Source organism: Streptomyces spirodelae, assembly GCF_017676385.1.
GTDB lineage: Bacteria > Actinomycetota > Actinomycetes > Streptomycetales > Streptomycetaceae > Streptomyces > Streptomyces spirodelae.
This window is the reverse complement of the sequence record NZ_JAFFZN010000014.1, coordinates 1-57431: the sequence shown is the minus strand read 5'-3', so window position 1 is coordinate 57431 and position 57431 is coordinate 1. Positions and strand designations below refer to the sequence as shown.

Sequence of the window (57431 nt, the reverse complement as noted above, 5' to 3'; positions counted from 1 at the left end):
CTTCTTGAGTACGAAGCGGGCGAGCCGGTTGACGCCGTCGAACTTCTTGAAGTCGGCCTCGGTTCCGGTGTCCGGGGCGTCGCCCTCAGGGGTGTCGAGCGGCGGCGCGTAGTAGAGGTAGACGAAACGGTTCTTGGAGAAGCGCGGGTCGACGCCGACGCCCTGCAGCCCCTCCTCGTCGTGGCTGTAGACGTCGAGTTGTCCGGCGACCTTGGTGTTGCCCTTGGCGTCGGTCAGCCGGAGGGTGCCCTCGCGCGAGGTGTGCAATACGGAGCGGTCGGGGAGGATCGCCATCGTCATCGGCTCGCCGGTCTCCGCCACCCCCTTGGCGAGGGTGACCTGCTGGAACTCGGCTGCCGCCGGCTGCTTGCCAGGGCTGTCGGCGGCTGAGGGGCCGGGCGCCGCCTGGGCCACCGCGATGGTGGCGCCGCTGAAGAGGAGGGCGCTCGCCAGGGCTGTGACGCGGGTGCGGAGTCTGCGGTGTCTTTTGTGCACAGCGGTTCCTCCTGGGAGGTAACGGGGTGGATGCCGTCATCTGCGGTGCCGTGCCGGTGCCGGGCTGTGCTTGTGCTGTGCTGGGCGCTGCGGCTGCGCTCTGGGGGCCGCGCTGTTGTCCCTTACGCCTCAAGGACGGTAGCGGCGTTTGTTTGGGGCGTGAACCCCTTTGACATTCCTCGGTGGGATTTTGTCCTCAGTCAGGACAAAGTCAGGGGCAACGGACCCGCCGCAGGGCTCAGTTGCCGAAGGCCGCGTCGAAGGAGGCGCTCGGCGGGTCGTAGTCGTAGGCCCGCAGCCGCGCCAGCGCCTCCGGCGCTCCGGCGAGCCGGTCCATCCCGGCGTCCTCCCACTCGACGGAGACAGGGCCGTCGTAACCGATGGCCCGCAGCATGCGGAAGACGTCCTCCCAGGCGACGTCGCCGTGCCCGGCGGAGACGAAGTCCCAGCCCCGGCGCGGGTCGCCCCACGGCAGGTGGGAGCCCAGCCTGCCGTTGCGGCCGTCCAGCCGCCGGCGGGCCTCCTTGCAGTCGACGTGGTAGATCCGATCCCGGTAGTCGTAGAGGAACCCGACCGGGTCGAGGTCCTGCCACACGAAGTGCGAGGGGTCGAAGTTGAGGCCGAAGGCGGGCCGGTGCTCGACCGCCTCCAGGGCGCGCTGCGTGGTCCAGTAGTCGTAGGCGATCTCGCTGGGGTGCACCTCGTGTGCGAAGCGCACGCCCTCCGCGTCGAAGACGTCGAGGATGGGGTTCCACCGCTCGGCGAAGTCCGTGTAGCCACGCTCGACCATCTCCGGCGGCGTGGGCGGGAACATGGCCACCAGATGCCAGATGGAGGAGCCCGTGAAGCCGATGACGGTCCGTACGCCGAGCGCGGCCGCTGCCCGCGCGGTGTCCTTCATCTCCTCTGCGGCCCTGCGGCGCACGCCCTCGGGGTCGCCGTCGCCCCAGATGCGCGGCGCGACGATGGCCTTGTGGCGCTCGTCGATGGGGCTGTCGCAGACGGCCTGGCCGGTCAGATGGTTGGAGATGGCCCAGCACTCCAGCCCGTACTTCTCCAGCAGTTGCCGCCTGCCGTCCACGTAACCGGGCTCGTGCAGCGCCTTGTCCACCTCGAAGTGGTCGCCCCAGCAGGCGAGTTCCAACCCGTCATAACCGAACTCCCGGGCCAGCCGGCAGACCTCTTCCAGCGGAAGGTCCGCCCACTGACCGGTGAACAATGTGAACTTACGTGGCATGGTGAGATCTCCTACGTTTGTCAGGGGCACCCGGCGAATGGTGCGTACCCGGGAACGTGGGCTGCGCTTGCCCACCCTGCGCCCTGGGGGCACCTCCCGGCCGGAGGCTGGGGGAGCAGACTGCCCAAGCTTCGCGGGCGGACCATTCCAGGGGCGCGGGGAACTGCGCGCGCAACCACATCGCGCCCGCAGGCCGCAGACGGCGGACAGGGGCAATCACCGCAACGCCCCAGCCTGAACCGGCGTATAAACGGAGTCCCTCGCCGCGCTCTCCTCGACCGCGGCCAGCACCCGCTGCACCTGCAACCCGTCATCGAACGAGGGCTCAGGCTGCGTGCCGGCGGCGATGGCCCGCACCAGGTCGCGGGCCTGGTGCGTGAAAGTGTGCTCGTAGCCCAGCCCGTGGCCCGGCGGCCACCACCCCTCCAGGTACGGGTGATCCTGCTCGGTGACGAGGATGCGGCGGAACCCGGCCTCATCCGCAGCCTGCGTGTGGTCATGGAAGTGCAGCTCGTTGAGCCGCTCCAGATCGAAGGCCAGCGACCCGAGCGTGCCGTTCAACTCCACCCGCAGCGCGTTCTTGCGGCCCGCGGCGACCCGGGTGACCTCGAACGAGGCGAGCGCTCCCGAGCCGAACCGCCCGGTGAAGACCGCCGCGTCGTCCACGGTGACCTCGCCCAGTTCGCCGTCCGGCTCGCCCTCGCGCAGCGGACGCTCCCTCACGAACGTCTCGGTCTGCGCGGAGACACCCGCCAGCGGGGACCCAGCCAGGTGCTGGGCGAGGTCGACGGCGTGCGCCCCCAGGTCGCCGAGCGCGCCGGAGCCCGCGGCCTCCTTGCGGAGCCGCCAGGCGAGCGGAAAGGCCGGGTCCACCAGCCAGTCCTGCAGATAGCTGACCCGTACGTGCCGCAGCTCGCCCAGCCTGCCGTCCGCGACCATGCGGCGGGCCAGCGCCAGCGCGGGTGTGCGGCGGTAGTTGAAGCCGACCATGGCGACCTGGCCGCGGGCCCGCGCCGCACGGGCCGCCTCCGCCATGGCCTCGGCCTCCTCGACCGTGTTGGCCAGCGGCTTCTCGCACAGCACGTGCTTGCCGGCCTGCAACGCGGCGACGGCGATCTCGGCGTGGCTGTCGCCGGGGGTGCAGATGTCGACCAGCTGGACGTCCGCGCGTGCGATCAGGGCCCGCCAGTCGGTCTCGGCCGCGGACCAGCCCAGCCGTCCGGCCGCGGCGCGCACGGCCGCCGGGTCACGCCCGCACACGGCGGCCAGCTGAGGGCTCAACGGCAGGTCGAAGACCCGCCCGACGGTGCGCCAGCCCTGCGAGTGCGCCTGGCCCATGAAGGCGTATCCGACCATTCCCACACCCAGGGGCGGCGCGGCGGCGGGCGCGGTGCTGTCGTACGGCATTGCGGTCCTCCCTCTCGGGGATTCCTCCGGCGGCGTCGGGCCGGGAGGTTCTCCAGATCTGCTTCAGCGGACGAACGGCCTGTCAGGTGAAGCCGATCGGGAGGTACTCGTCGACGTTCTTCTTGGTCACCACCGCGGAGTAGAGGGTGACGTGGGCCGGGATCTCGTACTCGGCCATTCCGGCGATGCCCTTGCCCTGGCCGAGGGCGCGGGCCAGGTCGATGGCGGAGGCCGCCATGGTGGGCGGGTAGAGGACGGTCGCCTTGATGACGCTGTCATCGTCCTTGATGGCCTGCATCACGCGCTTGGACCCGGCACCGCCGACCATCAGGAACTCGTCCCGGCCGGCCTGCTTGATGGCGCGTTCGGCGCCGACACCCTGGTCGTCGTCGTGGTTCCACAGCGCGTCGAAGCTCTTCTGTGCCTGGAGGAGTTGGGACATCTTCTGCTGTCCGGACTCGACGGTGAACTCGGCGGCCTGCCGGGCGACCTTCTTGATGTTGGGGTAGTTCTTGAGCGCGTCGTCGAACCCCTTGGTGCGCTCGCGGGTCAGCTCCAGGCTGTCGATCCCGGCCAGCTCGACGACTTCGGCGTTCTTCTTGTCCTTGAGCTGTTCGCCGATGTAGTGCCCCGCGTTGAGGCCCATTCCGTAGTTGTCGCCGCCGATCCAGCAGCGGTATGCCTGTTGCGAGGAGAAGATCCGGTCGAGGTTGACGACGGGTATCCCGGCGCGCATCGCTTTGAGGCCGACCTGGGTGAGTGCCTTGCCGTCGGCCGGCAGCACGACCAGCACGTCGACCTTCTTGTTGATGAGCGTCTCGACCTGGCCGACCTGGGTGGCGTTGTCGTTGGAGCCCTCGGTGGCCTCCAGGGTGACGTCCTGGTATTTCTTGGCCCGGTTCTTGGCCTGGGTGGTGATGGCGTTGAGCCAGCCGTGGTCGGCCTGCGGGCCCGCGAAGCCGATGGTGACCTTCTTGCCCGGCTTGGAGTCGGCCACTTCGGCGCCGGCCGACTCCTTGCCGTCGCCGTCGTTGTTCTCGTTGCTGGTGCAGCCCGCTGCCAGCAGGGCAGCGCCCGCTGCCGCGGTGCCGAAGAGCATGCTTCTGCGGCTGGTCGGGGTACGAGGTGCGCGTGGGATGTCGGTCATGACGAGGAACGACCCTTCTGGACCAGGACGGCCGCGACGATGATCGCGCCCTTGGCGATCTGCTGGATGTCCGTCTGGAGGTTGTTGAGGGCGAACAGATTGGTGATGGTGGTGAAGACCAGGACGCCGAGCACCGAGCCGAGGATGGTGCCGCGGCCCCCGCTGAGCAGGGTGCCGCCGATGATCGCCGCGGCGATGGCGTCGAGTTCGTAGAGGTTGCCGTTGGTGTTCTGGCCCGAGCCGGTGAGGACGATCAGCATGAACGCGGCGATGCCGCAGCACAGCCCGGAGAGCAGATAGAGCAGCAGCCGCTGCCGCTTGACGGCGATACCGGCCAGCCGGGAAGCCTCCGGATTGCCACCGACCGCCACCGTGCGCCGCCCGAACGTCGTCCGGTTGAGCAGCAGCCAGCCCAGGACACCGACGACGGCGAAGACGATCACGATGGGCGGCACGCCCAGTACGTAGGAGTCCTTGATGCCCAGGTCCAGGACGGCGTCGACGGTGACGACCTGCGTCTTGCCGTCACTGATCTGCAGCGCCAGGCCGCGTGCCGAGGCCAGCATGGCCAGGGTGGCGATGAACGGCACCATCGGCCCGTAGGCGACCAGCACCCCGTTGACCAGGCCGCAGCCGACGCCGACCAGCACGCTGCACAGCAGCATGCCGCCGAGGCCGAAGTCCTGGGTGGCCACCGTTGTCGCCCATACGGAGGCCAGCGCGACGATCGCGCCCACGGAGAGATCGATACCGCCGCCGATGATGACGAACGTGACGCCGACGGTCACGACCCCGATGACGGACGCCTGGGTGAGGATGAGGCGGAGGTTCTCCGCCGCGAGGAATTCGTCGGGCTTGGTGATCGCACCGACCACGGCCAGCGCGAGCAGCACGCCGACGAGGGAGAGCTGCCGCATGTCGAACGGCAGACGGCGGCTCGCCGAGCCCTCCTTCGCCGGGGGCGGCACCGGCTTGCTGGCCACGCTTGCTGGTGAGTTCATGAGAGGTCACCTTCGACGGGAGGGGGTCCGGTGGACGGGTGCGGAAGTGCTCATGCGGGACTCCGCATCACGAGATCGAGCACCCGGTGCTCGTCCAGCTCATGGGAGGGAGCCGAATGCACGACGCGGCCCTCACGGAGCACCAGCACCCGGTCGGCGAGCCCGAGAACCTCCGGCAGCTCGCTGGAGACGAGCAGCACGCACACCCCCGTATCGGCGAGCCGCCGGATGACGGCGTACAGCTCGGCGCGCGCACCGACGTCGACGCCGCGCGTCGGCTCGTCCAGCAGCAGCACTCGGCAGCCGCGCAGCAGCCAGCGGGCGAGGACGGCCTTTTGCTGATTGCCTCCGGAGAAGGTACGTACTGGGCGGTCGGGTTCGTCGGGGCTGAGCCCCAACTCGCGGGTGTGACGGCGGGCCTCGGCCCTCTCCCGCGCCCGGTCGAGCCAGCCGCCGCGCGAGAAGCGGGGCAGCGCGGAGACGGAGACATTACGGGTGACCGACTCCAGCATCAGCAGCGCCTGCGACTTGCGCTCCTCGGGTGCCAGGCCGATGCCGGCGCGTACGGCGGCGACGATGCTGCCGGGCCGCAGCGGCTTGCCGTCCACCAGGATGCGCCCGGCGGTGGGGCGGCGCGCGCCGTACAGCGTCTCCAGCAGCTCCGAGCGCCCCGACCCCACCAGGCCCGCCAGGCCGACGATCTCGCCCGGCCGCAGCTCCAGGTCGACCGACTCGAACTCGCCCTGGCGCGCCAGCCCTTCGGCAACCAGCACCGGCTCGGCGCGCGGCGCGTCGGCAGCCGTCTTCTCGGGGAAGGCGTACTGCACATCGCGGCCCGTCATCCGGGCGACGAGCTCGTCGGTCGGGGTGGTGCGCGCGGGCAGGTCGCGCGCTGCGACCCGGCCGTCCTTGAGAACGGAGACGCGGTCACCGATACGGCGGATCTCCTCCAGCCGGTGCGAGATGTAGACGACGGCGACGCCCTGTTCGGTCAGGTCCCCGACGATGCGGAAGAGGTTGTCGACCTCGTCGGGGTCGAGCGCCGCCGACGGCTCGTCCATGATGATCAGCCGTACGTCGTGCGAGAGGGCCCGTGCCATGGAGACGACCTGCGCCCCGGCGGCGGACAGGGAGCTCACCGGCGCCGCGGGGTCGATCTCGGGGTGCCCGAGCCGGGCCAGCAGCTCCGCCGTCCGCGCCCGTGCCTCGCGGGGCCGGACGATGCCGCGGGTGGCGATCTCGTGGCCCAGGAAGACGTTCTCGGCCACGGACACGTGCTCCACCAGGTCGAGTTCCTGGTAGATGGTGGCGATGCCCAGCCGCATCGCGGAGACGGGGGTGGGCAGCCGCACCCGCTTGCCCCGCCAGGTGATGTGGCCGCTGTCGGGCTGGTGGGCGCCGGCGAGCACCTTGATGAGGGTGGACTTGCCCGCCCCGTTCTGACCCAGCAGGCAGTGCACCTCGCCTTCCTCGACATCGAGGTCGACACCGTCGAGCGCACGGACACCTGGGAAGGATTTGGTTGTTCCGGACATCGTCAGCAGGGGCATGCGGGACCTCCGACCCAGTGGCCGTACGGGGTTCGCTGTGCGGTGCGGGGTTGCTGAGCTGCGCGAATTGCTGTGCCGTGCTGTTGAGCTGTGCTGTCGTGCTGTGCCGTACCGTGCCGTGGTGGCTTGGTGCCGTGGTGGCTTGGTGCCGTGGTGGCTTGGTGCGGTGATGCCTTCGTGCTGTTGCGGGGGACGGCGGTGCTACGCGGGCGAGAACAGGTGGTCGCTGGTGAGGCGGGCCGCGCCCGTCACCCCCGCGACCTGTCCCAGCTCGCCCAGGACGATGGGAAGGTTGCCGGTCGCCAAGGGCAGCGACTGGCGGTAGACCTGGGTGCGGATGCTGGCCAGCAGGGTGTGGCCGAGGCCGGTGACCCCGCCGCCGATGACCACGAGACCGGGGTTGAAGAAGCTGACGAGGCCGGCGATGACCTGGCCCACCCGGGCCCCGCCGTCGCGGATGAGATCGAGACAGGTGCCGTCCCCCGCCGAAGCTGCGGTGGACACGTCGGCCGCGCTGAGACGGCCGTTCTCCTCCAGCAGCCGGGCCAGCTCGGCCGAGCGGCCCTCGCGGGCCGCCTCCTCGGCGTCCCTGGCCAGCGCGGCACCGCCGAAGTACGCCTCCAGACAGCCCCGGTTGCCGCAGGCGCACTGGCGGCCGTCGGGCTCGACCTGGATGTGCCCGATGTCGCCCGCGCTGCCGGTGGTGCCCCGGTGCACCTCGCCGCCCGCCACGATGCCGCAGCCGATTCCGGTGCCGATCTTGACGCAGAAGAAGTCCCGCACCGAGCGCGCGACCCCGGCCTGCATCTCGCCCATGGCCATCAGGTTCACGTCGTTGTCGACCATCACCGGGCAGCCCAGTTCCTGGCTGAGCGCCTCCCGTACCGGGAAGCCGTCCCAGCCGGGCATGATCGGCGGCGCGACCGGCACGCCCTCCGGGAAGCGCACGGGTCCAGGCACTCCGATGCCGGCGCCGTCGAACCCTTCGGCGACTCCGCTGTCCCGCAGCTTCGCCACCATCGCCAGCACCTGGTCGAAGACAGCGACCGGGCCCTCGCGCACATCCATCGGCTGGTTGAGGTGGCCGAGGATCTCCAGCTCGGGGTTGGTGACGGCGACGTCGATGGAGGTGGCGCCGATGTCGACGCCCAGGAAGCGGAGCCCCGGCGCCAGCCGGATGTTGTGCGAGCGGCGCCCGCCGCGCGAGGCGGCGAGGCCGTCCGCGACGACCAGCCCCGTCTCCAGCAGCCGGTCGACCTCGACGGCCAGTTTGGAGCGGGACAGGTCGACCCGGTCCCCGAGTTCGGCGCGCGACCGCGGACCGCCGTCACGCAGCAGGCGGAGCAGGCGCGCCTGGTGCGCGTTCGCGGGCCGTGCAGTCATGCGCCTCACCGCTACCCCTCCAGCCGTATGTGTCGGCGTCGCGTCCGGGAATGCACGGGGAACGTAGCAGCGGCGACCCGGGTTGGGAAGAAGTTGTGCACGAACTGGTTCGACTTCTTCCCGTGAGTGGACAAAGCCGGGGGCTCACAGCGCGCGACCGGTTCCCTTAGGGTCGGAGCGAACGGGAGGTGAGGGCACATGGGCAGGGTCACGGCGCGACGCCCCGTCGTCCGCATCCGCGACGGAGCCGTCAGCACACGGCCTGACACCCTCGTGGCCGAGGAGCCGCTGGAGATCCGCCTCGACGGGAAGCCGCTGGCGGTCACCATGCGCACCCCGGGCGACGACTTCGCCCTGGCGGCCGGCTTCCTCGTCAGCGAGGGCGTCATCGCCTCGGCGGCGGACGACCTCGCCTCCATCGTCTACTGCGGCAGCGCCCGCGACGAGGACGGTGCCAGCACCTACAACACCGTGGACGTACGCCTGGCCCCGCACGTGCCGCTCCCCGACCTGCCCACACTGGAGCGCAACGTCTACACCACGTCCTCGTGCGGACTGTGCGGCAAGGCCAGCCTGGAGGCGGTTCGCACCACAGCGCGCTGGAAGCTGGACGGCGACCGGCCGCGTGACGTCAGCACCGAGCTGCTGGCCGGGCTGCCGGACCGGCTGCGCGCCGCCCAGCGGGTGTTCGCGCGTACGGGCGGCCTCCACGCGGCCGCGCTGTTCTCCCCCACCGGCGAGCTGCTGGACGTGTGCGAGGACGTGGGACGGCACAACGCCGTGGACAAGGTGGTGGGCCGCGCCGCGCAGCAGGGCGCGCTGCCGCTGCGCGACGCGCTGCTGATGGTCTCGGGCCGCGCCTCGTTCGAACTGGTGCAGAAGGCGGTGATGGCGGGCATTCCGCTGCTGGCCGCCGTCTCGGCTCCCTCGTCACTCGCCGTCGACCTGGCGGAGGAGACGGGCCTGACCCTGGTGGGCTTCCTGCGCGGCACCTCGATGAACATCTACACGGCCCCGCACCGCCTGAACCTCCCGCGGTAGGGAGCCCGCGAGGCGGCGAGCGCGGTGCCCCTTCTGTCACACCTACCCCCAGTAACTCGCCTGTCCCGCAAACAGTCCGATTCAGGTTGCGAAGGTTCGGTGCAGAAATCCGGCGGGTCGGGAAACGGCCTCGCGAGCACCTGCCGACACCTCGGCGAACTGTCCCAATTGACCGACTGACCTGCGCCGACACCCCTCCCGATCAACCTGCCCGATCGGATACGGTCACTCGCGCAGTGTCGCATGTCACTGTGCAGTCGAGGAGCAGAGTCTTTGCGCGAGTTCACCGTTCCGGCCCTGGCGACGGCACCTCAGGTCGGCGGAGTGGCAGATGCCGTCTTCGCGCACGCCGAGCAGACCCCGAAGCTGCCGTTGCTGGCCCGCAAGGAGGCCGACGGCACCTGGCAGGACGTCCCGGCGGCGCGGTTCCGGGATGAGGTCGTGGCGGTCGCGAAGGGGCTGCTGGCCCAGGGGGTCCGGTTCGGCGACCGGGTGGCCCTGATGTCGCGTACGCGCTACGAGTGGACGCTGCTGGACTTCGCGCTGTGGTCGGTGGGCGCCCAGAGCGTCCCCGTCTATCCGACCTCCTCGGCCGAGCAGGTCGCCTGGATGTTGTACGACGCCGAGGTGACGGCCGCGGTGGTCGAGCACGAGGACCACGCGATGACCGTCGGCTCGGTGGTCGGCCGGCTTCCGCGGCTGAAGAAGCTGTGGCAGCTGGACGCGGGCGCCGTCCACGAGCTGATGGCCGCGGGCGCGCATCTGGAGGACGAGGTCGTGCACCGGCACCGGCTGGCGCTCACCCCGGACACGGTCGCCACCGTCATCTACACCTCGGGCACCACGGGGCGCCCCAAGGGGTGCGTGATCACACACGCCAACTTCCTGGCCGAGACCGACAACATCATCGCCCGCTACGACCGGGTCTTCAGTGCCAAGGCCGGGGAGCAGGGCTCGCTGCTGCTGTTCCTGCCGCTGGCCCACGTATTCGGCCGAATGGTGGAGGTGGCCGCGGTACGGGCCGGACTCAAGCTGGGGCACCAGCCGCAGATGACGGCGCGCGCGCTGCTGCCCGACCTGGCGGCGTTCCGCCCCACCTTCGTCCAGGCGGTGCCGCATCTGTTCGAGAAGATCTTCCACAGCGCGCGCCGCAAGGCCGAGTCCCAGGGCAGGCTGGGCCCGTTCGAGAAGGCCGTCGACGTGGCTGTCCGGTACGCCGAGGCGGTCGAGCACAAGGCGTTCGGCACCGGTCCGGGGCCCGGTGCCTCGCTGCGTATGCAGCACCAGCTCTACGAGAAACTGGTCTACGGCAAGCTGCGGGAGGCCATGGGCGGCAGGTGCCGGTACGCGATGTCGGGCGGTTCGGCCATGGAACGGCGCCTGGGGCTGTTCTTCGACGGAGCCGGGATGCGGATCTTCGAGGGGTACGGGCTGACGGAGACGACGGCGGCCGCCGTCGCCAATCCGCCCGAGCGGCCCCGCTTCGGCACGGTCGGCCAGCCGGTCCCCGGCACCACCGTGCGGATCGCCGAGGACGGGGAGGTCCTGCTGAGCGGCGGGCAGATCTTCGGCGGCTATCTGAACAACGCGCGCGCCACCCAGGCCGCGCTGCGGGACGGCTGGCTCGCCACCGGTGACCTCGGCGCCCTGGACGACGACGGATATCTGACGATCACCGGCCGCAAGAAGGAGATCCTGGTCACCTCCAGCGGCAAGAGTGTCTCCCCCGGCCAGCTGGAGGAGCGGGTCCGCGAGCATCCGCTCGTCGGCCAGTGCATCGTGCTGGGCAACGACCGGCCCTACATCTCCGCGCTGCTGACCCTCGACCCGGACGCCGTGCAGCACTGGCTCACCATGCGGGACAAACCGGAGCTGGACCCCGCCGAACTGCTGCGGGACGAGGATCTGGAGACGGAGATGCGCAGAGCGGTCGTCGCCGCCAACACGCAGGTCTCCCAGGCCGAGTCCATCCGCACCTTCCGTATCCTGGCGACGCCGTTCACCGAGGAGGACGGGCTGCTGACCCCGTCGCTGAAGCTGCGCAGGGGGGCGATCGAGGCGGCCTACGCCTCCGAGATCGAGGCCCTCTACCGGGGCTGAGGCCACGCGGCGCCGGAGCCCGGGACCACACGCGGGGCAGCGACGCACATCATCGAACTCAGATTCGACAAGGAACAGAATTCCGGCGCTGGTCGTTCCCCCTGGGGCGGGACAAACGCTGGCAACGCACAACACCGAACGTAAGGACCCATCGCGTGAGCAACGTTCCCACCATCACGCTCAACAACGGCGTCACGATGCCGCAGCTCGGCTTCGGCGTCTGGCAGGTGCCGGCCGACGAGGCGGCGACGGCGGTGACCACGGCGCTGGAGTCCGGCTACCGCAGCATCGACACGGCTGCGGCGTACGCGAACGAGGAGGGCGTCGGCCGCGCCATCGCCGCCTCAGGGCTGCCCCGCGACGAACTGTTCGTCACCACCAAGCTGTGGAACTCCGACCAGGGGTACGACACGGCTCTGCGCGCCTTCGACACCTCCCTGGAACGCCTCGGCCTCGACCATGTGGACCTGTACCTGATCCACTGGCCGATGCCGGACGTCGACAAGTACGAGGACAGCTGGCGCGCGTTCGAGAAGATCTACGCCGACGGGCGCGCCCGCGCCATCGGCGTCTCCAACTTCCAGCCGACGCACCTCAACCGGCTCATCCAGCTCGGCGGCACCGTGCCCGCCGTCAACCAGATCGAGCTCCACCCCCGGCTCCAGCAGTCCGTGCCGCGCGCCTTCCACGCCGACCACGGCATCGCCACCGAGGCATGGTCGCCGCTCGGCCAGGGCGGCGATCTGCTCGACGACCCGACGCTGGGCGAGATCGCCGCCAGGCACGGCAAGACCGTCGCCCAGGTGGTGCTGCGCTGGCACCTCCAGCTGGGCAACGTGGTGATCCCCAAGTCGGTCACCCCGTCCCGGGTCCGGGAGAACATCGACATCCTCGACTTCGAGCTGAGCGGCGAGGACCTGGCCCGGATCGCCGAGCTGAACACCGACACCCGGATCGGCCCCGACCCGGACACCATGAACTGGCTGGGCGACTAGCCCCTGGGGCGCCCTCCCCGAGCGGCCCTCCAGCCCAGGGCGGGCTCCCTCGGTCAGCTCGCCCCGTGGCCCGGCGCGATCTCCTCGATCCGCCGGGCCAGGGCGATGTCCAGCTCGGTGATCCGGCCGCCGACACTGTGCGTGTTGACGGTGACCGAAAGGGAGTTGTAGCCCAGCGTCAGCTCGGAATGGTGGTTCAGCTCCTCCTGGATCGCGGCGATGTGCAGGGCCATCGCCGCCGCCGGAAGATGACCGGCCAGCGAGTAGGAGCGCGCGACGCTCTCGCCGTCGGTCGTCCAGTGCGGAAGACCGGCCAGCGCCTGCTCGGTCTCCTCGGGGGTCAGCGGCTGGGGCGCCATGGAGTTCCCTTCCTCGGGTGCTGCTTCTCCAGCCAGCCTGCCACGCGGGTTCGGTTACCGTCTGGTCCATGACCGCTGTCACCGAAGGGCCCGCGAGCGCGCCCACCATCGGCATGCTGCTGCGCGAGTGGCGCGAACGCGCCGGGCTCAGCCAGCTGGAACTGGCACTGCGCGCCGACTCCTCCGCGCGCCACATCAGCTTCATCGAGACGGGACGCACCGCACCCAGCCGCGAGATGGTGCTCAAGCTGGCCGCCACGCTGGATGTCCCGGTGCGGGAACGCAACACCCTGCTGCTGTCAGCGGGCTACGCTCCCGCTTTCGCCGCGACTCCGCTGGACGACCCGGCCCTCGATCAGGTGCGCGGGGCGCTCGAACGGATGGTCGCCGCCTACGATCCCTACCCCGCGCTGGTGCTGGACGGCTGCTACACGGTGGTGGCCGCCAACCAGGGCATCGCGGCGCTGCTGGACGGGGTGGCCCCGCACCTGCTGGAGCCACCGCTGAACGCCATGCGCATCACCCTCCACCCCGAGGGCCTGGCGCCCCGCATCCGCAACCTCGCCGAGTGGCGGGGCCATCTGCTGGACCAGATGAGCCGGCAGCTGGCGCTGCACCGTTCGCCCGCGCTGCGCGCTCTGCACGACGAGGTCGCCGCCTATCCGGTGCCCGGGGGCGAGCCCCTGGCCCAGTCCCCCACCGATGAGACGCGCTTCGCCCTCCCGATGGTCATCGAGCAGGGCGGGCAGATCCTCTCGTTCCTCTCCACCATCGCCACGTTCAACACCCCCCTGGATGTGACCGTCTCCGAGCTCGCCGTGGAGACCTTCCTCCCGGCCGACCCGGCGACCGCCAAGGCGCTGCACCGGACCGACTGATCCACTAGCGTCCTGCCCCGTGTCCGACAAAGCGCCGCGCCCGCACCGCGATACCGAGAGCTTCACCCTGCACCTCGGCAAGGAGGAACTTGTCGTACGGCAGCGCTATGAGGCGGCCAGCATCGCCAACGACATACTGATCGCCGTCTGGTTCCTCATCGGCAGCGTCATGTTCTTCTCACCGGAGTGGACCCGCACCGGTACCTGGTGCTTCGTCTTCGGCAGCGTCGAGCTGATGATCCGTCCCGTGATCCGGCTCGGCCGCCATGTCCACCTGCAGAAGGTGCGGGGCTCCACCCTCGGCGAGAGCGCCTCCGACCAGGACTACTGACCCCTTGAGGGCTGTCCCCCAGGCGGCCCTCAGGGATGTCCCGGAGACCTGGTGTAGCTGGCTACACCCCGGACGGGAGGCCAGACACCCGCTCCGATAGGCGTGCTGCGCGGATGTCGGCCGCAGCCCGCAACCGGAAGGCTCGAGGGCATGACGACAGCCATCGACGCACCGCAGTCGCGGACAGCGCCCGGCCACGGCCGCACACCGGACGCCCGGCGGCAGGGCAGCGACTTCTCGCGGCTCTCCGCCCGGATCTCGGCGGCCGGGCTGATGAACCGCAGGCCCCTCTACTACGCCGTACGCCTCACCCTCGTCGGGCTGGCGTTCGCCGCCGGATGGGTGGCCCTGTTCACCGTGGGCACCTCCTGGTGGCAGCTCGCCGTCGCCGCGTACCTGGGCGTGGTCTACGGCCAGCTCGCGCTGGTCGCCCACGATCTGGCGCACCGCCAGGTATTCCGCGGCCGCCGGGCCGGCGAGGTGTTCGGCCGCGCGGTCGGCAACCTGTGCATAGGGATGTCGTACGGCTGGTGGATGAACAAGCACACGCGGCACCACGCCAACCCCAACCACGAGGACCTGGACCCCGACGTCGCGCCCGACATCCTGGTCTGGTCGCGGGAGCAGGCGGCCGAGGCACGTGGGCTGCCCCGGTTCATCGGGCGCCACCAGGCCGCGCTGTTCTTCCCGCTGCTGACGCTGGAAGGGTTCAACCTGCACGTCTCCAGCTTCCGCGCGCTGGGCCGGCCGCACATGAAGCGCAGGTGGCTGGAGGGCGGGCTGCTGCTGGTGCACACCGCCGCGTATCTGGGTGCGCTGTTCTGGGCACTGCCGGTCGGTATGGCCTTCGCGGTGCTCTTCGTCCACCACGCCGTCTTCGGCGTCTACCTGGGCAGCATCTTCGCGCCCAACCACAAGGGCATGCCCACCCTCAAGGGCGACGAGCGGCCGGACTTTCTGCGCCGCCAGGTCCTCACCTCGCGCAATGTGCGCGGCGGACTCCTCACCGACCTGGCTCTCGGCGGCCTCAACTACCAGATCGAGCACCACCTCTTCCCCAGCATGCCGACCCCGCATCTGCGCAAGGCGCGGCCGCTGGTGCGCGACTACTGCGCGGAGATCGGCGTCCCGTACCACGAGACGGGGCTGATCGCCTCGTGGCGCGAAGCCCTGACCCACCTGCGCGAGGTGGGCGCCCCGCTCCGTGAGGACTCCCGGTCCGCTTGAGGGGCGTCTCCGGGAGGGGCACCTTCGGGAAGGGCGCCCCTCCGGGAAGGGCACCTCGGGCAGGAGCACCTCAGGCGCGGGGGACCACCGGCAGCGAGTCCGGCGCGTGCGGGGTGTGCGGGGTGTGCGGGGTCGGGACGCGGGCGGTCCCCTCCGGTCCCTCCGGCCCTTCCACTCCTTCCGGCAGGCCGGGCTCGGCCGACTCGGCGAGCCAGCGCCGCAGCACCCGGTGCACGGCCTCAGCGCCGACCAGCTCCCGGCCCGGCTCCACCGGCGGCGACAGCTCCAGCGGCGACAGCAGGAACGCCTCGCTCTGTTCGCCGCCCAGCCCGCCGTGCGAGCCGATCTGCTCCTCGAAGGCGTGCACGGCCCCGGTGAGCGGATCGAACGCGGAGTTGACCATGATGTCCGCCGCGTGCGGGAACCGCGCCGTACGCAGCACCGCCTCGGCCGCACCCGGGCCGAACACGGCCAGCGGGTCCCGTGGCCCGACCACCTCCCCGGTCTCCAGCCGGTGCTCACAGCCGCCCGCGCCCAGCGCCACGGGCCCGTGCTCGGCGCTGTGCACCAGGACGAAGCCGATGCCCGGGTGCTCGGCGAGCGTGGGCAGCAGCGCCGGGCGCAGCTCGTCGATGCGTTCGCGGGTCAGCCGCCCGGACTGGTCGGGGAAGGAGATCAGGCCCAGGTTGCCGGAGGCCAGTACGACGGGGCCGGTGTCGCGCCGCGGCGTACGCGGCCCCTCCTGACCCGAGTCCTCGGGGCGGCGCAGTGCGGCACGCGCCGCCGTACGCGCCTCCGAGCCGCTGACGGTGCGCCCGGCGCGGCGCGGCACCCGGAGGCCGCTGCCGGCGCGCACCAGGTCCTCCAGCGTCAGCCCGTAGGCATCCTCGAAGCTCTCACCGGGGCTCTGGCCGTGATCGGACAAGAGCACGAGACGGTACCGGCGCGGGGCGCGCTCGGCGACCTTGGCGATCAACTGCACCGACCGGTCCAGCCGGCGCAGCACCTGCCGGGTGTCCCGGCCGCGCGGCCCCGAGTGGTGCGCCACCTCGTCGTAGCCGACCAGGTCGGCGTAGACGGCGGTACGGCAGCTGAGCATGTCGCCGAGGACGGCGGCCACCACCACGTCCCGTTCGACGACGGTGGCGAAAGCGCGGACGAACGGGTACAGCCCGCCCCGGCCCACCCGCGGCCGTTCGCGGCGCAGCAGCGCCCGGGTGGACTGGACGATCTCGCGGACCACCTCCGCGACGAAGGAGACGACGGTCCTGGTGGCGTTGGCGGGGTCGGAGAAGTAGGCGAAGTACCCGGCGCGCGAGCGGGTCTCCTTGCCGCGGCGTGCCGAGACGGAGAGGACCAGCGCGTTCTGCCGGGCGCCGCCGGTGAACAGATTGCCGCGGCTGGCGCCGTCCCGCGCCAGCAGCCCGAGATCGCCGGTGCGCTCGACAGCGCGGCGCTGGAGTTCGACGGCGCTGGTGGGCCGGTTGCTGACGACGATCTCGCCGGTCTCCTTCTCGTACCAGCGGAAGGCGGGCACGTCCTCGTTGCTGCCGTGCAGGATGCCGAGCTGGCTGGCGCCGGTCTGGCTGGACCAGTCGGTGCGCCAGCGGGTGAGCCGGTGGGTGCGCCCGCACAGCGCGGCGACGGCGGGCATCAGCGGCTCCCCGCCCTCCGGCGCTGCCAGCGCCTCCCTGAGCACCGCGTACCCGAGCCCGTCGAGCTGGAGGAAGACCGTGCCCGGCGTGGTGGGCGGTGCGCCCTGGCCCTCCCTGCGCCTTCTGCGGCCCGCTATCCGGGCGAGCCGGTGGCGGTAGGCGCGGTCGTCCCGTACGGCCAGGAACGCGTTGGTCGCCGAGGAGGCCGCGGACATGGCGGCGGCCACCACGACGGCCATCGTCGGATCCGCGCTGCCCCGGCCGTAGGGGATCAGGGAGAGGGCGAGCCACAGCAGGGACCCGTTGAGGAAGAAGACCAGCAGCCCGAGGACCAGCGCCGGCACCAGCAGGAAGGCGCGCACCAGCAGCGGCCACACCAGGGCGCTCAGCAGCCCGAAGGCGCCGGCGCCGGCTGCCGCGGTGACACCGATGACGGTGGCGCTGTCGCCGCCGGCGGACTGGAGTCCGAAGTCCGGCAGCACCCCGGCGAGTACGAGCATCGTGAGGGTGCTGGCCAGCCAGACGGCGCCGACGCGCAGCGCAGTGGCTCCGAGGCGGCGCCACGGTATGCGTGAGACGTGCACGTCCGTCAGGTCACCTCCCGCACGGCTGATGGGACAACCTCCACTTTTGCACAGCCTCGTCCGTCTCCGCGTCCGCCTCCGGGGGGCGGGAAAGGGGTGCAGCCCGCGCCCTGACGGGGCGCGGTCCTCCAGGCCGGCAGGCGAAGGCATAGGCTCGTGGATGCCGTACCAGTGCGGATGACCCGGGGAAGGAGAGCACGTGCCGGTCGAGGTCACCTGGTGGGGGCACGCCACCGCCACCGTGCGGGACTCGGGGGTCACGGTGCTGACCGACCCGCTGCTGGTGCGCCGCCTCGCCCACCTGCGGCGCCGTCGCGGCGCGCTGCCGCCGCCCGAGGTGGCCCGCGCCGACCTGGTGCTCGTCTCGCATCTGCACGCCGACCACCTGCACCTGGGGTCGCTGGCCAAGCTGGCGCCCGGCACCCGCGTCGTCGTACCGCGCGGCGCGCCGCGCGCGGTGCCGGGGCTGCGGCGGCTGGCGCCACCGCTGGAGCTGATCGAGGCGGCCCCCGGCGACGAGATCGCCGAGGGGCCGGTCACCGTACGCGCCGTGCCCGCCGCGCACGACGGGCGGCGGCTGCCCGTGGGGCCGCACATATCGCCCGCGCTGGGCTTCGTCGTGACCGGTGAGGAGCGCACCTACTTCGCCGGTGACACCGGGCTGTTCGACGGGATGGCGGAGGTGGTCGGCGAGGTGGACACGGCGCTGCTCCCGGTCGGCGGCTGGGGCCCCTTCCTCGGCGAGGGCCATCTGGACGCGCGGCGGGCCGCCGAGGCGCTGGCCCGGTTGCGGCCGCGCAGCGCGGTACCGGTGCACTTCGGCACCTACTGGCCGGTCGGCCTCGACGCGGTCAGGCCGCACGAGTTCCACTCCCCCGGCACCGAGTTCAAGCGGCTGGCGGCGCGGCCGGCCCCCGAGGTCACCGTGCATCTGCTGGAGCACGGTCAGAGCGTGCGGCTGGAGGCGAACAGGTGAGCGGTACGCTCTCGGGCGGTCTGGGCGCGGTCGCCCACACCGTCTCCGAGACGGTGGTGCCCCCGCCCATGTCCACCCTCCCCCTGGGGGCACCTCCCAGCGGTAGCTGGGGGACTCCGGCCGGGTGGGACCCCCAGGCGCTGGGCTACCCCTCGTTGTTCCTGCTGGTGGTGCTCGGTTCGCTGGTGCCCGTCGTGCCGACCGGGGCGCTGGTGAGCGGCGCCGCCGTGGTGGCGCTGCACCAGAACCTGCCGGTGTTCGCCCTGCTCTCCGTCTTCGGTATCGCTTCCCTGGCCGCCTTCCTCGGCGACCTGGGCCTGTACTGGCTTGGCAGGCGCGGAATCGGCTCCAAGAACGGCTCGCGCTGGCTGACGGCGCTGCGCGAGCGGGCCGCGCCGGAGCGGCTCGCGCAGGCCGACGCGCGACTGCGCGAGCACGGGGTGGCGGTGCTGGTGGTCTCCCGGCTGATCCCGGCCGGGCGCATCCCGGTGATGCTCGCCTGTCTGCTGGCACGTATGCGGATGCGGGAGTTCGCGCGCGGCGATGTGCTGGCGTGCCTCGCGTGGGCCGCCGTCTACCAGCTCATCGGCGTCGCGGGCGGCTCACTCTTCCCCCGGCCCTGGGAGGGCATCGCCGCCGCCGTCGCGCTGACGCTGGTGGTGAGCGCCGCTCCGTCGGTGTGGCGCCGGGTGCGCGGATCGCGGCCTGACGCGGCGTGAGTGCAGTTACGCCGGCTCCAGCACGCGGGAGGCGCCCACCGGGAGGTCCCACAGGTCCTCGCGGGGGCGTTCGGACTTTCGCCACGCGGCCCGCACCCTGGTGAGCGGCTCCAGCGGCGGCTCGGCCGAGAGCAGGAACGTGGACCAGTGCATCGGCGCCATCCGGCGCGCGCCCAGGTCCTGACAGGCCACGACGGCTTCTTCCGGGTCGGTGTGCACGGGGCGCAGCATCCAGCGCGGGTCGTAGGCGCCGATGGGCAGCAGGGCCAGGTCGATGCCGGGGTAGCGGCGGCCGATCTCGCCGAACCAGTGCCCGTATCCGGTGTCGCCCGCGAAGTAGACGCGCTGCCCGTGCCGGTCCGTCAGCACCCAGCCGCCCCACAGGGAGCGGCAGGTGTCGGTGAGGGTGCGCTTGGACCAGTGGTGCGCGGGCACGAAGTCGAAGCGGACCCGCTCCCCCTCGGGCGTCGGCAGCTGGGCGCCCTCCCACCAGTCGAGCTCGGTGACGGTGGTGAAGCCGCGCTTGCGGCACCAGGCGCCGAGCCCGGCCGGTACGAACAGCGGGGTGGAGCGCGGGAGTCTGCGCAGGGTGGGGACGTCGAGATGGTCGTAGTGGTTGTGCGAGATGACGACGGCGTCGACCCTCGGCAGATCCTGCCAGGCCACCCCGACGGGCGTGATGCGCGCCGGGGTGCCGAGGATCTTCCGCGACCAGACCGGGTCGGTCAGCACCGTCAGACCGCCGATCCTCACCACCCAGCTCGCGTGCCCCGCCCAGGTGACGGAGACGCCGTCGGACCCAGGGTCGGGGATGGGTCCGGGCTCGAAGGGGAGCTTGGGGATCTCCTCGGCGAGCGCGGTGCCGATCGGCCGCATGGCGCCCTCGCGGGCGAGCCGGGCCATCGCACGGACCCCCGGCAGGGGCGAGGTGAGCCGGTCGGCGAACGAGCGGGGCCAGATCCGGCGGGCACCGACCGGACGTGGCGGGGAGAGCGCGGGCGGCGGGGGCTGGAGCAGCACGTCGGTGGGACCGGCGGGGCCACCGCCCCCGGCACAGCAGGAGGCACCCGCGCCGTGGGATGTCGGTGCCCGCCCGGTGGCGCTCGTCCCGTTGGCGTCCGTCCCGCTGGGGCTCGTCCCGTTGGGGCTCGTCCCGATGGCGTTCGCGCTGTCGGAGCCCGCGCCGTCGGAGCCTGCGCCGTCAGGGCTCGTACCGGCCGACGGGGTCTCGGCCGTCTCGGGGGTTTCCGAGGCGGCGGCTCCCTCGGGCAGGGATGAGCGCTCGGAGGGCTGCCCGGTCCGTTCGGTCATCTACTGAGGACTCCCATCCGTGAGGTCGACCAGCACCGACTGCACCCGTGCCAACGTCTCGGCCACGCCTGGCAATTCCCCCGGGGCCGTCGCGGCAGCCACCTCCGTGCCTCCCTCATCGACCGCCTGACCTGCGCTCCGGCCCCGGCCGGAGCGCGGGAGGGCGGCGGCGGGCAGCTCCGTGGTCAGCTGGACCCGCAGCTCGCGCGGATCGTCACCGAAGCGGTGCCCGCCCAGCGCGTAGGGGCCGAGCCGACGCACCAGTTCGGCCTCCAGCCCCGGCGCGTCGGTGATACCGCGCGCGGCCAGGCGGGGCCGGAACGGGTCGAGGTCGGCGTACAGGTGGCGTCCCAGATGCGGGGGCCGGCACAGCGCTCCGGCGTCGGTGACCGCCCGGTGCAGGGCACGGGCCAGGCCGCCGTACCACCGGGCCGCGGTGGCGCGGCGGGAGAGCAGCTCGGCGGGCTCCCGCAGCGCCTCGGCAGCCGTCTGGGCGAGCGGGTCGGGCAGGTCGGCACGGAGCGTGTCCAGCACCTCTTGCGCCCGTTCGCCCAGCAGCCGGCCGCGGCCCGTGGCGGGGAACCGTGCGATGCCGGGAGCCGGTCCCGGCCGGTGCGGAGCGGCGCCGCGGGCGCCGCCGGACGGGGCCCCGGACTCCGCCTCGAACGCGGCGTCGAGACCGGCGAGCACCACGACCTGGTCGGCCCTGCCCGCCTCGGCGAGGATCTCGGCCGGGCTGACGATGACGGTGTCGTGCGGGTCGTGCGAGGTGTCGCGCCACGTCTCGTCACTGACGATCAGCAAGCCCTCGGCGACGGCGGCCTCGCACACCTCGTGCAGCAGTTCGGGCGGCGGGGCCGTCCCGGTGACGTCGTCGGCCACGGAGACCACCAGGGCCTGCGGCACTTCGCCCGCGTCACGGGTCCTGCGCACGGCCTCCAGCAGCGCGAACGGGTCAGGGATGCCGCCGCTCTCCGCGGGGACCGGCACCGTGTGCACCGCCCGGCCGAGCAGCCGCGCCTGCTGCGCGTACCAGCGCGTACACGGGTGCGGGAGCAGCACGCTGCCGCGCCCGGGTTCTCCTGCGCCCGCGGCCGCGAGCACGGCGAGCAGCAGCAGGGGAACACCGGGCGCGACGGCGACCCGCGCCGGTTCGGCCGACAGGCCGCGCCGGTGCCAGTAGCCGCACGCCGCCTCGCGCACGGCGGCCGCGGACCGGTCCGCGAGCGGGCTCGCGTGCCCTCCGTCACCCTGGTCCGTGCGCCGCATCAGTTCCCGCCTCCGCCGCTTATCGGACAACCTTTCTTGCGTACACCTTGGCAGACGGGGGTCACACCGGCAGCGGCGACACGTGCCATACGGCGCTCACGGCAATCGTCCCCGTGCCGGTCCGCGCACCGGCACGGGCTGCTGGTCAGGCGGCGGCGCGGCCGGTGTGCGCACGGTGTGCGCGGTGCGCACGGGTGGCCTCGCGGCTGTGCGCTCCGCGCCGTACGGCACCTGGCCGTGCCGGCTCGCGCCGCGCCGGCTCATGCCGTGCCGGCTCATGCCGTGCCGGCTCATGCCGTGCGCTCTCCTGGCGGGCGCTCTCCTGGCGGGCGCTCTCCTGGCGGGCGCTCTCCTGGCGTGCCGCCTCGTGCTGTGTGGACGCACGCTCGCCTGGGGAGATCTCGCGGTCGAGGCGCCGGTCGGCTTCGACCTCGTGGTGGATGCGGCGGCACGTCCGGCTGATGAGCCGGGAGACGTGCATCTGGGAGATACCCAGCTGCTCGGCGATCCGGCTCTGGGTCATGTCGCAGAAGAACCGCATGTACAGGATGCGCCGTTCCCGCTCGGGCAGCCGGGCCAGCCGCGGCTTGACGGCCTCGCGGTAGACGACCTTGTCGAAGCCGGGCTCGGCGTCCCCGAGGGTGTCGGCCAGGGAGTAACCGTCGTCGGCGCCGGGGAATTCGGCGTCCAGGGACAGCGTGTTGTAGCTCTCCAGCGCCTCCAGGCCCAGCAGTACGTCCTCCTCGCTGAGGCCGCAGTGCTCGGCGATCCGCCGCACCGACGGGCTGCGCCCGTCCAGGGTGTGGCTCAGTTCCCGCTGGCTGCTGCGCACCCGGTTGCGGAGTTCCTGGACCCGCCGGGGCACGTGCAGGCCCCACATGTGATCGCGGAAGTGCCGTTTCACCTCGCCGACGATGGTCGGCACCGCGAAGCTCTCGAAGGCGCAGCCCCGCGAGATGTCGTAGCGTGCGACGGCCTTCACCAGACCGAGCGCGGCCACCTGTTCGAGGTCCTCCAGAGCCTCGCCGCGGTTGCGGAAGTGCCTGGCCAGCCGCCCCGCCATGGGCATCCAGGCCCGCACCACGCGCTGGCGGAGTTCTTCCTTCTCGGGCCCTTCGGGCAGTTCGGCGATGCGGCGGAACTCGGCGGTGGTGTCGGGGGCGTCGTCGTGGGGGTGCCTGGAGCGTGTCATACGGACGGTCATCGGCTGTGCTCCCGTAACGGTCGCGTCGTCAGACGGTCACCGCGGCAGCGAAGGCATGGGCCGGGGACCGAAGCGCACAGGTCGCTCCCGCGGACGTGCCTTCTTTCCGAAGCACAGGAGTGCGGGTGCCCGACGTGCCGATCGGCAAACCGGGCCGCGACCGACCGTCCACGCGAACTCCACCGGACCTTCGCAGCGGCTTCCCGCTCCCTCCTGCGGACCAACTCCCTTGCGGCGCACGGGTGTCGGGGGCCACGCAGCGGGTACGTCGTGCTGTCCGACCGAGCCGAAGACGACGAGACGGCGACGACGAGACGAGGACGATGATGCCGGGAGAAGCGGCGAGGAGAATGGCGCGGCCGGTCAGAGACGTCATGACACCGGCGGCGACGACCGTACGTCCCGAGGCGTCGCTGGTGGAGGCCGCGCAGCTGATGCGCGCCCAGGAGATCGGCGACGTACTGGTCGTCAAGGACAGCAAGCTGCTCGGGTTGCTCACCGACCGGGACATCACCCTGCGCGCGGTCGCGGACGGGGTGGACCCGTTGAGCGCGAACTGCGCGTCCGCCTGTACGCCCGACCCGGTGACCGTCTCCCCCGACACGGAGGTCGGGGCCGCGATCGAACTGATGCGCACGCACGCGGTGCGCAGGCTGCCGGTACTGGAGGGCGGCCGGCTGGCGGGGATGGTCAGTATCGGCGACCTGGTGCAGGAGAGCGACCCCGACTCGGCGCTGGCCGATATCAGCAGGGCGGCGCCGGACACCTGGTCCGAGGAGGGCCCGACCGGCCGGCGGTGACCAGCCCGCACGGGCCATCTCCCGCTGCCCGCTGCCGCCTCCCCTTCCTCCCGTTCCACGCGCGCCGTAGCGCGTCGCGCCACTGCTCGCTGTCCATATTGCGGAACATTCTTGCTCGCATGGCAAGACGCCCGGCTACAGTGCGCGAATGGCACACGAGACCGCCGTGTACACCCACGGCCACCACGACTCAGTCCTGCGCTCGCACCGCTGGCGCACCGCAGCGAACTCGGCCGGATACCTGCTCGACCGGCTGCGCCCTGACCACCGCGTCCTGGACATCGGCTGCGGCCCCGGCACCATCACGGCCGACCTCGCGGCACTGGTGCCCCAGGGCTCGGTCACCGGGCTGGACGCGGCGCAGGAAGTGCTGGAACAGGCTCGGGCGACCGCGGCGGAACGCGGCGTGACCAACGCCGAGTTCACCAGCGGCGACGTGCACGCACTCCACTTCGCGGACGGCTCCTTCGACGTCGTGCACGCGCACCAGACCCTCCAGCATGTGGGCGACCCGGTGGGAGCACTGCGCGAGATGCGGCGGGTGTGCGCATCCGGCGGGGTGGTGGCTGTCCGGGACGCCGACTACGGTGGCATGTTCTGGTACCCGGAAGCGCCCGGCATGGACGACTGGCTTGGCCTCTACCGCCGGGTCGCCGAAGCCAACGGGGGCGTTCCGGACGCCGGGCGGCGGCTGCACGCGTGGGCACGTCAGGCCGGCTTCACGGACGTCACGGTCTCCACGGGCACCTGGTGCTTCAGTACGCCCGAGGAGCGCGCCTGGTGGAGCGGGCTGTGGGCGGAGCGCACCGTGGCCTCCCACTTCGCCGCGGTCGCTGTCGAGGGCGGCCTGGCCACCCACGACGACCTGCGCCGGATCTCCGAGGCGTGGCGGGCCTGGGGCGAACAGGAGGACGGCTGGTTCACCGTCGTACACGGCGAGATCCTCTGCCGCGCCTGACCGGATGCACCCCGCGGCGCCCTCGGACACCACCTCGCTCACCGGCGCAACTGCACACCCAGCGACCGTGGTTCGGCACAGCGCGCGGCCCCCTCTAGGGTGGTGCCATGGATATTCTGGGGACCTCGCTGCGTATCTGTGTCGACGATCTGGACGCCGCCGTGCCGGTGTACGAACGGCTGGCCAGCGCGGAGGCGATGCGCTTCCAGAACGGTCCGGTCGAGGTCGCCGCCGTCGGTCCGTTCTTCCTGATGAGCGGCCCCGAGGAACACCTCAACGTGCTCAGCAAGGTCAAGGCGACGCTCGCGGTACAGGACGTGGACGACGCGCTGGCCGACCTGCACACCGTGGGGGCGCAGGTCATCGCGGGCCCCAAGCCCACCCCGATCGGTCGCAACCTGGTCGCCCGCCACCCGGACGGCAGCGTCTTCGAGTACGTGGACCGGAAGCAGGGGGCCACCGAGCAGTAGCCCCTCCTCTCGTCCCGTGGCTCAGGGCCGCATCCGGAAGTCGTAGTGGGGCGGGAGGGGGTCGGCGGTCAGCGCCGACCAGGTGTCGCTCAGCACCTCTTCGCCCTCCCGCAGGTCCTCCACCTCGAACCCCGCGTCGAAGAGCGCCCGGGCGCCCTTGACGTCCCCCTTCGCCAGCAGCGCCCGGGCACGCAGCAGTTGGCAGCGGCCACGCTGCCGCTGCTCCTCGGGCAGCCCGTCCAGCACGCCTTCGGCCTCCTGAGCGCGGTCCACGGCCAGCAGCGCCTCGGCCGTCTCCCGGGCCAGCACGCCGAGTGCGGCCGCTGCCAGCGGGTCGCGGCCTTCCAGCCGTTCACCGGCGTCCCGCACGGCTGCCAGCAACCGCTCGGCGGCGCGGGCGGCGTTGCCGTCCTGCTGATCCGCGACGGCGAGGCAGCGCAGCACCGGCCAGCGCCCGCCCGCCGCCAGGGACCGCTCCCAGCTCCGTACCGCCTGGGACCGGTCACCGGCGTGCCACTGCGCCACGCCCAGGTGGTAGTCCAGTTCCCACCGCAAGACCCTGCCGGACGCCTCGGCGTCCGGGTCGGCGTCCGCCGACTCCAGCAGCTCCCGCCACTGGTCAGCCACCAGCGTGGGCCCCGGCGGCACGTCGTGGGGGCCGCAGGGCAGGGTGCCGGTGTGCAGCAGCTCCCGCCACGGCCGCTGCTCGGGCCCCAGCGTCTCCGGCGGGAACGGCGTACCCGGAAGAGTGAAACCGCCGCGCTCGGTCTCCAGCGCTCCCCACCCCGACCCCGTCGACAGCCACCCGTCCCCCGGCCCGCCCTCCGGCTCGACGTCCGCCTGCGACCGCCATGCCGCGTAGGCGGCCTCCACCGTTCCGCGCGGCAGCGCCGCCTCCAGCCGCTGCTCCGTATGGGCGCGCGCGGCAGGCCAGTCCCCGCCGTGCACCGTCCCGGGGTCGGCGCTCAGCGGTCCGTACGCCTCCAGCCAGGCGAGCTCGCCGCCCGCCTCCAGCGGCAGGTGTTCGAGCTGGGTGCGGGCGAGACCCGCCTGGATCTCCACATAACCGGGGGTGCCCGGTTCGGTCAGCCACTGCTGCCAGCGTCGGCCGCCCGGCCCCGCGCCCCAGACGAACAGCTTGCGGCCGCTGAGCAGGTCCGTGGAGGTCTGGACGAGACCGTGCCCCTTCTCGTCCAGCGCGGTGATCCATTTCCGGGAGCCGTCGGGCACCTCGTAGAAGTAGTCCGCCGGGAACCGGCTGTGCAGCGGGTAGGTCAGGTCGGTGCCCTCCCACTCGGGTACGGGTATCCGCCGCAGCCTGCGCTCGTAGGCGAAGTACCAGGTCTCCTCGGCGGGCGCGAGCACCCGCGTGCCCGGGTCCTCGGGCACCGCGATGTTGGACCACCAGTACACCGGAACGGTGCGGTGGTGCGGGTTGCGGATACGCGCCCCCACATACAGGAAGTCCGAGTTCTCGGGCAGCCACAGGTCCACCTGGAAGGGGGTGTCACGCAGCCGCTCCCACTCCCACAGCCGCACCATCACCCCGTCCCCGCCCGGCGCCGGCACCCGCGCCGCGTGCAACGGCGCGCAGGAGAGCGCCGTATGCCCCGTGGCGCCGATGTTCCATTCGACGCCACCGGAGAACCAGGCGCCGTTGAGGGCGAAGTCCGCGGGCTGGAAGACCGGGTTGACATACAGCAGCTCCCGCCCGGTCGGCTTGTGGAAGAGCGAGGCGAGACGGCCACCGAGGCCGGGATGGACGGTCGCGCGCAGCCGGTCGTTCTCCAGCACGAGCGTGTCGAGCCGGGTGGGGGTGCGCTGCCGCCCGTAGCCGTCCAGGACGCGGGTGGGCAGCACGGAGCGCAGCGGGGCGTAGCCGACCTGCCGCGCCATCCGGGCCGGCAGCGCGGCGCGGTCCGCGTCGGTGAGGACGTGGGCCTCGTCCGGCGGCAGCAGCGCGGGCAGCGGATTCTCCGGGCCGAGCGGCGCGGCGGGCAGGGTCCGGGTGCTGCGTCGTACGGTCGTGGCCACGGCAACCTCGCTTCATCCATACGTCGTCCGCGGGCGCCACCGCCTGACCGGGACCCCCCGATGACCATGGAACACGCTCCACTGCCCCCGCGCCAGATCCTTTTCCCCGCGTGGACAGGGCCGTTGGGCGGCTAGGACTCCAGGTACCTCAGGACGGCCAGGATGCGCCGGCTGTAGCCGGTGGTGTGCGACAGTTCGAGCTTGTCGAAGACGGCGGCCAGGTTCTTCTCCACCGCGCTCAGCGAGATGTGCAGCTTCTGCCCGATGGCCGTGTTGGTGTGCCCCTGCGCCAGGGCCTCCAGCACGCTGCGCTCCCTGGGCGTGAGGCGGGCCAGCGGGTCCGCGTGCGTGGTACGAAAGACCAACTGCCGTACCACCTCCGGGTCGATGACGGCGCCACCGGCCCGGACGCGCTCCAGGGCTTCCAGGAACTCCTCGACCTGCGCGACGCGGTCCTTGAGGAGGTATCCCACCCCTCGCGCGTCGGAGGCCAGCAGCTGGGCCGCGTAGTTGCGCTCGATGTGCTGGGACAGCACCAGGACGCCGACATGCGGCCAGCGTTCCCGGATCTCCAGCGCGGCCCGCAGCCCCTCGTCGGTATGAGTGGGAGGCATCCGGATGTCGAGGACGACGACATCCGGCTGCCGCTCGGCCATCTCCGTCAGCAGGGAGACCGCGTCCCCGAACGAGGCGGGCACCTCGTACCCCTCCTCGGCCAGCAACCGCACCAGCCCCTCCCGCAACAGGGTCGAGTCCTCGGCGATCAGTACACGCACGGCAGCTCCGCTGTGATGGTGGTCGGTCCCCCAGGGGGGCTGTCGATACGCAGTGCGCCGTCCAGCGCCGCCACCCGGCCGCGCAGCCCACTCAGCCCGCTGCCCGCCGGATCGGCACCGCCCTTCCCGTCGTCCCGCACACGCACCACGAGCACCTTCCCCGGGCCGCCGGGAGCGCCGCCGGCCGTGCGGAGCGCCACCCGTACGGAGGTGGCGCCGGAGTGCTTCGCCGCGTTGGTCACCGACTCCGACACCACGAAGTACGCCGCCGTCTCGACGGGCTGCGGCAGCGGTTCGGCGACCTCGAACTCGGTACGCACCGGAACGGCACTGCGCTCGGCCACCCCGCCCAGCGCCTCCCGCAGCCCCAGGCTGTCCAGCGCCGAGGGGTAGATCCGCCAGGCCACCTCGCGCAGTTCGGTGACGATGTCCTGGGCCTCCTGGTGCGCCTGACGCAGCAACGCCTCCGCCCGGCCGGGATCGCGCCCCCTGCGGACCCTGCCGAGCACCATCGCGAGCGCCACCAGACGCTGCTGCATCCCGTCGTGCAGGTCCCGCTCGATCCGCCGGCGCTCGGCGTCCACCGCGTGCACGACCGCCGCCCGGCTGGTGGCGAGTTCGTCGATACGCCGCTGGAGCAGCTCCCGTTCGGAGAGGCCGAAGCACTCCCGGGCGCTGCGCTCGTCCAGCCCGGCGAGCGAGTGCAGCCCCTGGAGGTCGAGGAAGAGCAGCACCCCGCCGAGCAGCAGCTGCGCCAGCCAGTCGTCCCAGGCGAAGGCCCCCTGCACGGTTCTCACCGCCACCAGCCCTGCCAGGATGGCGCCGAAGCCCAGCAGCCCCAGTACAACGAGGGTCAGCAGCCCCGTGCAGCAGCGGACCGCCAGATAGCGCAGCAGCTTCTGGTCGGACGCCTTGTAGTGCTCGGGGAAGCGGTCGCCGAAGAAGGCGGACCGGCGCCTGCGTTCCAGCGCCGTCAGCACCCGCACTCCCGCCATGAGAAGGCGCAGCGCACCGCCGCGGGTCAGCGGCCACAGCAGAAGGGGGCCGAGGGCGGCACCCACGAGGACGAGGTGGAGGAAGCCGAGCAGCGCCGTGGCGCAGCCGAGGAGCAAGCCGAGGCCGCGGACGGGCCGAGCAGGCGGCGGCCAGGATGCCACGTCGCGGTTCTCGTCTCCGGCTCTCGCTGTGCCGCTCTCGCCGCGGGCACGGGCACCTCGCACAGCGTCGGAGCCTAATACGGGCCCACGACCGGAACAAGATCGCTCAAGTGCGGGGCCGGTCATCCGGCGCGACGGTGCTTGGCCCGGCCGTTGCCGCGCAGCCGAACCGCGACGTACCCGGCGAGCGCGAGCACCACCAGGACCAGCACCGCCTTGGAGAGCAGCCCGACATACGCCCCCACCGACTCCCACTTGTCGCCCAGCCAGTAACCGGCCAGCACCAGTGCGGAGTTCCAGACCAGACTGCCCAGCGTGGTCAGCGCCACGAACGCCGGGAGCTGCATCCGCTCAACCCCGGCCGGTACGGAGACGAGGCTGCGGAAGATCGGCACCATACGGCCGAAGAACACCGCCTTGGTACCGTGCTTGGCGAACCACTCCTCCGTACGCACCAGATCGCCCGCCTTCACCAGCGGCAGCCGCGCCCAGATCGCGTGCATCCGGTCCCGGCCGAAGAGCCTGCCGATCCAGTAGAGGACGACGGCACCCGCCACCGAGCCCAGCGTGGTCCACAACAGCGCGGAGGCGAGCGAGAGAACGCCCTGTCCGGCGGCGAAACCGGTCAGCGGCAGTATCACCTCGCTCGGCAGCGGCGGGAAGAGGTTCTCCAGCGCGATGGCCAGCCCGGCCCCCGGACCGCCCATGGTGTCCACGAGGTCGGCTGCCCAGCCCGCGACGCCGCCGGTGGGCTCCTGCGGCAGGGCCAAGGACGTGAGGGGCCCGGAGGACGAGAGATGCATAGGGGTCTCCACGCTGTCGGTCGGTCGTGGGGGTTGCTCCCCCGATCGCCCTCAACGCTAGAAACCGCAGTTCAACGCCGGTATGAGGGTTGCCGTCCGAGCCTGTGCGGCTTTCCGCAGTCCGCACCCTGCGGAAAACCTCACCCCCGGCCGCCGACGACCGGCCACCCCGTGCGTTCGGCGCTCAGGCCCCCCGGACCTCGTGCGCGGTGGGCTGCCGCAGCGCCCAGGCGGCGGCGTAACCGGACGGAGCGGGAAGATCGGTGAGCTGCCAGCCGGGGACCGGCGCCGGGTCGTCGAGCGCGCTGACGTAGGTGACGGAGAGATCCTCGCCGAGCCCGGAGCCCGTCCCCTTCAAATACGCCTCCTTGCGCGTCCAGCAGCGGGCGAACACAGCAGGCAGCGCCTCGGCGTCCTCGACGGCCGCCAACTCGGCCTGCTCGCGCGGGTGCAGCGCGCTCATCGTCTCGCGCGCCGAGGCGACACGGGGGTACTCCTCGACGTCGACCCCCACCGGCACGGCCGCGAACGCCATCATCACCACGTCCCCCGCGTGCGAGAGCGAGAAGTGCACCGGGTCGCCGAGCACGGTGGGTCTGCCGTGCGGGCCCCCGCACACGGGGCAGTCGGCCCGGGTCAACCGCACCTCGGACGGCTCCAGTCGCAGCAGCGCCCCCAGTTCCCTGCGCAGCGCCAGGTGCGCCACCACATAGCGGTCACGGTCGGCCTGGCGCACAAACGCCGCCGCACGCTCCCGCTCGTGTGCCGAGAGCGGCGCGAGGGCTCCGGGAACCCTGGTAGCGGCCGCGTGCTCGGAGACGCGGACCACCCGGACGGCCGGAGAGCGGGCTGGGTCACCGATATCGAGTGCGGCGCTCGTCATGCCGCGACCGTACCCGAACGAGCGAGGGCCACGCTTGAGTGCGTCCGGCGCCCAAAGGCCCACCGCCCCTTGGCCGTACCGGGACCTGCTGTCGGCGCGGCGCGCCCCATGGCCGGCCATCGGCCCCGAGCCGATGACGGGCGACCCCGCCTTCGACACGCCATGTGGAGTACGCGCTGTGGTCGGTGGGCGACGACGACGGTCTGGAGGACAGCATCACCCTGCTGCGGCAGGCCCGTGACCTCGCGGACGTCGCCGGGCTGTCGGCCCCGGAGCGGGTCCGGAGCGGGTCCGGAGCGGGTCCGGAGCAGGTCCGGAGGCCGCGGGTCCGTCGGCCGGCAGGACTGGCCTGGTCAGTCCGAGACGAGTCGCAGGACCGCGGTGCCGTCCGCTCCCGACGCCACTTGGACCACCACCGCGCCGTCCACCTTGCCGGGCGACTCCCCCACGGGACCGCACACGCTGTTGCTGCCCCCGCTGCGGAAGACGGCTGTGCAGCCACTGCCCCACCCCACGCTGTGCCGCCTACTCCCCCGTTCCATACCCCGCCAGCTCCACCACCACATCGAGCTGCCCGACATGGCGCGCGTACTCCTGGAGGAGATGGAAGAGGATCCAGGCCAGGGTCGGCGCCTCTTCCTCGGTGCCGAAGCGGCCGCCTCTCGCTGCTCGCTGGCCGAGTTGCGCGGCGGCCGTGATCCGCCGCGATCGCTCGCACTGCCCGGCGAAGGCGTCCAGCACCTGCTGGGTACTCGTCCCGGCCGGGACCTGCCAGCGGTCCTCCGCGCGCCCTGAGCCTCGGTCGCCCCATGGGTCGGGCACCTGCTCGGCGGCGAAGCCCCAGCTCAGCCAGCGCTGTTCGACGTACTGAAGGTGGCGGATCAGCTCCAGCGGAGTCCAGCCCGAGGGCAGCCTGGGGGCCCTGAGCTCTTCCTCGGGGAGAGCCGAAGCCTTCCGGAGCAGGGTGTTGCGGTAGTAGTCGAGATAGCCCTCCAGCAGGTGGTGCGGGTCGGCCAGAGTCGGTGCGGGCTCTCCCTCCGGGAGCGGCGGGACGCTCATGTGCGCAGCTCCAGCGGGGGGATGTCGGCGCGCTCCAGCCCGAACGTCTGGGAGTACAGCGACAGTTCGGCCTCCACCGCGCTCACCATGGTGTCGGCCCTGCGGAAGCCGTGTCCCTCTCCTTCGAAGGCGAGGTAGGCGTGTGGGATGCCCCTGCCCTTGACCTGTTCCAGGAAGCGCTCGCACTGGATGGGCGGGCAGATCACGTCGTCCAGCCCCTGGAGCAGCAGGAAGGGCACGGAGATCCGTTGGGCCCGGTGCAGCGGGGAGCGCTCGCGGTACCTGCCGGGGACCTCCGAGAGGGGGCCGACCAGGGATTCCAGATACTGCGACTCGAAGTCGTGGGTCTCACCGGTGGCCCAGCCCGTCAGGTCGAGGATGGGGTAGGTCACGGTCCCGCAGGCGTACAGGCCCTCCGTCAGGGTGGAGGTGAGCGAGGCGGCGCTGGTCCAGCCGCCCGCGCTGCCGCCCCGGATGGCGAGCCGTGCCGGGTCGGCGGTGCCCTCCCGGGCGAGGGTGCGGGCCACCGCGGCGCAGTCCTCCACGTCCACCACGCCCCACTGCTGCCGCAGCCGGTTGCGGTACTCCCTTCCGTAACCGGTCGAGCCGCCGTAGTTGACCTCCGCCACGCCGATGCCGCGCGAGGTGAAGTAAGCGATCTCCAGGTCGAGCACCAGGGGGGCGCGGCTGGTCGGCCCGCCGTGCACCCACACCACGTACGGCGGCAGCTCGCCGGCCGGAGCGGCGTGGTCGGGGTGGTGCGGCGGATAGATGTGGGCGTGGATGTCGCGCCCGTCGGGACCGGTGAAGGTGCGGATCTGCGGTTCCGGGTAGTAGGCCGGGTCCACATGGTCCTCGTGGTGCGAGGCCAGCACCACGGTGTGGCCGGTGCGGGTGTCCAGCTCGACGATCTCGAACGAGGTGCGGGGGCTGGCCGCGATACCTGTGACGCGCGAGTCGATGACCGCGAGCGAGGCCGCCCACTCGGTCCAGGGGCCGGCCGCGTCGACCAGTTCGCCGGTCTCCGGGTCGAGCACGCCCAGTCGCTGGGCGCCGCGGCCGTGGAGGGTGGCCACCAGCCCGCCGGGCAGCGGGGCGAACCAGCGTTGGCCGATCTTCCATGCGGCGCCTGCGAACTCCTCCTCGCGCGGGCACAGCGGCACCCTGGGTACGGTGGGGCCTCGTCCCGGCTCTGCCGCCTCAGCCGTCTCGGCTGCTTCGACGTCCACTCGCTGGAGGTTCCACCAGCCGCTCGCGTCCGAGGCGATCAGCAGTGCGCCGTCCGTCCCGAACTCGGCCTGGGCAACGGCCTCTTCGGGCCCGCCCGCGACCGCGCGGGGCGTGCCCAGCGTCCCGTCGTCGGCGATCGGCGCCGTCATGACGCGGGTGCCGTCCCATGGCATGGCCGGGTGGTCCCAGGCCAGCCAGGCCAGGCGGCGGCCGTCAGGGGAGAGCCGCGGGCCGGTCAGGAACCGGTCGCCGTCGCCGGTCAGTTCCCGCACCCGTCCCCGGTCCTCGGCGGCCGAGCCGTCCAGCGGGACGGCGGCGAGTACCCGGCGCACGTCGGTGGGCCCCTCGCCGGTGAACTCCTCCAGCACACACCACGCTTCTGCGCGCTCGGGCAGCACCACCGGATCGCACCAGCGCAGCCCGCCGTCGGTGATCTCGGAGAGCGGTGTCAGCGGCCGGGGCGCGGCGTCCGGCGCGTCGGGCTCCAGCGCGTAGAGCCGCTGGTCGGCGAAGTGGGTGAAGACGATCAGCGGTCCGCCCTCGGCGCGGGGCGCGCCGGCCCAGGGCAGTCCGCCGTATTCGATGACGCGGTTGCGTACGTTCCACGGTGGGGGCAGCACGCTGACCGGGGGGCGCTGCCCGTCGGCCGCGAGCCGCAGCAGGGCGCGGCGTCCGCCCTCCTCGGGGCGGGGTTCGGTCCACCACAGCTCCTCGCCGACGGAGCCGAGGAACTCGGGCCGTCCGTCGTGCGCGGCGACCATGCCGGCGTCGATCGGTGAGGGCCAGGTTCCGTAGGGGGCCTGGACGGACATGAGAGGTCAGCCTCCTGACGGGACGGTCGCGTCGCGGGTGGTGGAAGCGGAGGCGGCGGTGGCACCGCCGAGGAGGGTGCGGTCCAGCACGCGGAGGCCGAAGTGCAGTGCTTCGACGGGCACGCGCTCGTCCACGCCGTGGAACAGCGCCTGGTAGTCGAAGCCCTCGGGCAGCTTGAGCGGTGTGAAGCCGTAGCCCATGATGCCGAGCCGGGAGAACTGCTTGGCGTCGGTGCCGCCGGACATGCAGTAAGGCACCGCGTGCGCGCCGGGATCGAAGTGTTCGAGCGCCTCGCTCATGGCGGCGAACAGCGGCGAGTCCACCGGCGCCTGGAGCGGGACCTCGCGGTGTTGGAACTCCCAGCGCACGTCAGGGCCGGTCAGGGCGTCGAGGGTGGCGTGGAACTCCTCCTCGGCGCCGGGCAGCATCCGGCCGTCGACCCGGGCCGTCGCCGTTCCCGGAATCACATTGACCTTGTAACCGGCCTCCAGCACCGTCGGGTTGGCGCTGTTGCGCACGGTCGCCTCGACCAGTGCGGCGGCTGGGCCGAGCTGGGCGAGCAGCGCGTCCACCTCGGCGTCCTGCGCGTCAGGACCGAGCGGCCGCAGCCCGTGCAGCTCGGCGAGGCGGGCCAGCGCCGCCCGCACGGTGGGGGTGAGCCGCACCGGCCATTCGTACTCTCCGATGCGGTGGACGGCGGCAGCGAGGCGGCTGACGGCGTTGGAGTGGTTGACCTTGGAGCCGTGGCCCGCCCTGCCGTGCGCGGTCAGCTTCAGCCAGGCCGTGCCGCGCTCCCCAGCCCCCACGGGGTAGAGCCGACGGTCGGGCCCGGCGTGGAAGGTGAAGGCCCCGGACTCGCTGATGCCCTCGGTGCAGCCCTCGAACAGCTCCGGGTGCTCCCGCACCAGGAAGTCGGAGCCGAACTCGGCGCTGTCCTCCTCGTCGGCGGTGAAGGCGAGGACGATGTCGCGCGGCGGGCGCACCCCGGCGCGGGCCCAGGCGCGGGCCAGCGACAGGGCCATGGCGTCGGCGTTCTTCATGTCGATGGCGCCGCGGCCCCACACCACGCCGTCCCGCACCTCGCCGGAGAAGGGGTGCACGGTCCAGTCGGCGGCCTCGGCCGGGACGACGTCGAGGTGGCCGTGGAGCAGCAGCGCCCCGGCGCCGGGGTCGGTGCCCTCGATCCTGGCGACGACGTTGGTGCGGCCGGACTTCTTCTCCAGCAGCCGCGGCTCGATGCCCACGTCGGCGAGCCCCGCGGCCACATATTCGGCGGCCGGGCGCTCGTTGCCCTCGCCGCCGCCCCGGTTGGTGGTGTCCAGGCGGATCAGCTCGGAGGTCGCCCGCACCACTTCGTCGAAGACCTGCGCGTCGAGGTGGCCCTGCCGTGGCGAAGGCGTCATCGTGCTCCCCTTCTCTCCTGTAGGCGCGGCCTCTCCGGTACGCACAGCGTGTCCTGTCAGCTCAGCCATACTGCTCCTCCACCGCGGAGGAGACGACGGTCGTGACGGCCTTGAAGCAGCGGATCGCCTCATAGGCGCTGGGCGAGGTGTAGGCCACGCGGCGCTCACCCGTCCGCTCCACGCCGGGCACCACGGTGGCGGCGCCCACCAGGTGTTCGGCGTCGAACTCGATCTCGATGGTGTGGGATTCGGGCTCGGGCGGGGTACGGCGCTCGGCCAGCGGGGCGGCGCGGCGGGCTGCGTCCCGGATGTCGGCCGCGGTGCGGGCCGGGGGCCGGCAGACCGCGGCGTACCGCGACACATAGTCCTTGACGGCGACGCCCACGGCGTCGGGCGCGTACCCCTTGGCGTCCTCGACGGTGCGGTCGTCGCCGGTCACCAGCACGACGGGGACCCCGAACTCGGCGGCCACCAACGAGTTGAGGCATCCTTCGCTGGCCCGCACGCCGTCGGCCCACACGCCTGTCAGGGAGTTGGCGAGGTAGGTGTGCGCGAGGACGCCTTCGGTGCCCGCGCCGGTGTGGTAGCCGATATAGGCGATGCCGTCCACGTCGCCGTGCTGGATGCCCTCGACCATGGAGAGGGACTTGTGCCTGCCGGTGATCATCTCGGCCCGCTCGTCCAGCTTCTCCAGCAGGAGGTTACGCATCGTCCAGTGCGCCTCGTTGATGAGGACCTCGTCAGCGCCCGCTTCGAAGAAGCCCCGGACGGCGGCGTCCACGTCGGAGGTGAACAGCGACCGGCAGCGCTCCCACTGCGGCGTGCCCGGCAGGACGTCCGCCGGCCAGGTGACTCCCGTTGCGCCCTCCATGTCGGCGCTGATGAGGATCTTCATGCCCGGCACGTTACGCGGTAGCCAACCGCCAGGACACCCCTGTGGATAACTCCACTGGTCCACACCACTCGTTTTCACCCCAGCGGGTGAGGAACTTCTGCGCACCCGTCGCTGACCTGCACGTTCAGCGCCGTGAGCGCGGGATCGTGCGGGGCGAAGAAACGGTGCACCTCCGCGTCGACGGCTACGGCGGCGGCCGGGAGGCAGCCGCGCACGGCGACCGGCGTCTCGCCCCTCCCGAGGGTGTCCGCCGTCCGGGCCGCACGCTCGGCGGCACACGCCCCTCGGTCGGCGTGCGGCTCGCTTCCCATCGCCTCGAGTCCTCTCTTCCGGTGACGGCCGGCCCGGCCGCGAGGGGGCACGGGTACTCATCACCGTGGAGCCGGAGGGGGACGAAGAGGGAAGTCACGAACGGAGGGGGGAGGCGCCGGGGGTGGTGTCCGGCGCTCCTACGCCGCGGGAAGCGCCCGGCCCGTACGCCGTCCGAGCGCCGGGGACCGCGCTCAGTCCTCGTGCCCCAGTTGCAGGTCGCGCTCCGTGCGCCCGCCCCCGGCGATCTGCAGGACAGTGGCGACCGGCGGATATCCGGCGGCGACCACTGTGTACTCGCCCGAGGCCAGGTCGACGAACCGGAAGACACCGTCGGCCCCGGTCGTCGCCGTGTCGACGACATTGCCTGCCGCGTCCAGCAGCGTGACCCTCGCGTCCTCGACGGGCCGTCCGCCGGTGGCGCGTACGGTGCCGCGCAGCACCGCGCCGCCGGCGAGTTCGATGTCCTGCCAAGTCTCGCGGGACGCCTGTACGGAGACGGGGAGAGCCGCCGGGCGGTAGACGGGGGCGCTGGCGGCCAGCGTGTACTCGCCCGCGACCAGCTCGGTGATGACGTAGTTGCCCTCGCGGCCGCTGCGGGTGGTGGCGACGACCTCGCCGCGCACATCCGTGAGCGTGACGATGGCGTCCCTGACCGGGTTGCCGTCGGCCGTCAGCACGCTGCCCGCAAGCCGTCCCGCACCTCCGAGCACCACGTCGAGGTCGACCGGACGTTCGCCCACGGTGACGCTGACCGCGCGCGGCTGGTGCCCGGACGCGGCCGCGATCAGCACATACGAGCCCTCCCCCGGTGTGCTGAGCGCATACCGCCCGTCGTCCCCAGTGGCGCCGCGCCCGATCTGCCGGCCGGCCGTGTCGACGAGGGTGAGCGCCGCGCGGGGGACGGAACTGCCGTCGTGGTGCCGCACGGCCCCGCAGACCGGAACGCCCGCGGCGCAGGGCGGGTACTGCGCCTGGGGGTGCGGTGCCGCGCCGTCGGCCTCGGTGGCGGACGCTGTGGGTGCTTCGGCGATACGGGCCGGGGGCACGGGCGTGTGCTGGGACACCAGGGGTTTCTCCTTGAGGAAGAGGGAAAGTGCCAGCCCGAGGACGAGCACCGGAACGAGGTAGAGGAAGATCCGCGGCATCGCGTCCGCGTACGCGCTGACATAGCCGTCGCGCAGCGGCGCCGGCAGTGCGCGCACGAGCTGCGGGGTGAGGGAGTCGGGGTCGGGCACCTCGCCCCGGCCACGGGGCAGTTCACGGGCGAGGGCATCCGCGAGCCGGTGTGCCAGGAGGGTCCCGAAGAGCGCGGCACCGACGCTGCCGCCGATCTGCCGGAAATAGTTGTGGGCGCTGGTGGCGGCCCCGAGGTCGGCGGGGCGCACGGAGTTCTGCACCGCCAGGATCAGCACCGGCAGCACGAATCCGATGCCCAGGCCGAGGATGCCCGACCAGACGCCGAAGACCGTGCGCGAGGTGTCCGCCTCCAGTTTGGAGAGCAACCACATGCCTTCGGCCGACAGGGCGCAGCCGAGGATGGGATAGATCTTGTAGTGCCCGGTACGGGAGATGAGCTGACCCGACAGGAGCGAGGAGACGACGACCCCGCACATCAGCGGCAGCATCAGCAGCCCGGAGGAGGTGGCGCTGACGCCCTCGACCATCTGCAGGAAGCTCGGCAGATAGCTGGCGGCGCCGAACAGCGCGATGCCGATGGCCGCGCCCACGAGTCCGGTCACGTTGAAGACGGAGTCCCGGAACAGCCGCAGCGGCAGCACGGGTTCGGGCGCGAAGCGCTCGGCGAGGAGGAAGAGCACCCCGCTGACCAGCGCCCCTGCGGCCAGGCCGAGGATGACGCGGTCGCCCCACGGGTAGGTGGTACCGCCCCAGCTGGTGAGCAGGACGAGGCAGGTGGAGAACACCGCGATCAGCAGCGCGCCGAGGAGATCGAGCCGGGGGCGCACGCGGGGGCGCGGGAGCTTCAGCGCGAAGGAGGTGACCAGCAGCGCGAGCAGGCCGACCGGCACGTTGAACCAGAAACACCAGCGCCAGGACAGATCGTCGGTGAACCAGCCGCCCAGCAGCGGTCCGGCGACGGAGGCCAGTCCGAAGGCGGCGCCGATCAGCCCCATGTAGCGCCCGCGCTCGCGCGCCGGTACGACGTCCGCGATGATCGCCTGCACGCCGATCATGAGGCCGCCGGCGCCCGTGCCCTGCACCGCGCGGTAGACGATCAGCTCCTCCATCGATCCGGCCCATCCCGCGAGAGCCGAGCCGACGGTGAAGACCCCGATGGCGAACAGGAAGACCCCCTTGCGGCCGAACAGGTCACCGAGCTTGCCGTATACGGGCAGTCCGATGGTCGCCGCGAGCAGGTAGGCGGTGACGGCCCAGGACATCTGCCGCAGGCCGTCGAGTTCGCCGACGATCTTGGGGAGCGCCGTTGCGACGATGGTCTGTTCGAGCGCGGCCAACAGGAGGGAGAGCAGCAGCGCCCCGAACACCAGCCTGAGACGGCGCGGCGAGAGGGAGACCTCCGGCTGCGGACCGGTCTCCGCCGGCGGCCCGCCCTGACCGCCCCCGCTCGCGGCCCCACCGGGCGCGGGGCCTGACGCCGGTCCCCCGCCGGAGGCCGACTCGGGCCCGGGCGACGGCCGTGCCGTGGAGGGCCGGGAGGTCACGCCCGGCGCGGGGGAGGCCGACGCGTACTCCCCCGCCCTCGCTTCCGCGAGCGGAACCGCGCGCTGGCCGGGCAGTTCCACGGTGACCTCGACCGCGGCCGGGCTCTGCCCGGCCGCCGCCGGTTGTTCGGTCACGGATGTGCGAAGTCCCGCTACCGGTACGGGATTCCCATCGTCCCTGCCGTGGAGGATCGTCCCGCCGGTCCCGCCCATCGCACTCCCCTTGCCGCTGCTCGTGGGGGAGTATTTCTCGCATTGCACGACAAGAGCGTTCAAGCACGGTTCGTGTGCGCGGCGTGGGGCCACTGGGGCGCGATTCGGTTGCCCGAGGCGCCTGTCACCCTGGCGAACAGGGGTTTTCGCCAACGGGAGAGATCAGCGGCGCGGCAGCACCCTGCGGCGGAAACCACCCGATCCGGTGAGGGTGCGCCGCGCCGGGGAAGCGGGGGTGGTCAGCCGCCCTGTTCCATCTTGGCTGCCAGCCGCTCGAGGACCTCGTCGTAGATCCGTGCGAGCCCCTTGGGTGCGAAGGTGCGCTCGAAGAAGCCGCCGATGCCGCCGGCGCCGTTCCAGACCGACGTCACGGTGACCCGGGCCGTCTTCTCCTTGCTGCCGGGGGTGACCCGCCAGGTGGTGACCATGGAGGAGTTGCGGTCCTTCTCGACCAGTTCGCCGTCGGCGGGTTCGGTGACATCCAGCAGGCAGTCGCGGACGCGCTTGCTGGTCGCCTGGAGCCTCCAGTGCACGACCGTGCCCTCGCCGTCGCCGCCCTCCCTGACCTCGTACTCGCTGAAGTGCGCGGGGAGCAGCTCGGCCCGGGTCCCGCTGTAGTCGGCCAGCGCGTCGAACACCTCATCGGGCCCGGCGGCGATCTCCCGCTGCGTGGTCGCCTCGACCTGCGCCATGACTCCTCCTGTGATTGGACGGCCTGTGTTGACGGGGTGGCCAGCCAATCACCCTCCGGTCGGCTCCCCAAATCCGCCTTGACACGTTCGATGCGAACGAGTGTTCTATTCTGGCAGCGGAAAGCGACAGTGCCGCCAGAGGGACGCGACACCACTACCGAGGAGGCCGAGGATGCGCTGGGACGAGCTCAGGGACGCCGATGAACACAGCCGGACCTCGGCGCCCGCCCTCTTCGCCACGTCGGCGGTTACTACGCGGACGTTCGACACCCCTGAGTTCCGCGGCATGACCTTCCACGAGGTACGCGCCCGCTCGCTGGTGAACAGGGTGCCGGGCGCGTCCCGGATGCCGTTCGAATGGACGGTGAACCCCTACCGGGGCTGCTCCCACGCGTGCGTGTACTGCTTCGCACGCAGGACGCACAGCTATCTGGACCTGGACACCGGGGCGGGCTTCGACACCCAGATCGTGGTCAAGGTGAACGCGCCCGAGCTGCTGCGCAAGGAGCTGAGCAGCCCGCGCTGGCACGGTCAGCACATCGCCATGGGGACGAACGTCGACTGCTACCAGCGAGCGGAAGGGCGGTACCGGTTGATGCCGGGGATTCTGACCGCCCTGCGCGACTACGCGAACCCGTTCTCCCTCCTCACCAAGGGCACTCTCATCCTCCGCGACCTCGATCTGCTGCGCTCGGCCGCGGCCATCACCGACGTCGGGGTCTCGGTGTCCGTCGGCTTCACCGACGAGGAGCTGTGGCGCACCGTCGAGCCGGGCACGCCCGCGCCGCAGCGGCGGCTGGATGTCGTACGAACACTCACGGCGCACGGCATCCCGTGCGGGGTGCTGATGGCCCCGGTGATCCCCTTCCTTGGGGACTCGCCGGCGCAGCTGCGCACCACTGTCCGGGCCATCGCCGCGGCCGGAGCCACGTCCGTCACACCGCTGGCGCTGCATCTGCGGCCGGGCGCACGCGAGTGGTACTTCCGCTGGCTGCACCAGCACCATCCGCGGCTGGTGCGGCACTACGAGGCGCTCTACGCGGCCGGCGCCTACGCGCCCAAGTGGTATCAGCGGCGCATCACGCGGCAGGTGCACGAACTGGCCGCCGAGTACGGCGTGGGCCCTTCGACGTCCGGACAGGCCCGGCGGATCGATCCGGCCACACCGGCCACACCGGCCGCCCCGACCGGCACCGAGCCCGACGACGGGTTCGAAAGCGGCGGGCCCTGGGACGCCGGACCGGGCGGCGCGGAGCTCGGCGACGCACGGGAAAACCACTGCACACAGCTCACCCTGCTCTGAGAGCATGCGCCGCATGCCATCGCCACTCACCCACATCGCAGCGCCCGCAGCTCTCGCACCCGGCAACGGCTGATCGAGGCGTTCGCCTTGACAGCGCCGGACCAGCCCGCGACCGGGTGACTCGGGCATACGCGTGCCGACCGGCGTGTCCCGGGACGTAAGAGCGGTTAACGGATAATTTGCGTCGAAGGGGCATGTCCCTGGCCATCGCTCCCCGGCCACGTCCGCACGCCGACCGCCTTGCCCTGGAGATGTGGAGCGCCCGTATGCGCCTGATGCTGGTCCACCCGAGTGCGCTGATGTACTCCGAGATCTTCCTCCGCCTGGAGCCGCTCGGACTCGAACGCGTGGCCGCCGCCGCCAGGGAAGCGGGCCACCAGGTGCGCGTGGTGGACCTCCAGGTTCTCGACCGGAAGCTGCTGGAGAGGGAGTTGCGCTCCTACCAGCCGGAGGCGCTGGGCATCTCGCTCAACTACCTGGCCAACATCCCCGAGGCCCTGGAGATCGCGCACAGCGCCAAGGCGGCGGCCCCCGGGTGCTTCGTCTTCTTCGGTGGTCACAGCGTCTCCTTCATCGGCGACCATGTGCTGGAGCAGGCCGAGGGCGCGGTGGACGCCATCGCCAGGGGGGAGGGCGAGACCGTGATCGTCCCGCTGCTGGACGCCGTACGGGACAGGGCCGCGCACACCGTGCCGGGTGTGGTGACGGCCGACGGGCGCGGCCCGGCGCCCAAGATGCTGGAGAGCATCGACGGGCCGCGCCCGGCGCGGGACCTGATGCGCCGCCGCAACCGCTACTTCATCGGCGAGCTCGACCCCTGCGCCTCCATCGAGTTCACCCGCGGCTGCCCATGGGACTGCTCCTTCTGCTCCGCCTGGACCTTCTACGGCCGCAGCTACCGGCGGGCAGCTCCGGAGGCGGCAGCCGAGGAGATGGCGTCCATCCGTGAGCCCAACGTCTTCATCGTCGACGACGTCGCCTTCATCAAACCCGACCACGGGCACGGAATCGCGGCCGAGCTGGAACGGCGCGACATCCGCAAGCGGTACTACCTGGAGACCCGTGCGGACGTGCTGCTGCGCAACGAGGAGGTCTTCGAACGCTGGACCCGGCTGGGACTGAAGTACATGTTCCTCGGCATGGAAGCGCTGGACGCCGACGGGCTCGACCAGTTCCGCAAGCGCATCAGCCCGGACGAGAACTTCAAGGCGCTGGAGACAGCGCGGCGGATGGGCATCAGCGTGGCGATCAACCTCATCGTCGACCCGGGGTGGGACGAGGAACAGTTCCGCCTGGTACGCGAGTTCGCCCTGGCCGTGCCGGAGATCGTCCACCTGACCGTGATGACGCCCTACCCCGGTACGGAGGTCTGGCACACCGAGGCCCGCCAGCTGACCACACGCGACTACCGGCTCTTCGACATCCAGCACGCCGTGGTACCCACCCGGCTGCCGCTGGAGCAGTTCTACCGGGAGCTGGTGCGCACCCAGGCCGTCATCAACCGCAAGCACCTGGGGCTGCGCACGGCCATCGGCGCCATGCGGGTGCTCGGCCGTAATCTGGCACACGGGCAGACGAACTTCGCCCGCATGCTGTGGAAGTTCGGCCGCGTCTACAACGCGGACCGGCAGTTCGCCGACCACGCGCGCCCGGTCAAGTACGAGCTTCCCGTGCCCGAGCGCCGCGGAGCGCCCGGCCGCAAGGAGCTGTTCGTCCACACGATCGGCCGCTCCGGCGCCCGGGCCGGTCAGCCGGGGCAGCAGACAGGGCAGCAGGCGGGACCCGCACAGTAGTCGTCAGTCCAGCGGGTCCTCGCGCGGCGGCGCGTCGTCGTTGCCGCGCCGGATGGTGCGCAGCGGTCCGCCGGGCCGCCATGTGCGGAAGACGATCTCCTCACCCTCGATGGTGACCCGCACCACCTCCTCCACGGCCACCCGGAAGAGGTGGAAGACCTCGGGAAGCCCGCCGTCCGGTGTGCCGGCCGCCCACTCCTCGATCTGAGCGGGGTCCGTCACCTCCAGCGCGCGGCCCGAGACCCGTACGTCTCCCCCGTCCATCTCGCTGCCGGGACCCGGATTGGCGTACAGCGCGAACCGGTTGTCCCGGCGCAGGTCCAGCGCCTTGAGCGAGTTCGGCATCATCCCCAGCCACAGCTGCCCCGCCCGGAAGTCCGCCTCGAGACCGGTCAGCCGCGGCGACCCGTCCTTGCGCAGCGTGGCCAGCACATGGTGGGTGTACTTCGCGAACCGCTGCTCGACCACCTTTGCGAACCCCGGCTCCGCCTCCCGGAACCCACTCCAGCCGACAGTGTTCGGCGCAGTCACGTTCTCCGTCGTCATACGGACAGCGTGCGGCGCTAACCCGACATCTTCTGTCCGGTATCCCGGCGCCGCCCGGTCTCCTCGGTCTCGCCGCGCCGGGGCTGATGAGGGATGCGGGCCAGTGCGGCCTTCGCGGAGGGCGAGAGGCGGTGGTGTTCGGCCGCCGCGTCGAGGACCGGGATGGCGCGTTTGTCGCCGAGGGCGCCGAGGCCGACGACGCACGCCTCGGCGATGGGCCAGTAGTGCAGCGGGCCGATCAGCAGGCGCTGGAGGACGTTGATGAGGGTGGGTACCGATTCCGGGGCGCGGAGGGCTGTCAGGAGCCGGACGGGGTAGAGCGCGTAGGCAGTGCGCAGTTCGTTGGTGGCCAGGGCCGCTGCCGCCTTGGCCGTCCGGGGGTCGCGCAGCCGCTCCAGGGCCTGCGCCGCGCTGGCACAGCAGACCGGATCGCGGTAGTTCAGCATGAAGATGAGGGTCTCGAAGGCCCTCCTGTCTCCGGCGCTGCCCAGTGCGAAGGCCGCGATCTCCCGGGCCCACAGCGGCCGTTCGGTCTCCACGAGCACGGCGGCGAGCTGGTCGCGCGCCTCCGTGCTGCGCTGCCTGGCCAGCGTGACCAGACGTGCGTACTCGACGGGCTCGGCCTCGGGCCGCACTCGGTCGATCAGCGCTCGGAACGCGTCGCCCACTCCGGCTCCCCCTCACGTGCTGAGTTCCACAGCGGTGGAAGTGTTCCTACCCCTGGCTTTATGGTTACCCACGAGTTAAGGTGCTCATCAGAGCGGTATCCCCGCTCAGGCGGTTTGGTGACGCAGCCGCCGAGAGTGACGTCGGTTCGGCAGCGGGCCCGGTACGCGCCCAGGCGCGTCGGACCCGTATGGACCGCCTCGCGACCGGGCCCCGGGACAGGGCCGCGCAGCGGGGCGTGACCGGTAACTCCCCTGCCCTGCGCGTGCGTACGCCCGCGCGCCCGGTAGTGCACGAAACCCTCACCCTCATCAATCGCGCCCCCTGGCCGGGGGCCTGTGTCACACCCTCTGGAGTCCCCTGATGGACCGTCCTCCCCTGCGCACGATCGCCGTCGTCGGCCTCGGCACGATGGGTACCGGCATCGCCGATATTCTCGCCCGCGCCGGGCGTGAGGTCATCGGCATCGACACGAACGAAGCAGCCGCGCGGCAGGCCGTTGCCGCACTCGAGTCCTCCACCGCGCGCTCGGTCGAGCGCGAGCGGATGACACAGAGCGAGCGCCGGGACGTGCTGGCGCGGCTGCGCACCTTCACCGGTCTGGACGCCGCGGCCGAGGCCGATCTGGTCATCGAGGTGGTGCCAGAGGACTACGACACCAAGTGCCGGGTCTTCGCCGAACTGGACACCGTCGTCAAGCCCGGCACCATCCTGGCCACCGGCACCAACGCGTTGTCCGTGACCCGGCTGGCCGCCGACTCCGACCGGCCCGAGCGCGTGCTGGGGCTGCACTTCTTCAACCCGGCGCCCGCCATGAAGCTGGTGGAGATCGTCTCCTCGGTGCTCACCTCGCCGCAGGCAGTGGCCGCCGTCACCGAGCTGGCCCGGGAGCTGGGCAAGGATCCGATCGCGGTCGGTGACCGTCCGGGGTTCGTCGCGGACGGGCTGCTGTTCGGATATCTGAACCAGGCGGCCGCGATGTACGAGTCCCGCTACGCCACTCGCGAGGACATCGACTCCGCCATGAAACTGGGGTGCGGTCTGCCGATGGGCCCGCTGGCCCTCCTCGATCTGATCGGGATCGACACGGCACGCACCGTACTCGCGGCGATGTACGAGCAGTCGCACGACCGGCTGCACGCTCCCGCGCCGATCCTGCGGCAGTTGAGCGAGGCGGGGCTGACGGGCCGCAAGTCGGGCCGCGGCTTCTACACCTACGCGGCGCCCGGCAGCTGTGAAGTGGTGCCCGACGCGCTCACCCCCGACCCGGCCGCGTCCCGCGGAACCGGCCGTCCGGTGACCGCGGTGGGTGTCGTGGGCTCGGGGACGATGGCCGGCGGTATCGCGGAGGTCTTCGCGAAGGCCGGCTACCCGACGGTGCTGGCCGCGCGGAGCGAGCAGAAGGCGGCCACGGCCAAGGAACGCGTCGCGCGGTCGCTGGACCGCTCGGTGGACAAAGGCCGGATGACGGCCGAGGACCGGGACGCCGCACTGGCCCGGATCAGCCCCGCCGGGTCGCTGGACGCGCTGCGCGAGGTGGATCTGGTGGTCGAGGCGGTGGCCGAGGACCTCGACGTCAAGCGGGAGTTGTTCCAGCGCCTGGACGCGGTCTGCAAGCAGGGGGCCGTGCTGGCCACCACCACCTCCTCGCTGCCGGTGGTCGCCTGCGCGCGTGCCACCTCCCGGCCGCAGGACGTGATCGGCATGCACTTCTTCAACCCGGCGCCCGCCATGAAACTGGTGGAGGTGGTGACCACGGTGCTGACCGACCGGGAGGCGCATGCCACCGTCCGCGAGATCTGCGCGAGGATCCGCAAGCATCCGGTGGACTGCGGCGACCGCGCGGGCTTCATCGTCAACGCGCTGCTCTTCCCGTACCTGAACAACGCCGTGAAGATGGTCCAGGAGCACTACGCCTCGCTGGACGACATCGACGCCGCGATGAGGCTCGGCGGCGGCTACCCGATGGGCCCCTTCGAACTGCTGGACGTGGTGGGATTGGACGTCTCGCTCGCCATCGAGCGGGTGCTGCACGAGGAGTTCCGCGACCCGGGACTGGCACCGGCCCCGCTGCTGGAACACCTGGTGGCCGCGGGCTGTCTGGGCAGGAAGACGGGGCGCGGCTTCCGTGAGTACGCACGCCGGTGACCGGCGGCATCGCCGGGTGGGGCGGGCTGTTGGAGCCGGCGGCAGGCAGCCCGGCACACAGCCCGCCCCCCGACCCCGTCACGGCGTGTAACGTTCACCACATGCCAGAGCCCGAGAAGAACTCCCGTACGACCAGCCAGCGTGCGAACGGTGCCGCCACCCAGCGACTCAGGGTGCGCCGCGAGTTGGCCGCAGCTGCCATGGAGCTCTTCGCCACGAAGGGTTACGAAGCGACGACGGTGGATGAGATCGCCGCCGCCGCGGGCGTCGCGCGGCGCACCTTCTTCCGGCACTTCCGCTCCAAGGAAGAAGCGATTTTCCCCGACCACGACGACACCCTCGTCCGCGCCCAGGCCGTGCTGGAGGCAGCGCCCGCGCACGAGCACCCGCTGGACACCGTGTGCCGGGGCATCAAGGAAGTCATGAAGATGTACGCCGCCTCCCCCAAGGGCAGCGTGGAGCGGTACAAGCTCACCCGCGAGGTGCCGGCGCTCCGGGAGCGGGAGATCGCCTCGGTGGCCCGCTACGAGCGGCTGTTCACCCGCTATCTGCTGGGCCACTTCGACGAGGAGGCACACCGCGACGGTGTCAGCGGCTACGACGAGCCGCTGCTGGCCGAGGTCGCCGCCTCGGCCGTGGTGACGGCGCACAACCATGTGCTGCGGCGCTGGCTGCGCTCGGGTGCCGCGGGCGATGTGATGGCGCAGCTCGACCACGCCTTCGCCATCGTGCGGCGCACGTTCGGCACCGGCTTCGGCGCGCACCGCCCCAGCGCCGAGCAGCCCGCGGCCTCCGTGGCCCGCCGGGACGAGGTGCTGGTGACCGTCGCCCGTACCGACGCACCGCTGGGCGAGATCATGTCCACCATCGAACGGGCGCTGTCCAAGGACTGAGCGCCGGGAGAGCCCCCTTACGAGGGAGTCGGGTGAATTGCGCCCGAGTCCCGCCCCGCGTACCCGCCTGCGGCCCGGCGAGCGGAAACCATGGCGCGAAGGCGACGTGGAGGTGCGGCAGTGTCGGTTGCGCCGGGCGGGGCGAAGGGCCCCAGGCACAAGGCCAGGAGATCGAGGCCGTGGTTGCGGACCAAGTCGGTGGAGGAGTCGATCCTCGACACCGACGACCCCGAGGGCGGGCTGCGCAAGTCGCTCTCGGCACTCGATCTGACGGTCTTCGGCGTCGGTGTGATCATCGGCACCGGGATCTTCGTCCTGACCGGCCAGGTCGCCAAGTCGACGGCGGGCCCGGCGGTGGCCATCTCGTTCGCGGCCGCGGGCGTGGTGTGCACGCTGGCCGCGCTGTGCTACGCGGAATTCGCCTCGACCGTCCCGGTGGCCGGCTCCGCCTACACCTTCGCGTACGCGTCGCTCGGTGAGCTGCCCGCCTGGATCATCGGCTGGGACCTGGTGCTGGAGCTGGCGCTGGGCTGCGCGGTGGTTGCCGTCGGCTGGTCGGGGTACGTGCGTTCGCTGCTGGACAGCATCGGCTGGAACCTGCCGGACTGGCTCTCGGGCACCAGCGACGCCAACGGGTTCGGTTTCGACCTGCTGGCCTGTGCGCTTGTCCTGCTGCTGACGGTCATCCTGGTGGTCGGCATGAAGCTGTCGGCCCGGGTCACTTCGGTCGTCGTGGCGATCAAGGTGGGCGTGGTGCTGCTGGTGATCGTCGCGGGGGCCTTCTTCATCACCGCCGACAACTACGACCCGTTCGTCCCGCCTGCGCAGGGCGCCGTGGACTCCACCTCCGGGTTCGCGGCACCGCTGATCCAGCTGCTGTCCGGATACGAACCGACCACGTTCGGCGTCATGGGCATCTTCACCGGCGCCGCCATCGTCTTCTTCGCGTTCATCGGCTTCGACGTGGTGGCAACGGCCGCCGAGGAGACCCACAACCCGCAGCGCGACATGCCGCGGGGCATTCTCGGCTCCCTGATCATCTGCACGGTGCTGTACGTCGCGGTCTCCATCGTGGTCACCGGGATGCGCAAGTACACGGAGCTGACCGTGGACGCTCCGCTGGCGGATGCCTTCAAGGCCGTCGGCGAGCCGTTCTGGGCCGGGCTGATCAGCTTCGGCGCCGCGGTCGGACTGACGACCGTGTGCATGATCCTGCTGCTGGGACAGTCCCGGGTGTTCTTCGCGATGAGCCGGGACGGGCTGCTGCCGCGGCTGTTCGCCCAGGTGCATCCGCGATTCGGCACGCCGTACCGCTCGACCATCCTGCTCGGCGTACTGGTCTCCGTCATCGCGGGCTTCGTGAGCCTCTCCGAGCTGGCCGAGCTGGTCAATATCGGCACGCTGTTCGCTTTCGCGGTGGTCGCGCTGGGCGTGATCATTCTGCGGCGGACGCGGCCGGATCTGCCGCGTGCCTTTCGTACGCCGCTGGTGCCGGCGCTGCCGATCGCCTCGGTGCTGGCCTCGCTGTGGCTGATGCTGAATCTGCCGAGTGAGACATGGGCACGGTTCGCGGCGTGGATGGCGCTGGGGGCGGTGCTGTACGCGGGGTACGGGCGGCGCCGTAGCCGGTTGCGGAGAGGCGAGGAACCGGTGCCGCACCACGTGCCGTGAGGCTTGGCGGGGCTGCTGGGGATCGGGGTGCCCCCGTTTCACCGCAGCGGGCTGCGGGTGCGTAGTGGCGGGTCGCGCCTAGCGACGGAGCCGCATGTCAACACGGCCCCGCGCCCCTGAATGGCTGCCCGCGAGGCTTGGCCAGCCCGTGCCGGCGCGGACGTCATTGATCGATCATCGCTCAAATGAGTACGGATCGCGCCATGTGAGATTCCGCGGCACGCAGTGTCTTGTGCTCTGGCACTGGGTGTCATAACTTGGCCTCAGTCCGGGCGCTGTCCCCACGGTGAAACCCGTGTGCCCCGGAACGCTTGGCGTCACAAGCGAGCCGCGCACACCCGCGCACACCGCACGAGCCGAACCGACGGCACTGCCTCACCACCGACGTCCCTCAAGCGATCTTGTAACTTCGCGCTCCGCCGGAGGCATACCGTGAACCAGATCCTCGACGCGATCCTCGCGTCCGACACCTCGCCGGAGGACTTCGCCGCCCTCCCGCTGCCCGAGTCCTACCGCGCCGTGACGGTGCACAAGGACGAGGTGGACATGTTCGAAGGGCTGGAGACCCGGGACAAGGACCCGCGCAAGTCTCTGCACCTCGACGAGGTGCCGCTGCCCGAACTCGGCCCGGGCGAGGCCCTGGTGGCCGTGATGGCCTCCTCGGTCAACTACAACTCCGTGTGGACCTCGATCTTCGAACCGCTGTCCACCTTCGGCTTCCTGGAGCGTTACGGCCGCCTCTCGCCGCTGACCAAGCGGCACGACCTGCCGTACCACATCATCGGCTCCGACCTGGCGGGCGTCGTGCTGCGCACCGGCGTGGGCGTCAACTCCTGGAAGCCGGGCGACGAGGTGGTCGCGCACTGCCTCTCCGTCGAACTGGAGTCCGCCGATGGGCACAACGACACCATGCTCGACCCGGAGCAGCGGATCTGGGGCTTCGAGACCAACTTCGGCGGACTCGCGGAGATCGCGCTGGTCAAGTCCAACCAGCTGATGCCCAAGCCGGACCACCTCAGCTGGGAGGAGGCGGCGGCCCCCGGGCTGGTCAACTCCACCGCCTACCGGCAGCTGGTCTCACAGAACGGCGCCGGGATGAAGCAGGGCGACAACGTGCTCATCTGGGGCGCCAGCGGCGGGCTCGGCTCCTACGCCACGCAGTTCGCGCTGGCCGGCGGGGCCAACCCGATCTGTGTCGTCTCCAGCGAGGAGAAGGCCGAGATCTGCCGCCGCATGGGCGCCGAGGCCATCATCGACCGCAGGGCCGAGGGCTACCGGTTCTGGAAGGACGAGCACAACCAGGACCCCAAGGAGTGGAAGCGCTTCGGCAAGCGCATCCGCGAGCTGACCGGCGGTGAGGACGTGGACATCGTCTTCGAGCACCCGGGGCGCGAGACGTTCGGCGCGAGCGTCTACGTCACCCGCAAGGGCGGCACCATCGTCACCTGCGCCTCCACCTCCGGCTACGAGCACAGCTACGACAACCGCTACCTGTGGATGTCGCTGAAGCGGATCGTCGGCTCGCACTTCGCCAACTACCGCGAGGCGTGGGAGGCCAACCGGCTGATAGCCAAGGGCAAGATCCACCCGACGCTCTCGAAGTCGTACCCGCTGGAGGAGACCGGCCAGGCAGCGCACGACGTGCACCGCAACGTCCACCAGGGCAAGGTCGGCGTGCTGTGCCTGGCCCCCGAGGAGGGCCTCGGCGTGCGCGACACGGAGAAGCGGGCGAAGCACCTCGACGCCATCAACAGGTTCAGGAACGTTTGATGACTGCCAAGGACCGCCCCTGGCTGATGCGGACCTACGCGGGTCACTCCACCGCCGAGGCGTCCAACGAGCTGTACCGGCGCAACCTCGCCAAGGGCCAGACCGGGCTGTCGGTCGCCTTCGATCTGCCCACCCAGACCGGCTACGACCCCGACCATGTCCTCGCCCGCGGCGAGGTGGGCCGGGTCGGGGTCCCCGTCTCCCATCTGGGTGACATGCGCAGGCTCTTCGACGGCATCCCGCTGGAGAAGATGAACACCTCCATGACCATCAACGCCACCGCCATGTGGCTGCTGGCGCTCTACCAGGTGGTCGCTGAGGAGCAGGGCGCCGACATATCCCAGCTGTCGGGCACCACCCAGAACGACATCGTCAAGGAGTACCTCTCGCGCGGGACGCACGTCTTCCCGCCGGGGCCCTCGCTGCGGCTGACCACCGACATGATCGCCTACACGGTCGCCCAGCTGCCCAAGTGGAACCCGGTCAACATCTGCAGCTACCACCTGCAGGAGGCCGGGGCCACACCGGTGCAGGAGATCTCCTACGCGATGGCGACGGCGATCGCGGTGCTGGATGCCGTACGGGACAGCGGACAGGTGCCGCCCGAGGAGTTCGGCCGGGTGGTGGCGCGGATCTCGTTCTTCGTCAACGCCGGGGTCCGCTTCGTCGAGGAGATGTGCAAGATGCGGGCCTTCACCCGCATCTGGGACCGCGTCACCGGTGAGCGCTACGGCATCACCGACGCCAAGCAGCGCCGCTTCCGCTACGGGGTGCAGGTCAACTCGCTCGGGCTGACCGAGGCGCAGCCGGAGAACAACGTGCAGCGCATCGTGCTGGAGATGCTGGCGGTCACCCTCTCCAAGGACGCGCGGGCCCGCGCCGTACAGCTCCCCGCCTGGAACGAGGCGCTGGGTCTGCCCCGCCCCTGGGACCAGCAGTGGTCGCTGCGTATCCAGCAGGTGCTGGCGTACGAGAGCGACCTGCTGGAGTACGCGGACATCTTCGCCGGCTCGCACGTCATCGAGGCCAAGGTGGACGCGCTGGTGACCGAGTCGCTGGCGGAGATGGCCCGGATCGAGGAGATGGGCGGGGTGATGGCGGCCGTCGAGTCCGGCTATCTGAAGTCGCAGCTCGTCGCCTCGCACGCCGAGCGGCGCGCCCGGATCGAGTCGGGCGAGGAGAAGATCGTCGGTGTCAACTGCTTCGAGGGGACCGAGCCGAGCCCGCTCACCGCGGATCTGGACACCGCGATCCTGACGGTCGACCCCGCGGGTGAGGCGGCGACCGTGGAGGCCGTCAAGCGCTGGCGGGAAACCCGCGACGAGCCGTTCTGGCGGGAGGGCACCCGGGAGCCGGGGCTGCACCCGAGCGCCGAGCAGGCCCTCGCCGCGCTGCGCGAGGCGGCGGCGGGCGACACCAATCTGATGGAGGCCACGCTGGAGTGCGCCCGCGCCGGGGTCACCACCGGGGAGTGGGCGGGCGCGCTGCGCGAGGTCTTCGGCGAGTTCCGCGCGCCGACCGGGGTGAGTTCGGCCCCGGTTGCGGTGAGCGCCGAGGCGAGCTCGGAGCTGGCCGAGGTGCGGCGGCACGTGGAGCGCACCGCCATCGAGCTGGGCGTCGGCAAGCTGCGGCTGCTGGTGGGCAAGCCGGGCCTCGACGGGCACAGCAACGGCGCCGAACAGATCGCCGTTCGGGCCCGGGACGCGGGCTTCGAGGTGGTCTACCAGGGCATCAGACTCACCCCGGAGGAGATCGTCTCGGCGGCGCTCGCCGAGGACGTGCACTGTGTGGGCCTGTCCATCCTCTCCGGCTCGCACGCCGAACTGGTGCCCGACGTGCTGGAGCGGATGCGGGAGGCGGGCGCGAGTGACGTCCCCGTGATCGTGGGCGGGATCATCCCGTCTGCGGACGCACGGGCGCTGCGCGAGGCGGGGGTCGCCGCCGTCTTCACCCCGAAGGACTTCGGGATCACCCGGATCATCGGCCGTATCGTCGACGAGATCCGGACTCAGCACAAGCTCGCCACAGGCGATGAGCACAGCGAGCGCGATCAGCGAGAACCACTGGAGGTCACCTCGTGAACAGCGACAACCGGCAGCGTGCGCTCCGTCCGCGCCGTTCCTGCCTGGCCGTGCCGGGCAGCAATCCGCGGTTTCTGGAGAAGGCGCAGGGCCTCCCCGCCGACCAGGTCTTCCTCGACCTGGAGGACGCCTGCGCCCCGCTGGCCAAGCCGGAGGCGCGGCACACCATTGTGAAGTTCCTCAACGAGGGCGACTGGAGTGGCAAGACCCGCGTCGTGCGGGTCAACGACTGGACCACCGAGTGGACCTACCGCGACGTGGTCACCGTCGTGGAGGGCGCCGGGGCCAACCTGGACTGCGTCATGCTGCCGAAGGTGCAGGACGCGGCCCAGGTGCGGGCGCTGGACATGCTGCTGACCCAGATCGAGAAGACGATGGGCCTCGACGTCGGCCGGATCGGCATCGAGGCGCAGATCGAGAACGCCAAGGGCCTGGTGAACGTCGACGAGATCGCCGCCGCCTCGCCCCGGATGGAGACCATCGTCTTCGGCCCTGCCGACTTCATGGCGTCCATCAACATGAAGTCGCTGGTGGTCGGCGAACAGCCGCCCGGCTACCCGGCCGACGCCTACCACTACATCCTGATGCGGATTCTGATGGCGGCGCGTACCCACGACCTCCAGGCGATCGACGGGCCCTATCTGCAGATCCGCGATGTGGAGGGCTACCGGAAGGTGGCCCAGCGGGCCGCCGCGCTCGGCTTCGACGGCAAGTGGGTGCTGCACCCGGGCCAGGTCGAGGTCTCCAACGAGGTCTTCTCGCCCTCCCAGGAGGACTACGACCACGCCGAGCTGATCCTGGACGCGTACGAGTACTACACCTCCGAGGCGGGCGGCAAGAAGGGCTCGGCGATGCTCGGCGACGAGATGATCGACGAGGCCAGCCGCAAGATGGCGCTGGTCATCTCCGGCAAGGGCCGCGCCGCGGGGATGAAGCGGACCTCGACCTTCACTCCTCCGGAGGGCTGAGCCATGCAGTTCGGACGCACCTATGAAGAGTTCACCGTCGGCGATACGTACAAGCACTGGCCGGGCAAGACCGTCACCGAGTACGACGACCACCTGTTCTGCCTGCTGACCATGAACCACCACCCGCTGCACATGGACAGCAACTACGCCGAGTCGACGACCGACTTCGGCAAGAACGTGGTGGTGGGCAACTACATCTACTCGCTGCTGCTGGGGATGTCGGTCCCGGACGTCTCGGGGAAGGCCATTGCCAACCTGGAGATCGAGTCGCTCAAGCACGTGGCGCCGACCTTCCACGGCGACACCGTCTACGGCGAGACGACGGTGCTGGACAAGGTCCCCTCCAAGTCGAAGAGCGACCGCGGGATCGTGCACGTCGAGACCAAGGGCTACAAGCAGGACGGCACCCTGGTGTGCGTCTTCCGGCGCAAGGTGATGGTGCCGACCGAGACCTACGTCAAGGAGCGCGGCGGGGAACAGCCGGGCCGGCCCGAGCTGCGCGAGCCGGCGCCGAAGGGCGGTAAGTGAGATGGGCCGGCTGGCACAGACCGAGGGTCTGACGGAGATACAGCGGGAAATCCTCACCACGGTGCGGAACTTCGTCGACAAGGAGATTCTCCCGGTCGCCACGGAGCTGGAGCACAAGGACGAGTACCCCACCGAGATCGTCGAGGGCCTCAAGGAGCTGGGGATCTTCGGGCTGATGATCCCGGAGGAGTACGGGGGGCTGGGTGAGTCGCTGCTCACCTACGCGCTGTGCGTGGAGGAGATCGCCCGCGGCTGGATGAGCGTCTCCGGCATCATCAACACGCATTTCATCGTGGCGTACATGCTCAAGCAGCACGGCACGCGGGAGCAGAAGGACCACTTCCTGCCCAAGATGGCAGCGGGCGAGATCCGTGGCGCGTTCTCGATGTCGGAGCCCGGGCTGGGCTCGGATGTGTCGGCCATCACCTCCAAGGGCGTGCGCGCTGCCGACGGTTCCGGCGACTTCCTGCTCAACGGGCAGAAGATGTGGCTGACCAATGGAGGCTCCTCCACGCTCGTGGCGGTGCTGTGCCGCACGGACGAGGGGCACCCGGAGGGCACGGCTCCGCACAAGTCGATGACGACGTTCCTGGTGGAGAAGGAGCCCGGTTTCGGCCAGGTCAGGCCGGGGCTCACCATCCCCGGAAAGATCGACAAAATGGGCTACAAGGGGGTCGACACCACCGAACTGATCATGGACGATCTGCGGATTCCGGCCGACCGCGTACTCGGCGGCGCGACGGGCCGCGGTTTTTACCAAATGATGGACGGGGTCGAGGTCGGCCGGGTGAATGTCGCAGCGCGTGGCTGCGGTGTCGCACAGCGTGCTTTCGAGCTCGGAATCGACTACGCCCAGCAGCGTCACACGTTTGGCAAGCCCATCTCGGGGCATCAGGCCATTCAGTTCAAGCTGGCCGAAATGGCCACGAAGGTCGAGGCAGCGCACGCCCTGATGGTGGGCGCGGCCCGCAAGAAAGACTCCGGCCAGCGCAACGACCTGGAGGCGGGAATGGCCAAATATCTCGCTTCCGAGTACTGCAAGGAGGTCGTGGAGGACTCCTTCCGCATCCACGGCGGGTACGGTTTCAGCAAGGAGTACGAGATCGAGCGGCTCTACCGGGAGGCGCCGATGCTGCTGATCGGCGAAGGAACCGCAGAGATCCAGAAAATGATCGTGGGCCGGCGGCTCCTCGAGGAGTACCGCAGCCAGGGCTGAATGTCCCTTTCGGGGTGTTTTCATGGGATTCCAGATCACACCCCGAACCGGGACTTCGGCCACTGACTGGCCCGCTGGCTTGCCCAGTTGCCGTCAGAAACCGATAGCATCCCGGGAAAGCCGCCGTCCCCCTGTCACCTACGCGGCTCCCTCCGCTACGAAGGTCATTCATGCCCCACAGTCCATCCACAGCACCCAGCGGCTCTCCCTCGTCCGGCGCTGACGGCCCCGGCTCCGGCGCACCCCGCGCCCCTCGCGTGCGCCTCGCACGCGGAGCCTCGCCGTGGCTCGCACCGACCGTCGCGACGGCAGCGCTCAGCCTGGCCCGCGCCCGCAAGTCGAAGCGCGCCGCGCTGGTCGCCGTACCCGCGACCGCGCTCGCCGCCGGGATGCTGTGGTTCTTCCGGGACCCGGAGCGGGAAATCGGCCAGGGCCGGGTGATCTCCCCGGCTGACGGCGTGGTGCAGAGCATCATGCCGTGGCAGGACGGCCGCACCCGCGTCGCCATCTTCATGAGCCCGCTGAACGTCCACGTCAACCGCGCCCCGATGGCGGGCACGGTGACGTCCGTCGAGCACATCCCCGGCGGCTACGTTCCCGCGTTCAACAAGGAGAGCGAGAACAACGAGCGCGTCGTCTGGCACTTCGACACCGAGCTGGGCGATATCGAGATGGTCCAGATCGCCGGTGCCGTGGCCCGGCGGATCGTGCCGTATGTGCCCAGTGGTGCCAAGGTCGAACAGGGTGAGCGCCTCGGGCTGATCAGGTTCGGCTCCCGGGTGGACGTCTACCTCCCCGAGGGTGTCGAGACGGCCGTGGAGGTCGGTCAGACCACGACAGCGGGGGTGACTCGCCTTGACCGTGATTGATCCCGATGCGAAGGCCGCGGCCTGGGCCCCAGCCAAGGACCGCCAGGCCGACTACGCGGAGTACGCGGACGGGGACTACAACGAGTTCGACGAGTACGCCGACGACACCGACGACGAGATGCCGCTGTCGACCCGGCTGTCGATCGCGGACACTCTGACGCTCGGCAACGCGACCTGCGGCTTCATGGCGGTGTACTTCACCACCACCGGCGTCCTCATCCCGCATCTGACCGGCAGCGAGGACGGCGGCATGGCCCGGCACAGCGCCGCCACCGCCGTGGTGCTGATGCTGATGGCCGCGGTCTTCGACCTCTTCGACGGACTGGTCGCTCGGAAGCTGCGCAGCTCGGCCATGGGGGCCGAGCTGGACAATCTCTCCGACCTGATCAGCTTCGGGCTGGCGCCCGCCTATTTCGTCGCGGTCTGGGGAATGGTCGCCGACGACGCACACCAGCGGATCTCCGTGGTCGCCGCGGTTGTGGTGCTGCTGGCGGTGGTGCTGCGGCTTGCGCGGTTCTCCTGTGTGCCCATGCGGAACGGGATGTTCCAGGGCATGCCAGGTCCTTTTGGCGCCCTGACCGTCATCTCCATCGTGCTGCTGGGACTCCCCTTCGTGCCGACCGCGCTGGGCATTCTCGGGGTCGCGTGGCTGATGGTCAGCCGCGTGGAGTACCCGAAGCCGCGGGGGCGGCTGGCGGTGGCCATGCTGTGCTGGATCGTGCTCAGCATGGGGATGCTGGCCTCTTGGGCGTTCGACGCCCCTGGAGGCGAGCTGCTGCTGCAGACCGGGTGTGCGTTGCAGGTTGTTCTCGGGGCGGTGATTCCGCTGTTCGCCACTGCGCGGAGGGTGAACGCGTTTCGGGACAACCGACGCGAAGCGAGGGCCGCCGCCCAAAGCTGAGACCGCCACCATTGAGGGGCCCGCCACCGT

At 71.3% G+C, this 57431-nt stretch carries 49 protein-coding genes and 1 pseudogene (1 of these 50 running past the window's edge); 23 read left to right on the top strand and 27 right to left on the bottom strand.

The genetic code is table 11. The features are described from left to right. The 7 genes from JW592_RS16610 to JW592_RS16580 all read right to left on the bottom strand — a co-directional run. A protein-coding gene (locus JW592_RS16610) for a PQQ-dependent sugar dehydrogenase (protein ID WP_209265885.1) crosses the window boundary here: on the bottom strand, positions 1-495 show its 5' end (the start). Its footprint begins 1956 nt before the window's first position; only the first 495 of its 2451 coding nucleotides appear in the window; it begins with the start codon at positions 493-495; its stop codon lies beyond the left edge, outside the window. 238 nt (positions 496-733) lie between these two features. Beyond that, positions 734-1732: a sugar phosphate isomerase/epimerase family protein gene (locus JW592_RS16605; protein ID WP_209265884.1), complete on the bottom strand. Its 999-nt coding sequence runs from the start codon at positions 1730-1732 to the stop codon at positions 734-736. 216 nt (positions 1733-1948) lie between these two features. Continuing rightward, on the bottom strand, positions 1949-3139 hold the full coding sequence (locus JW592_RS16600) for a Gfo/Idh/MocA family protein (RefSeq protein ID WP_209265883.1): 1191 nt from the start codon (positions 3137-3139) through the stop codon (positions 1949-1951). An 82-nt stretch (positions 3140-3221) separates the two neighbouring features. Next, positions 3222-4286 carry a substrate-binding domain-containing protein gene (locus JW592_RS16595; RefSeq protein WP_209265882.1) on the bottom strand — a complete coding sequence of 355 codons (1065 nt, stop codon included), beginning with the start codon at positions 4284-4286 and terminating at the stop codon, positions 3222-3224. Further along, positions 4283-5287, bottom strand: a complete 1005-nt coding sequence (locus JW592_RS16590; protein WP_209265881.1) for an ABC transporter permease — start codon at positions 5285-5287, stop codon at positions 4283-4285. The genes JW592_RS16595 and JW592_RS16590 overlap by 4 nt, the downstream gene beginning before the upstream one ends. Before the next feature lie 50 nt (positions 5288-5337). Continuing rightward, positions 5338-6837 carry a sugar ABC transporter ATP-binding protein gene (locus tag JW592_RS16585; protein ID WP_209265880.1) on the bottom strand — a complete coding sequence of 500 codons (1500 nt, stop codon included), beginning with the start codon at positions 6835-6837 and terminating at the stop codon, positions 5338-5340. 201 nt (positions 6838-7038) lie between these two features. After that, a complete protein-coding gene (locus tag JW592_RS16580) occupies positions 7039-8220 on the bottom strand; it encodes an ROK family transcriptional regulator (RefSeq protein ID WP_209265879.1) in 1182 nt (393 codons plus the stop codon). 198 nt (positions 8221-8418) lie between these two features. Between JW592_RS16580 and fdhD the strand changes: the two genes are divergently transcribed. From fdhD to JW592_RS16565, 3 genes are all read left to right on the top strand, one after another. After that, positions 8419-9261 carry a formate dehydrogenase accessory sulfurtransferase FdhD gene (fdhD, locus tag JW592_RS16575; protein WP_209265878.1) on the top strand — a complete coding sequence of 281 codons (843 nt, stop codon included), beginning with the start codon at positions 8419-8421 and terminating at the stop codon, positions 9259-9261. 273 nt (positions 9262-9534) lie between these two features. Beyond that, the gene (locus tag JW592_RS16570) at positions 9535-11361 is read left to right on the top strand and encodes an AMP-dependent synthetase/ligase (protein ID WP_209265877.1); all 1827 of its coding nucleotides are present in this window, start codon (positions 9535-9537) and stop codon (positions 11359-11361) included. Between the two features lie 155 nt (positions 11362-11516). Then, entirely contained in the window at positions 11517-12356 is an 840-nt protein-coding gene (locus JW592_RS16565; protein ID WP_307805436.1) for an aldo/keto reductase, read from the top strand. A gap of 53 nt (positions 12357-12409) precedes the next feature. Here the strand turns inward: JW592_RS16565 and JW592_RS16560 are convergent, their stop codons facing one another. Next, positions 12410-12715 (bottom strand): 4a-hydroxytetrahydrobiopterin dehydratase, encoded by a 306-nt coding sequence (locus tag JW592_RS16560; RefSeq protein ID WP_209265876.1) that lies wholly within the window; start codon positions 12713-12715, stop codon positions 12410-12412. A 68-nt stretch (positions 12716-12783) separates the two neighbouring features. Here JW592_RS16560 and JW592_RS16555 point away from each other — a divergent pair, with 68 nt between their 5' ends. The 3 genes from JW592_RS16555 to JW592_RS16545 all read left to right on the top strand — a co-directional run bounded on the left by JW592_RS16555 (position 12784) and on the right by JW592_RS16545 (position 15151). Beyond that, entirely contained in the window at positions 12784-13593 is an 810-nt protein-coding gene (locus tag JW592_RS16555; RefSeq protein WP_209265875.1) for a helix-turn-helix domain-containing protein, read from the top strand. Between the two features lie 19 nt (positions 13594-13612). Beyond that, positions 13613-13924, top strand: a complete 312-nt coding sequence (locus tag JW592_RS16550; protein WP_209265873.1) for a YrhK family protein — start codon at positions 13613-13615, stop codon at positions 13922-13924. Between the two features lie 150 nt (positions 13925-14074). Continuing rightward, positions 14075-15151 carry a fatty acid desaturase family protein gene (locus tag JW592_RS16545; RefSeq protein WP_209265871.1) on the top strand — a complete coding sequence of 359 codons (1077 nt, stop codon included), beginning with the start codon at positions 14075-14077 and terminating at the stop codon, positions 15149-15151. 70 nt (positions 15152-15221) lie between these two features. Here JW592_RS16545 and JW592_RS16540 read toward each other — a convergent pair whose 3' ends face one another. Next, entirely contained in the window at positions 15222-17390 is a 2169-nt protein-coding gene (locus JW592_RS16540; RefSeq protein WP_307805435.1) for a phage holin family protein, read from the bottom strand. Positions 17391-17589: 199 nt separating this feature from the next. On the opposite strand from JW592_RS16540, the gene JW592_RS16535 reads away from it, so the two are divergent. Together JW592_RS16535 and JW592_RS16530 are read left to right on the top strand one after the other, a co-directional pair. Then, positions 17590-18366: an MBL fold metallo-hydrolase gene (locus JW592_RS16535; RefSeq protein ID WP_209265869.1), complete on the top strand. Its 777-nt coding sequence runs from the start codon at positions 17590-17592 to the stop codon at positions 18364-18366. A gap of 68 nt (positions 18367-18434) precedes the next feature. Beyond that, positions 18435-19085 carry a DedA family protein gene (locus JW592_RS16530; RefSeq protein WP_209265978.1) on the top strand — a complete coding sequence of 217 codons (651 nt, stop codon included), beginning with the start codon at positions 18435-18437 and terminating at the stop codon, positions 19083-19085. A gap of 6 nt (positions 19086-19091) precedes the next feature. Here the strand turns inward: JW592_RS16530 and JW592_RS16525 are convergent, their stop codons facing one another. The 3 genes and pseudogenes from JW592_RS16525 to JW592_RS16515 form a co-directional block, all read right to left on the bottom strand. Beyond that, on the bottom strand, positions 19092-20396 hold the full coding sequence (locus JW592_RS16525) for an MBL fold metallo-hydrolase (RefSeq protein WP_229376210.1): 1305 nt from the start codon (positions 20394-20396) through the stop codon (positions 19092-19094). Continuing rightward, positions 20397-21665, bottom strand: coding sequence for an aminotransferase class I/II-fold pyridoxal phosphate-dependent enzyme (locus JW592_RS16520; protein WP_209265867.1), 1269 nt, complete (start codon positions 21663-21665; stop codon positions 20397-20399). A gap of 418 nt (positions 21666-22083) precedes the next feature. Next, a pseudogene (locus tag JW592_RS16515) lies at positions 22084-22869 on the bottom strand (SigB/SigF/SigG family RNA polymerase sigma factor); the annotation flags it as partial. Between the two features lie 350 nt (positions 22870-23219). On the opposite strand from JW592_RS16515, the gene JW592_RS16510 reads away from it, so the two are divergent. The 3 genes from JW592_RS16510 to JW592_RS16500 all read left to right on the top strand — a co-directional run bounded on the left by JW592_RS16510 (position 23220) and on the right by JW592_RS16500 (position 25097). Next, positions 23220-23669, top strand: coding sequence for a CBS domain-containing protein (locus tag JW592_RS16510; protein WP_209265863.1), 450 nt, complete (start codon positions 23220-23222; stop codon positions 23667-23669). Between the two features lie 148 nt (positions 23670-23817). Continuing rightward, on the top strand, positions 23818-24627 hold the full coding sequence (locus JW592_RS16505; protein WP_209265862.1) for a methyltransferase domain-containing protein: 810 nt from the start codon (positions 23818-23820) through the stop codon (positions 24625-24627). 107 nt (positions 24628-24734) lie between these two features. Further along, complete coding sequence (locus JW592_RS16500) at positions 24735-25097, top strand: VOC family protein (RefSeq protein WP_209265860.1); 363 nt, start codon at positions 24735-24737, stop codon at positions 25095-25097. A 21-nt stretch (positions 25098-25118) separates the two neighbouring features. Here JW592_RS16500 and JW592_RS16495 read toward each other — a convergent pair whose 3' ends face one another. The 13 genes from JW592_RS16495 to JW592_RS16435 all read right to left on the bottom strand — a co-directional run bounded on the left by JW592_RS16495 (position 25119) and on the right by JW592_RS16435 (position 40048). Next, entirely contained in the window at positions 25119-27131 is a 2013-nt protein-coding gene (locus JW592_RS16495; RefSeq protein WP_209265859.1) for a DUF5107 domain-containing protein, read from the bottom strand. A gap of 131 nt (positions 27132-27262) precedes the next feature. Next, positions 27263-27907 (bottom strand): response regulator transcription factor, encoded by a 645-nt coding sequence (locus tag JW592_RS16490; RefSeq protein WP_209265857.1) that lies wholly within the window; start codon positions 27905-27907, stop codon positions 27263-27265. Continuing rightward, positions 27895-29064 carry a sensor histidine kinase gene (locus tag JW592_RS16485; RefSeq protein ID WP_307805433.1) on the bottom strand — a complete coding sequence of 390 codons (1170 nt, stop codon included), beginning with the start codon at positions 29062-29064 and terminating at the stop codon, positions 27895-27897. The genes JW592_RS16490 and JW592_RS16485 overlap by 13 nt, the downstream gene beginning before the upstream one ends. Before the next feature lie 122 nt (positions 29065-29186). Further along, complete coding sequence (locus JW592_RS16480; protein ID WP_209265854.1) at positions 29187-29867, bottom strand: DedA family protein; 681 nt, start codon at positions 29865-29867, stop codon at positions 29187-29189. A 184-nt stretch (positions 29868-30051) separates the two neighbouring features. After that, the gene (locus JW592_RS16475; protein ID WP_209265853.1) at positions 30052-30750 is read right to left on the bottom strand and encodes a 4'-phosphopantetheinyl transferase family protein; all 699 of its coding nucleotides are present in this window, start codon (positions 30748-30750) and stop codon (positions 30052-30054) included. A gap of 353 nt (positions 30751-31103) precedes the next feature. Next, the gene (locus JW592_RS16470) at positions 31104-31265 is read right to left on the bottom strand and encodes a hypothetical protein (RefSeq protein WP_209265852.1); all 162 of its coding nucleotides are present in this window, start codon (positions 31263-31265) and stop codon (positions 31104-31106) included. A 10-nt stretch (positions 31266-31275) separates the two neighbouring features. Continuing rightward, the gene (locus tag JW592_RS16465; RefSeq protein ID WP_209265850.1) at positions 31276-31809 is read right to left on the bottom strand and encodes a DinB family protein; all 534 of its coding nucleotides are present in this window, start codon (positions 31807-31809) and stop codon (positions 31276-31278) included. Beyond that, the gene (locus tag JW592_RS16460) at positions 31806-33851 is read right to left on the bottom strand and encodes a S9 family peptidase (protein WP_209265849.1); all 2046 of its coding nucleotides are present in this window, start codon (positions 33849-33851) and stop codon (positions 31806-31808) included. Before JW592_RS16460 ends, JW592_RS16465 begins: the two co-directional genes overlap by 4 nt. A 6-nt stretch (positions 33852-33857) precedes the next feature. After that, the gene (locus tag JW592_RS16455) at positions 33858-35255 is read right to left on the bottom strand and encodes a M20/M25/M40 family metallo-hydrolase (protein ID WP_209265848.1); all 1398 of its coding nucleotides are present in this window, start codon (positions 35253-35255) and stop codon (positions 33858-33860) included. Between the two features lie 61 nt (positions 35256-35316). Beyond that, positions 35317-36150: a M55 family metallopeptidase gene (locus JW592_RS16450; protein WP_209265847.1), complete on the bottom strand. Its 834-nt coding sequence runs from the start codon at positions 36148-36150 to the stop codon at positions 35317-35319. A gap of 74 nt (positions 36151-36224) precedes the next feature. Next, positions 36225-36461 (bottom strand): hypothetical protein, encoded by a 237-nt coding sequence (locus JW592_RS16445; protein WP_209265846.1) that lies wholly within the window; start codon positions 36459-36461, stop codon positions 36225-36227. A 192-nt stretch (positions 36462-36653) separates the two neighbouring features. Beyond that, positions 36654-39356 carry an MFS transporter gene (locus JW592_RS16440; RefSeq protein WP_372446518.1) on the bottom strand — a complete coding sequence of 901 codons (2703 nt, stop codon included), beginning with the start codon at positions 39354-39356 and terminating at the stop codon, positions 36654-36656. Positions 39357-39595: 239 nt separating this feature from the next. After that, positions 39596-40048, bottom strand: coding sequence for an SRPBCC family protein (locus JW592_RS16435; RefSeq protein WP_209265844.1), 453 nt, complete (start codon positions 40046-40048; stop codon positions 39596-39598). Positions 40049-40220: 172 nt separating this feature from the next. On the opposite strand from JW592_RS16435, the gene JW592_RS16430 reads away from it, so the two are divergent. Together JW592_RS16430 and hpnR are read left to right on the top strand one after the other, a co-directional pair. Then, positions 40221-41351: an Rv2578c family radical SAM protein gene (locus tag JW592_RS16430; RefSeq protein WP_229376208.1), complete on the top strand. Its 1131-nt coding sequence runs from the start codon at positions 40221-40223 to the stop codon at positions 41349-41351. A gap of 266 nt (positions 41352-41617) precedes the next feature. Beyond that, positions 41618-43144, top strand: a complete 1527-nt coding sequence (hpnR, locus tag JW592_RS16425) for a hopanoid C-3 methylase HpnR (RefSeq protein WP_209265976.1) — start codon at positions 41618-41620, stop codon at positions 43142-43144. Positions 43145-43147: 3 nt separating this feature from the next. Here the strand turns inward: hpnR and JW592_RS16420 are convergent, their stop codons facing one another. Both JW592_RS16420 and JW592_RS16415 read right to left on the bottom strand, forming a co-directional pair. After that, on the bottom strand, positions 43148-43690 hold the full coding sequence (locus JW592_RS16420; RefSeq protein WP_209265843.1) for a pyridoxamine 5'-phosphate oxidase family protein: 543 nt from the start codon (positions 43688-43690) through the stop codon (positions 43148-43150). 17 nt (positions 43691-43707) lie between these two features. Further along, on the bottom strand, positions 43708-44358 hold the full coding sequence (locus tag JW592_RS16415) for a HEAT repeat domain-containing protein (RefSeq protein WP_307805432.1): 651 nt from the start codon (positions 44356-44358) through the stop codon (positions 43708-43710). Between the two features lie 361 nt (positions 44359-44719). Here JW592_RS16415 and JW592_RS16410 point away from each other — a divergent pair, with 361 nt between their 5' ends. The 10 genes from JW592_RS16410 (at position 44720) to JW592_RS16365 (ending at position 57401) form a co-directional block, all read left to right on the top strand. After that, the gene (locus JW592_RS16410) at positions 44720-46504 is read left to right on the top strand and encodes a 3-hydroxyacyl-CoA dehydrogenase family protein (protein ID WP_209265842.1); all 1785 of its coding nucleotides are present in this window, start codon (positions 44720-44722) and stop codon (positions 46502-46504) included. Positions 46505-46605: 101 nt separating this feature from the next. Continuing rightward, positions 46606-47397 (top strand): TetR family transcriptional regulator, encoded by a 792-nt coding sequence (locus tag JW592_RS16405; protein WP_209265841.1) that lies wholly within the window; start codon positions 46606-46608, stop codon positions 47395-47397. 183 nt (positions 47398-47580) lie between these two features. Further along, positions 47581-49068 (top strand): amino acid permease, encoded by a 1488-nt coding sequence (locus JW592_RS16400; RefSeq protein WP_209265840.1) that lies wholly within the window; start codon positions 47581-47583, stop codon positions 49066-49068. A 432-nt stretch (positions 49069-49500) separates the two neighbouring features. Beyond that, positions 49501-50838 carry a crotonyl-CoA carboxylase/reductase gene (gene ccrA, locus JW592_RS16395; protein WP_209265839.1) on the top strand — a complete coding sequence of 446 codons (1338 nt, stop codon included), beginning with the start codon at positions 49501-49503 and terminating at the stop codon, positions 50836-50838. Further along, positions 50838-52919, top strand: coding sequence for an ethylmalonyl-CoA mutase (locus JW592_RS16390; protein ID WP_209265838.1), 2082 nt, complete (start codon positions 50838-50840; stop codon positions 52917-52919). Before ccrA ends, JW592_RS16390 begins: the two co-directional genes overlap by 1 nt. Continuing rightward, positions 52916-53887 carry an HpcH/HpaI aldolase/citrate lyase family protein gene (locus JW592_RS16385; protein WP_209265837.1) on the top strand — a complete coding sequence of 324 codons (972 nt, stop codon included), beginning with the start codon at positions 52916-52918 and terminating at the stop codon, positions 53885-53887. The genes JW592_RS16390 and JW592_RS16385 overlap by 4 nt, the downstream gene beginning before the upstream one ends. A 3-nt stretch (positions 53888-53890) precedes the next feature. Further along, on the top strand, positions 53891-54415 hold the full coding sequence (locus JW592_RS16380; protein WP_209265836.1) for a MaoC family dehydratase: 525 nt from the start codon (positions 53891-53893) through the stop codon (positions 54413-54415). A gap of 1 nt (position 54416) precedes the next feature. Next, positions 54417-55631 (top strand): acyl-CoA dehydrogenase family protein, encoded by a 1215-nt coding sequence (locus JW592_RS16375; protein WP_209265835.1) that lies wholly within the window; start codon positions 54417-54419, stop codon positions 55629-55631. 170 nt (positions 55632-55801) lie between these two features. Next, entirely contained in the window at positions 55802-56500 is a 699-nt protein-coding gene (locus JW592_RS16370; RefSeq protein ID WP_229376206.1) for a phosphatidylserine decarboxylase, read from the top strand. Beyond that, entirely contained in the window at positions 56487-57401 is a 915-nt protein-coding gene (locus tag JW592_RS16365) for a CDP-alcohol phosphatidyltransferase family protein (protein WP_209265834.1), read from the top strand. The genes JW592_RS16370 and JW592_RS16365 overlap by 14 nt, the downstream gene beginning before the upstream one ends. Positions 57402-57431: the final 30 nt, after the last annotated feature.

What these genes read in the sequence shown, in the direction of transcription:
- JW592_RS16605 (WP_209265884.1), bottom strand. Translation starts at nt 1,732, where the DNA reads ATGCCACGTAAGTTCACATTGTTCACCGGTCAGTGGGCGGACCTTCCG.
- JW592_RS16600 (WP_209265883.1), bottom strand. Translation starts at nt 3,139, where the DNA reads ATGCCGTACGACAGCACCGCGCCCGCCGCCGCGCCGCCCCTGGGTGTG.
- JW592_RS16595 (WP_209265882.1), bottom strand. Translation starts at nt 4,286, where the DNA reads ATGACCGACATCCCACGCGCACCTCGTACCCCGACCAGCCGCAGAAGC.
- JW592_RS16590 (WP_209265881.1), bottom strand. Translation starts at nt 5,287, where the DNA reads ATGAACTCACCAGCAAGCGTGGCCAGCAAGCCGGTGCCGCCCCCGGCG.
- JW592_RS16585 (WP_209265880.1), bottom strand. Translation starts at nt 6,837, where the DNA reads ATGCCCCTGCTGACGATGTCCGGAACAACCAAATCCTTCCCAGGTGTC.
- JW592_RS16580 (WP_209265879.1), bottom strand. Translation starts at nt 8,220, where the DNA reads ATGACTGCACGGCCCGCGAACGCGCACCAGGCGCGCCTGCTCCGCCTG.
- fdhD (WP_209265878.1), top strand. Translation starts at nt 8,419, where the DNA reads ATGGGCAGGGTCACGGCGCGACGCCCCGTCGTCCGCATCCGCGACGGA.
- JW592_RS16560 (WP_209265876.1), bottom strand. Translation starts at nt 12,715, where the DNA reads ATGGCGCCCCAGCCGCTGACCCCCGAGGAGACCGAGCAGGCGCTGGCC.
- JW592_RS16555 (WP_209265875.1), top strand. Translation starts at nt 12,784, where the DNA reads ATGACCGCTGTCACCGAAGGGCCCGCGAGCGCGCCCACCATCGGCATG.
- JW592_RS16545 (WP_209265871.1), top strand. Translation starts at nt 14,075, where the DNA reads ATGACGACAGCCATCGACGCACCGCAGTCGCGGACAGCGCCCGGCCAC.
- JW592_RS16530 (WP_209265978.1), top strand. Translation starts at nt 18,435, where the DNA reads ATGTCCACCCTCCCCCTGGGGGCACCTCCCAGCGGTAGCTGGGGGACT.
- JW592_RS16525 (WP_229376210.1), bottom strand. Translation starts at nt 20,396, where the DNA reads ATGACCGAACGGACCGGGCAGCCCTCCGAGCGCTCATCCCTGCCCGAG.
- JW592_RS16520 (WP_209265867.1), bottom strand. Translation starts at nt 21,665, where the DNA reads ATGCGGCGCACGGACCAGGGTGACGGAGGGCACGCGAGCCCGCTCGCG.
- JW592_RS16510 (WP_209265863.1), top strand. Translation starts at nt 23,220, where the DNA reads ATGGCGCGGCCGGTCAGAGACGTCATGACACCGGCGGCGACGACCGTA.
- JW592_RS16505 (WP_209265862.1), top strand. Translation starts at nt 23,818, where the DNA reads ATGGCACACGAGACCGCCGTGTACACCCACGGCCACCACGACTCAGTC.
- JW592_RS16500 (WP_209265860.1), top strand. Translation starts at nt 24,735, where the DNA reads ATGGATATTCTGGGGACCTCGCTGCGTATCTGTGTCGACGATCTGGAC.
- JW592_RS16480 (WP_209265854.1), bottom strand. Translation starts at nt 29,867, where the DNA reads ATGCATCTCTCGTCCTCCGGGCCCCTCACGTCCTTGGCCCTGCCGCAG.
- JW592_RS16475 (WP_209265853.1), bottom strand. Translation starts at nt 30,750, where the DNA reads ATGACGAGCGCCGCACTCGATATCGGTGACCCAGCCCGCTCTCCGGCC.
- JW592_RS16465 (WP_209265850.1), bottom strand. Translation starts at nt 31,809, where the DNA reads ATGAGCGTCCCGCCGCTCCCGGAGGGAGAGCCCGCACCGACTCTGGCC.
- JW592_RS16460 (WP_209265849.1), bottom strand. Translation starts at nt 33,851, where the DNA reads ATGTCCGTCCAGGCCCCCTACGGAACCTGGCCCTCACCGATCGACGCC.
- JW592_RS16455 (WP_209265848.1), bottom strand. Translation starts at nt 35,255, where the DNA reads ATGACGCCTTCGCCACGGCAGGGCCACCTCGACGCGCAGGTCTTCGAC.
- JW592_RS16450 (WP_209265847.1), bottom strand. Translation starts at nt 36,150, where the DNA reads ATGAAGATCCTCATCAGCGCCGACATGGAGGGCGCAACGGGAGTCACC.
- JW592_RS16445 (WP_209265846.1), bottom strand. Translation starts at nt 36,461, where the DNA reads ATGGGAAGCGAGCCGCACGCCGACCGAGGGGCGTGTGCCGCCGAGCGT.
- JW592_RS16440 (WP_372446518.1), bottom strand. Translation starts at nt 39,356, where the DNA reads ATGGGCGGGACCGGCGGGACGATCCTCCACGGCAGGGACGATGGGAAT.
- JW592_RS16435 (WP_209265844.1), bottom strand. Translation starts at nt 40,048, where the DNA reads ATGGCGCAGGTCGAGGCGACCACGCAGCGGGAGATCGCCGCCGGGCCC.
- JW592_RS16430 (WP_229376208.1), top strand. Translation starts at nt 40,221, where the DNA reads ATGCGCTGGGACGAGCTCAGGGACGCCGATGAACACAGCCGGACCTCG.
- hpnR (WP_209265976.1), top strand. Translation starts at nt 41,618, where the DNA reads ATGCGCCTGATGCTGGTCCACCCGAGTGCGCTGATGTACTCCGAGATC.
- JW592_RS16420 (WP_209265843.1), bottom strand. Translation starts at nt 43,690, where the DNA reads ATGACGACGGAGAACGTGACTGCGCCGAACACTGTCGGCTGGAGTGGG.
- JW592_RS16410 (WP_209265842.1), top strand. Translation starts at nt 44,720, where the DNA reads ATGGACCGTCCTCCCCTGCGCACGATCGCCGTCGTCGGCCTCGGCACG.
- JW592_RS16405 (WP_209265841.1), top strand. Translation starts at nt 46,606, where the DNA reads ATGCCAGAGCCCGAGAAGAACTCCCGTACGACCAGCCAGCGTGCGAAC.
- JW592_RS16390 (WP_209265838.1), top strand. Translation starts at nt 50,838, where the DNA reads ATGACTGCCAAGGACCGCCCCTGGCTGATGCGGACCTACGCGGGTCAC.
- JW592_RS16380 (WP_209265836.1), top strand. Translation starts at nt 53,891, where the DNA reads ATGCAGTTCGGACGCACCTATGAAGAGTTCACCGTCGGCGATACGTAC.
- JW592_RS16375 (WP_209265835.1), top strand. Translation starts at nt 54,417, where the DNA reads ATGGGCCGGCTGGCACAGACCGAGGGTCTGACGGAGATACAGCGGGAA.
- JW592_RS16370 (WP_229376206.1), top strand. Translation starts at nt 55,802, where the DNA reads ATGCCCCACAGTCCATCCACAGCACCCAGCGGCTCTCCCTCGTCCGGC.